Source organism: Halorubellus amylolyticus (assembly GCF_034808145.1).
Classification (GTDB): domain Archaea; phylum Halobacteriota; class Halobacteria; order Halobacteriales; family Natrialbaceae; genus Halorubellus.
On sequence record NZ_JAXHGM010000006.1, the window covers coordinates 113,763 to 169,807 of the forward strand.

The window sequence follows — 56,045 nt, forward strand, 5'->3', positions numbered from 1 at the left end:
GACGGCGTACGTCCAGTTGCTACTGCTGTCAGCGGTCGTTTCCGCGGGTCTCTGCGTCTACGCGGTCGTCCGCTATCGGACGGCGACGCGTAACCGCGAGTCCCTCCGGTACTTCGCCGTTCTGATGGGCGCTGCGGGAGCGTGGTCGGTCACGCACGCGATTGGAATCTCGGTCGTCGGCTTCGAGACGAAGGTGCTCCTGCTTGCCGTGTCGAACGTCGCAACCGTCGTCGTTCCCACGGCCTGGCTGACGTTCGCGCTCTCCTACACCGACAACGGCGACTACATCACGCGGCGGACGCTCGCCGCACTCGCGGTCGAGCCCGTCGTCGTCCTCGTCGGGCTGGCGACGACGCTCACGCACGGGCACACCCTCTATTTCGCCGACCTCGCCCTCACGAACGACCCCGGGTTCTGGCTGCTTTCTCGCGAAGCCGGCCCGTTGTGGGTCCTGCACTCCGCGTACTCGTATGCGCTCGTCGTCACTGGCGCGATCGTCTTCCTACGGTTCGTCAGGCTCGACGACGAGACGTACCGCGGGCAAGCAGCCCTCCTCGTGGGCGGTAGCCTCCTTCCGGTCGTCGCGAACGCTGTGTTCGTCTTGGATATCGTCGACCTGACGGTGAACCTGACGTCGGTCGTCCTCGGGATATCCGGGCTCGCGTTCGCGGTCGCCATCTCCCGGTATCGGTTCTTCGACCTGGCACCGACCGCCCGCGACACCGTCGTCGAGCGGATGCGCGACGGGTACGTGGTCTACGACGGAGCAGGCGTCATCGTCGACAGCAACGACGCGGCCAGCGACCTGCTGGGGGCCGCCGACGACCTCGTCGGCGAACCGCTCGCGTCGGTCGCGCCGGCGCTCGACGACGTCGTCGAAGGATCGGAGGTCGGGACCGACTCTCGCGAGGAACTCGTCCGCGGTCACGGGACCGACCGGCGGTACGTGGACGTGACGGTGTCCGACCTCCCCGAGGTCGAGGGGACGCTCGTCGTCCTCAGGGACATCACGGAGCAGAAGCGCACGGAACGCCGGTTCCAGGCGCTCATCGAGCGCTCGTCGGACATCGTCACGGTCCTCGGCGAGGACGGCGTCGTCGAGTACATCAGCCCCACCGTCGAGCGCAGTCTCGGCATCCCGCCGGACGCCATCGTCGGGAACGTCGTCTTCGACTTCGTGCATCCGGACGACGCCGAGGACCTCCGGGCGGTGTTCGAGGCGAGCGTCGACGAGTCCGGTGCGGTCGAACGCATCGAGTACCGGCTGCCGGACGCCGACGGGGACTGGCACGTCCACGAGGCCGTCGGCCGGAACTTCATCGACGACCCGAGCGTCGGCGGTATCGTCGTGAACGCGCGCGACGTCACCGAGCGGAAGGAACGCGAACGCGAGCTCGAAGCGACGATGACGGACCTGGAACGGACGAACGACCGCCTGGAGCGGTTCGCGAGCGTCGTCAGTCACGACCTCCGGAATCCGCTGAACGTCGCGGACGGCTACGCGGAACTCCTCGAGGAGACCGTCGACGACCCGGCGGTGGACGAGATACGGACGTCCCACGACCGGATGCGTCGCATCATCGACGACGTCCTCGCGCTCGCTCGCGACGACGACGTCACCGAACGCTCGGAGATATCGCTCGAGACGCTCGCCGAGGAAGCGTGGGACGTCGTCGACACGGCGGACGCGGCGCTCTCGGTCGAACCGGGCACCGTCGTCGCGGACCGAACGCGCCTCTCGCGGGTCTTCGAGAACCTGTTCCGGAACGCGGTCGAGCACGCGGCGACCGGCTCCCGGACGGCCTCCGGTGACGCGCCGCTGACGGTGACGGTGACGGTGACCGTCGGACCGCTCCCCGACGAGGACGGCTTCTTCGTCGCCGACGACGGCCCCGGCATCCCCGAGGACGTCGCCGAGTCGTTGTTCGAGGAGGGCGTCTCCGGCGACGGCGGGACGGGCCTCGGGCTCTCAATCGTCGCGGACATCGTGAACGCGCACGACTGGGTGGTCGACGTTGACACCGACGCGGACGGCGCTCGCTTCGAGGTCCGGCCGGGTGACCGGCCGGTGCTCGCGACCCGGCGGTGAGAGCGGCGACTCGACCGGTGCGACGCGACGGAGACCGCCGACGTCATCTCGTCGCGCGACCGCAGCAGGACTCGATGATCGCGTCCCGCGGGCGGTAATCGACCGTTACCGCCCTCACGCGAACGTTTAAGCGTCGTCCTCGCGACGGTACGGTGAGTATCCGGCTCCGTTCAGTGGTCGGATCCGGGACGACCACCGCGGCCGGCTCGCGCGAATCCTCGCTCGCGACGAAACGCCCCACCGACAGCTGTTCGCACTCGCCGCGACCGTTCGACGAACACCGACCAACAGCGACCTATGACACTCGACCAGGACGCGATATTCCATACGCTCAGCAACGAACGCCGTCGTTCCGTCATCCAGGTGCTTCGCGCCCGGGACGCGGCGACGGTGCGCGACCTTACCGGCGCGGTCGCCGGCATCGAGTACGGGGTCGACGCCGACCGGCTCGACCACCGGCAGCGCAAGCGCGTGTACACGTCGCTCGTCCAGACGCACCTGCCGTCGATGGCGAGCTACGGGCTCGTCGAGTACGACAAGGACCGGGGCGTCGTCACCCCCGAAGCGTCCCTCGACACGTTCGACCCGTACCTCGACGCGGAGGCGAGTGCCGCACGCTCGAACGCTCGGACCCTCCGGTCGCTGACCGGGGCGTTCGCCGTCCTGACCGCGCTGCTGGCCGTCGACGCCCCTCTCATCGGGGGGATTCCCGCGTTCGCGGTCGCACTCACCGGGACGCTCGGCATCGGCGCGCTCGCCGCAGGCACCGCCCTGAGCGCTCGTAGCACGCTCGCCGAGTCGCGGACTGGCGGTCCGGAGGCCTCGCGAGAGAAATGAGGACCGGAGCGTGAGCACGGCCGTCGGTCTCCCCAGGCTGCCGTGCTCGCCCCGTCGGTAGACGTCGCTTCCGGCGTCGGCATCGAGCGAACGACCGCGTTCGCTCAGGAGATGAGGAGCTCTTCGCCGCGTTCGACGTCGATGCGGCACGGCGGACTGATCTTGTTGTACGCGCGTCGGAACGCCTCCTTGCCGGCCTCGGCCTGGTCCACGTCGCAGTACAGCGTGAACAGCCGCTCGCCGTCCTGGATGCGCGCCGCGGTCCCGACGACCTTCCCGAACGCCTGACGCATCCCGTCGGAGACACGGTCCGCACCCGCGCCCGTCGCCTGCTTGTTCTCCCGGATCACGTGATGCGGGAACTTCCGCAGGATCATCTTGTAGTTCCCCTCGCCCTGCGTCTTGATCATGTGACGGTTCGCCGACAGGCGCGCCGCCTCCAGGCTACCGTGGCGGATCTGGAGCTCCTCGTCCACGCGCAGACTGATCTGGACGTCGTAGTCGTCGGCGTCGCTCTCCGCGTCGCCCATCTTGTGCTGTGCGATCTTCGACCCAGGGATGCCCGTGATGTACTCGCGCCGCGTGTACGGCGGCTTCGAGATCTCTCGGTACATCGACGCCGGCTTGTCGCTCATGGTTCGAAGGAACGGCAGCGCGAGGAAAACGATTTCGCTTCGCGGGCCCCGCCGCGAGGTCGAGGAGCGTGCCGGTCACTGCCGTCGAGCTGGCGTGCGTGCCGGTCACTCCCGTCGAGCCGGCGCTGGCCGGTCACTCCGCGTCCGTCCGCGGGTCCACGTACCCGAGCCCGACGTCCTGCACGAAGTTCGCGAACACGCCGACGGCGGCGACCGTCATCGTGATACCGATGACGAACGGGAGATTCCGGGCCTTGACGGCCTGGATGCCCATCTGACCGATTCCGGGGGCGTTGAACACGAACTCCAGGACGAACACGTGCACGACGAGGACCGTGACGAGGTCCGCGAGGAACATCGCGATGAGCGGGAGTGCGGCGTTCCGGAGGACGTGGAGCATCACGCGGTACTCGCTCGCGCCCTTCGCTCGCGCGAGCTTCACGAAGTCCGCGGTGACGTACTCGAGGCACTCCGAGCGCGCGTACCGGAGCTGGCCGGCGACGAGCGACAGCGCGAGGATCGCGGCGATGACGCCGAACTCCGCGAGGTGCCTGGGCTGCCAGATGTCGACGGTTTCGCCGACGACGTAGAACTTCGGGTTGATGCGGCCGAGCGTGAAGTCGATGAGGCCGAGTTCGGATTCGAGGACGAACAGCGCGACCTCGGCGACGAAGAAGTTCGGGATGCCGAACCCGAAGTACCCGATCGACTGGATGACGCGGTCGACGTACCCGCCGTTGTTGACCGCGGCGAACACGCCGAGGCCGATACCGCCGGTGACGCCGACGACGACCGCCGGGACCGCGTACGTGAGCGTGTACGGGAGGTGCTTCGCGAGCAGTGCGGTGACCGCGGGACCTTGCTCGAAGCCCGCGGTCGACTGCCCCCAGTTCAGGGTGGTGACGTCCCAGAGGAAGCCGGCGTACCGCGCGAGGAACGACTGGCCGCCGTCGCTCGCCGACAGGAGCGTCTGGAGGTCGCCGCTCGCGACGCGGAGCGTCCCGGTCGGGTCCGGGCCGAGCGCGAGCACGAGGAAGACGAGCGTGACGACGCCGTAGAACGAGAGGACGGCGAACAGCGCCCGACGTGCGACGAACCGCCGGTTCACCATGATCGCCTCCAGGCGAGCGCCCGTCGAGCGGTGTCGTCGGTGCCGCGACCCTGCATCGACCGTGGATGCGTGTTACGACACCAAATAGCGTGTGAAGCATCAAATACTCGTTTGACCCTCTGAATGACTTTTACCGTCTCGCGCCGACGATGGTGACGACGACTCACATGACCGACCGCGAGACTGACGGCACGGCGACCGCTGCGACCGAGACGGACGGTGGCGTCGCGGACGCCGCGGACGTCGCGGCGTTCCAGACCGTCGACTGGGAGGCTATCGAGCCGTCCCGGCGCGGCCTCCGGAAACGGACGATTGTCTTCCTCCTCGGCGCCGCCGTGCTCGCTGCGGGCGTCCTCTACGACTACTTCGTCGTTCAGGCGAAGCAACCGACGTTCGAGGGCATCGGGCCGACGGTCTCGCTGTTCGGCCAGCAGCTCCTCCCCCTGTACTGGAACGTCACCGGCATCGAGTGGTTGTTCGTGACCGCGGTGCTCGTCGCCACGTGCTTCGTCGCCGTTCCGCTCGTCCGACGGCCGCGGCTCACGCGACTGTACTGGCGACGGCTGCGGGGCGACCGGTTCGCGACCGCCTCGCTCGTCTTCCTCGCGCTCGTGTTCGTCGCGGGCGTCGTCGGGCCCGTCCTCTACCCGCCGTCGATCGACACCGCCGCCCAGAGCCAGCCGCCGGCGTTCACGAGCACGCCGATGAACTACTACGTCTCCGACTGCGTCGGGACGGTCGCGGACGGCCGCTGTCACGGCACCCTCCAGTACCCGCTCGGGACGAACGCGCTCGGGAAACCCCTGACCGCGCTCGTCGTCTCGGGGATGCGCGTCGTCGTCGAGCTCGCGTTCGTCATCTCGCTGTTCGTCGTCCCGCTCGCGACCGTCGTCGGCGTGCTCGCGGGCTACTACGGCGGGCGCACGGACACCACGCTGATGGGGTACGTCGACGCGCAGCAGGCCGTGCCCGCGTTCGTCGTCTACCTCGTCCTCGCGTTCTGGGGGCGGACGCTGTTCCTGTTCGTCCTCGTGTTCGGTCTGTTCTCGTGGGGTGGTATCGCCCGTCTCGTCCGGAGCGAGACCGTTCAACGCAAACAGGACCAGTACGTGCTCGCCGCGAAGAACGCCGGCGCGAGCGACCGGCACGTCATCCGCGAGCACATCCTCCCGAACGTCTCTAGCACCGTCATCACGGCCTTGACGCGGATGATACCGCTCCTCATCCTCCTGCATACCGCCGTCGCCTACATGGGCATGAACAACATCATGAACGAATCTTGGGGGGAGACCATCGCGAACGGATTCAACGGCCTCCAGGCCGCGTTCCCGCAGGTCTGGTGGACGCCCGTGTTCCCGACGATCGCGCTCGCGCTCACCGTGATGACGTTCAGCGCGCTCGGCGACGGGCTTCGGGACGCACTCGACCCACGCGACGCGTGACGGCTCCCCGCTGCGATGGCGCGCACCCGGTCGACAGCGTTCAGTCAGTCGTCGGCTGTCGGTCAGTAGTGGGTGGGTAGTCGGCCGGTCGCGTTCGTCTGTCCCTCAGTCGTCAGCCGGTGGTGCGTCAGTCGGTCGTTCGTCGACGGTCGGACTGGTGACGAACCCGCGGTCGAGGAGCGTGCTCGCGAACAGCACGAGCGGTGAGAGGAACGCGAAGAAGTAGTACGGCGCGAACCCGGCGAGGCCGAACGTCCCGGCCCAGGGTGCGACGCCGAGGACGCCCGCCATGTAGACGCTGCCGGCGTGCCACGGGATGAGCGCGCCGGTGGGCGTGCCCGCCGATTCGATGGCGCGCGAGAGGTCCGCGGAGTCGAGGTCGTACTCGTCGTAGAGGTTCCGTAGCGTCATGCCGGGGACGACGATGCTCATGTACTGCTGGGCGGAGAACACGTTCACGGCGATGGCGGACGCGCCGGTGCTCGCGACGAGGGTCCGTCGGTTCGTGACGGCTTCGGCGACCTCGTGCGCGAGGACGGCGAGGACGCCGGTGCGTTCGAGTGCGCCGCCGAGCGAGAGCGCGAGGACGACGACGGATATCGTCCACGCCGACCCGGTGAGCCCGCCGCTCTCGAGGAGGTCGTCGAGGACCTCGAGGCCGGTCTCCGGGCCCGTCCCGTTGAGGAAGACCGTCCAGGCGTCGGTGAACGCGACGCCCTGGACGAGGACGGTGGTGGCGACGCCGGCGAACACGCCAGCGACGAGCGTGGGGAGCGCGGGATAGCCGGCGAGGGCGAGTCCGAACGTCACGACGAGCGGGACGAACACGAGCGGGCTGAGGTCGTAGATGCCGGCGAGGGCCGTCTGGATGTCGGCGATGCGGCCGGCGGGGATGGTGCCGCCGGCGCGCAGGCCGAGTATCGCGTAGAGGGCGACGGCGAGTCCGAACGCGACGACGGTGCCGTTCCGCATCGCGCGGATGTGGTCGTAGAGGTCGGTGTCGGTGACGGCCGCGGCGAGGTTCGTGGTGTCCGAGAGCGGCGACTGCTTGTCGCCGGCGTAGGCGCCGGAGAGGATGGCGCCGGCGGTCATGGGGACGGGGATGCCGAGGCCGGAGCCGATGCCGACGAACGCGACGCCGAGCGTGCCGGCGGTCGTCCACGAGGAGCCGATGGCGAACGCGACGACGCCCGCGAGGAGTGCGGTGACGGGCAGGAACACGGTGGGCGTCAGGAGGTCGAGTCCGTACTGCATGAGGCCGGGGATGGTGCCGGCGGCGATCCAGGTCGCGATGAGGGCGTAGATGACGAACAGGAGGAGGATGGACTGGAGTCCGGTGAGGAGCGACTGTGCGATGCCGTCGTAGACGTCGCTCCACGTGTACCCGAGCCAGTACGTGCCGACGGCTGCCGTGATGACGATGCTCCAGAGCAGTGGCGCGTGCGGTGCGAGTTGGAGGTAGCCGGACCCGATGCCGAGCGAGAGGACGACGCCGAGAACTGGGACGAGCGCTTGCCGGAGGCTCGGCCGCCGCTCGGGGTCGAGGTCGTCGTACGTCGCCGGTTCGAACGAGAGGGAAGCCATACCCATTTTGAATAACCTGAAGTAATTAAATCGTTCGGAATTATACCCACCACGCATGTGGTGTGGTGTCGACAGACACGTTCACGACCACCACATATCGGGAGCGGGCCACCTCGAAGGGCACGACCCGCAAGTCCCAACCCGAGGATTCCGCAAGCTAGCGGAACGGAGACGTCGGAGCAGAGACGGCAGAGCAGAGCGGACGGAACCGGCGCGAACGGACCAAGAACCACGAACCAGTACGAGGACGGCTCGCGACGCTCCGTGGGTTGCTCGTCGAGAGAAGCGCTCCGGCTGGAATCTGAACCGATAGGAGGCGGTCCCGCTCGCTCCGCTCGCGGTCGATGGAAGCAGGAAGATGCTCTGTCCGGGATTTGAACCGAAACCAGGCGTGCTCGCTCACGTTCGTTCGCTGCGCGCGACTGGTAGGACTCGAATCCCAGCCGTCCGCGCTTCGTTCCGCGCAACCGCCTCGCTATCGCTCGGCGGTTGGCGTCGGGAGAAGTGCTCCGTCTGGGATTTGAACCCAGGTCATCGGCTCGAAAGGCCGAAATGATTGGCCGGACTACACCAACGGAGCGCGTACCAGTTCATTCCGGGTGGTAAAATTAAAGGGTTTCGTTATCGCCGTCCAGACCCCGGCGTCGTCCCCGAGAACCGTTATCACGCCTCGGCGCGAAGATCGAGACAGACATGACCGACGAGTCGGAGGGACTGCAGCGGAGTACGGCCGCGGCGGTCGAGTACGTCGGAGAGACGACGGACGCGCTCGTCGACCTGACGAGGGACCTGCTCGCCGCCGACTCGCAGAACCCGCCCGGTGACACCACCGCGGTCGCGTCCGTCGTCCGCGACGCTATGGAGGCCGTCGACGTCACGGTCCGGGAGTCGTCGGTCGACCCGGCGAAACCGAACCTCCTGTTCGAGGTCGCCGGCGAGCGCGACCTGACGTTGCTCTACAACGGGCACCTCGACACCGTCGGGTACGACGCGAGCGAGTGGGCGTACGACCCGCTCGGGGAGCGCGCGACGGTCGACGGCGACGACCGGGTCTACGGCCGCGGCGCGACCGACATGAAGGGCCCGCTCGCCGCGATGCTGCACGCGGCACGCGCCTACCGGGCCGTCGACGAACGCCCGCCGGTGACGCTCGCGTACGCGGTCGTCAGCGACGAGGAGACCGGCGGCGACGCGGGACTCCCGTCGGTCGTCGACGCCCTCGACGCCGACGGCTGCGTCATCGGCGAGACCACGTGCGAGGGCGGCCGTCACTCCGTCACCGTCGCCGACCGCGGGAGCATCTGGCTGACGCTCGACGCCACCGGCGAGGGCGCGCACGGGTCGCGGCCGACGCTCGGCGTGAACGCCGTCGACGAACTCTGGGCGGCCGTCACGCACCTCCGGGACTCGCTCACCGAGCGACCGCTCGACGTTCCCGCGGACGTCGACGCCATCGTCGAGCGGTCCGTCGACTACTACGCACCCATCATGGGCGACCGAGCCGCTAGCGACACGTTCAGGCACCCGACCGCGAACCTCGGCGAGTTCCGCGGAGGCGACACCATCAACGCCGTCCCCGAGAGCGCTCGCGCACGCCTCGACGTCCGCGTCGTCGCCGGCGTCGACACCAAGGCGGTGCTCGCGGACATCCGCGAGTGCCTGCGCGAGCACGACCGCGTCGAACTCACGGACGTCTCCTGGAGTCGCGGCACGTACGTCCCCCTCGACGGCCCAATCGCGACCGCGACCGCCGAGACCGCGGCAGCCGTCGTCGGCGAGCGCGTGCACCGACGGAGCGCGACCGGCGGTGGCGACACGAAGACCCTGCGGAACGCGGGCATCCCGACCGTCGAGTTCGCACTCGGTACCGACACCGTCCACGCGCTCGACGAGTACACGACCGTCGACGCCCTCGCGGCGAACGCCGAGGTGTACGCGCGTCTCCCCGACGCGTTCGCTCGTGCATACGACGAGGGTTGAGCGACGAGCGCGAGCGGTCGGGCGTCGGGAGCGTGGTAAGCGCTCGCCGCTTCCGGAACGCCTACCTCGGAGTCGGGCGACGCCACGGGTATGAAGCACGTTCGCTTCCGGGACCCAGCGGGTGCGGTCCGGCGCGGCGAGTACCACGACGACGACACCGTCTCGTTCGCCGGTGCGACCTACGACGTCGACAGCGTCGACGTCCTCGCGCCGTGCGAGCCGTCGAAGGTCGTGTGCGTCGGCCGGAACTACGTCGAGCACGCCGACGAGATGGACAACGACGTCCCCGACCGACCGCTCCTGTTCCTGAAACCGCCGAACGCGGTGGCGAGTCACCGGACCGACGTCACGCTCCCGGCGGGGAAGGACCGGCTAGACTTCGAGGCCGAGCTCGGCGTCGTCATCGGCGAGCAGGCCAAGCACCTCGACGTCGACGACGCGATGGACGCCGTCGCGGGCTACACGTGCGTGAACGACGTGTCGAACCGCGACGACCAGCGCCGGGAGACGAACTGGGTGCGTGGGAAGGCGTTCGACGGCGCCGCCCCCATCGGGCCCGTCGTCGCGACGCCCGACGAGGTCCCCGAGGACGCACACGTGCGGTCGTTCCTGAACGGCGACCGGAAGCAGGACGGGTCGCTCGACCAGATGGTGTTCTCGGTGCCGGAGTTGCTCGCGGAGATCACGACGTACATGACGCTCGAGCCCGGTGACGTCGTCGCGACGGGGACGCCCGCGGGCGTCGGCCGCCTGAGCGACGGGGACGACGTCCGCGTCGAGGTCGAGGGCGTCGGCGCGCTCTCCCACACCGTCTCGGTTCCGGAACGCTGAGCGTCGACTGCTGACCGCCGACTGCTGACTGCCGACCGCTGCGAGCGGTTCGGGCCGGAGCGAGCGCGGCGAGTGACAAGACTCAAGGTTTAGGTTTGCCTAAGACGCGTGAACATGGAGCTGACGCGTCGGGACGCGATGGGGGCGCTCGCGGCCGCGGGCGTCGTCGTCGGCGCGGGCGTCGTCGCGGATCGCTTCACGGGCAGCGAGGACGACCCGCCGCCGTTCGACGGCCACGCGCTCGCGACGACCGTCGCCGTCGGCCGCGCCGTGTACCCGAGCGACCTGGAGAACGTCGAGTCGTTCGTCCGCACGTACGCGCTCTCGCGGAGCGAGGACGACGACGCGTACCGCGCCGGGATGGCGGCCGCCGTCGCCGCGCTCGACGAGTACACGCGGGAGTGGTACGACAGCGACTACGTCGACCTGAGCGCCGAGACCGCCGAGACGGTGCTGTACGAGATGGGCGTCGACGTCGAGGACCCCGACCCCGAGGGCGTGCCCGCCGAGCGCGTACGATACTACCTCGTGAACGAGCTCCTGTACGCGCTCTACACGACCGACACCGGCGGCCGGCTCGTCGGCCTCGAGAACCCACAGGGGTTCCCGGGCGGGACGGACAGCTACCAGCGCGGGCCCGGCCGAGTGACCGACGGCGCGAGCGACGGCACAGAGGGAGCATGACGCGGCCGGGAACGGACGGCGGCGTCGGCGACGGCCGCGACCGGTCGGCGAGCGAGCGCGTCGACGTCTGCGTGGTCGGCGCCGGCCCCGCGGGCGGTCTCGTCGCGGACCGCCTCGCGAGCGCGGGGCACGACGTCGTCGTCCTGGAGGCCGGGCCGCGGTTCGACCGCGGCGAGCGCATCGACCGCGTCGAGCGCGACATCCGCCCGAGCTACCATCCGCGCGAGGTCTGGGACATGGGTGGCGAGCGCGACGCGTACACGTCCAGCGGCGAGAAAGGGTACCCGCTGAACGCGGCGCGCGTGAAGGGGGTCGGCGGGACGACCCTCCACTGGCAGGGGATGGTGTTCCGCCTGCACGAGCGCGACTTCGACGAGCACGCGCGCGCCGCCGGCGTCGACCCGTGGCCACTCGCGTACGACGACCTCCGGCCGTACTACGCGAGCGCCGAGGACGAACTCGGCGTCGCCGGCACCGCCGGCGACAACCCCTACGCGCCACCGCGGGACGAACCGTACCCCATGCCTGGGTTCCCGCCGAGCTACTCGGACTCGCTGTTCGCCGAGGCCTGCGACGCCCTGGACGTGACGATGCACACCGTCCCGAACGCGCGCAACTCGGAGTCGAGGGACGGCCGCGCGGCGTGCCAGGGCTGGGGGACGTGCAAGCCCGTCTGCCCGAGCGGCGCGAAGTACGACGCGACCGTCCACGTCGACAGCGCCGAAGACGAGGGTGCGCGCGTCGTCGACCGCGCGCCCGTCCAGCGGCTCGAACACGACCGCGCCGGCGACGCCGTGACGACCGCCGTCTACGCGACGCCGGACGGCGAGGAGCACCGCCAAGCGGCCCGCGAGTTCGTCCTCGCCGCCGGCGGCATCGAGATACCGCGACTGCTCCTCCTCTCCGCGAGCGAGCGATACCCCCGCGGCCTCGCGAACTCGTCGAACCTCGTCGGGCGGTACTTCCACGACCACCTCTTCGCCGGCATGGGCGGCCGACTCGACGAACCCACGCGACAGAACCACGTCGGGTTCCTCACGAGCGAGACCCACCAGTTCTACGACGACGTCACCGACGACCGCGGCCCGTTCAAGCTCGAGTTCCTGAACTACGCCGGCTCCAGTCCGGTCGAACTCGCACTCGACGCGGACTCGTTCGGCGACGACCTCCTCGACGAACTCCGCGCGAGCTACGGGAACGCCATCGCGATGGGCGGCCTCGCCGCCCAGCCCCCGCGGAAGGACAACTACGTCACGCTGGACTCCGCGGTCACCGACGACCACGGCAACCCCGTTCCCGACGTCCACTGGCGTCTCGACGACCGGACGCGAGCGACGCTGCGCGCCGCGAACGCCCGCCAGCGCGAGATACTCGACGAACTCGGCGTCGACGTCGGGTGGACCGTCGGCCCCGAGAACACCGGGCCCGCGTTCCACCACATGGGCACCACGAGGATGAGCGCCGACCCCGAATCCGGCGTCGTCGACCCACAGCTACGCACCCACGACCTCCGGAACCTCTCCATCGCCTCCTCGTCGACGTTCACGTACGGCGGCGCACTCAACCCGACGCTCACCATCGCCGCACTCGCGCTCAAGTGCGCCGACCACGTCCAGGAACGCCTCTGAGAGGGCCATCGATTCCGTATAGGGACGCCGCTGAGAGCACTGTCGACTCAGTCCACCCCCGGACGGTCCATCTCGCCGGCGACGCCCGACGGCACCTTCGGTGACTCGATGCCCTCGCGTTCGAACGCGGCGAGCGCGCGCCTCGTGACGTCCGTGCGGAACGGGAACTCGTTCCGGAGGTCGTTCACGTACGCCTTCCCCGTTATCTTCCGGTAGTGGACGTCGTCGTCGAGCAGCACCTCGTGGGGGAGGTCGTCGGTGACGTACACGTACTGGCTCGTGAGCATCGCCTCCTCGACGAGTTCCCTGGCTCTCGCCGCGTCGGATTCGGGGTCGACGTAGAACTCGACGGTGACGAGCATCTCCGCCGCACCCGCGTTCCCGTTCGCGATGGACTCGTTGAAGAACAGGTAGTTCGGGACGGTGACGAGGTTGTCGTTCGGCGTGACGAGGCTCGTCGAGCGGAGTCCGATGTCGACGACCTCGCCGTAGTACTCGCCGATGGATACCTTGTCGCCGATCTGGTAGGGTTGCTCGGCGACGAGCATGAGGCCGCCGACGAGGTCCGCGAGCAGGTCCTTCAGCCCGAAGCCGACCGCGGCGCCGGCGACTCCCGAGAGCGCGAGCAGCTGGTTCTCGGTGAGGTCGAACAGGATGGAGAACGCGAGGTACACCGCGGTCCCGTAGATCGCGAGTTTGACGACGGGGATGAGGACGGTGACGCGGAAGCGCGCGGCGACGAACCGGTCCGCGAGCCCCGAGAGGAGCGTGCTCGTGAGCTTCGCCAGGAGGTACGCGAACACGAGGATGGGGACGGCCTCGACGAGGAGATTCCAGTTGACGGCCTCGAAGAGGTTCGGGTCGGACTCGGCGCTCGCCTGTGCGAGCACCCACGGCGCGCCCGCCGAGAGGGCTCGCGTGGACGCTACCACAGCAACCGCCTCCCTTCGAGGTGCTCGACGGCGGCGTGGAAGCGCTCGGGCGCGACCGACAGCACGTCCGCGCGCTCGTCGACCGAACCCGTTCCGTCGCCGTCGGCCAACGGCTCGCTCTCGGCCTCGGCGTCGTCGCCGGACCGCGGTCGCGCGTCGCGTTCGAGCTCCACGAGCTCCTGGTGGTCGAGCGTCTGCACGGCCTGCGCGACGTCGACGTCGGGCAGTATCTCGCGGAGCGAACGCATCGAGAGGGTCTCGTTGCACAGCACCGTCGTGAGCGTCATCGCCTCGTCGTCGTCGAGGTCCAGTGCTGCCTCGGGCTCCTCGAGGTCGGTGGGCGATAGCTCGCCGTCGCGCACCGAGCGGTCCCAGAGCGCGAGCGCGACGCCGGGATTCCCCTCCGCGAGGCGCGCGAGGCGCTCGTAGACGACGCGCTCGGTCTCGCCGTACTCCTCACCCATGTCCCGCGCGGTCAGGTACTCGACGTTCAGTTCGGGGACCGGCACGGAGAGTTCGCGACCCGCGACGTCGACGGTCGCGCGGTCGAAGTCGACGGTCTTCACGCGCCCGTGGTCGTCGCTCTCCACGAACGCCGGGAGGTCGTCGACGTGCTCGCGGACGAGCGCCGAGACGCTCTCCGGATCCAGTCGCGGGACGTGCACGTGCACGGGGAACGCGCGGTCGAGGTCCTGGACCGCGGCGAGGTAGTCCCACGCCCACCGGTTCCACGCGGTCACGAACAGCGCGTCCGACGCCGCGATGTGGTCGAGGAACGCGTTCAGGGCGTCGAAACCGCCGATTCGGCGCGCGTACAGGTGGTGGCAGCCCTCGACGACGACGACCTCGCGGTTCGGAACGTCGACCGCCGCGAAGTCCGTGACGAGTTCGTCGAACGCGACGTGCCCCGCGGCCGCGCCGAGCTGTTCCTCGGCGTACTCCAGCAGGACGTCCCGGCCGGCGTACGGTTCCGCGACCACGGCGACGTTCGCGACCGACCCGTCGAGGTGGTCCGCGACCGCGTCCTCGATGGTCGCCAGCTGGCTCCCCAGGCCCGCCGCCTCCAGGTCCGCGACCGTCAGGTCCACGGGGTCACCCACGACCGTTCGGTCCGCGTACTCACCCTCATTCGACACCGACCAACGAACCACCGCGACAAGTCCCTTTCGTCCGACATCACGCGCGGCGGAGTCGTGTCTCGTTCGAGCCGATACGCTGAACGAAAGGGACGCACCACGCTGAGGGACGACACCAGTCCACACACCGACCCAAGGCCTATGCCGGAGCGCTCCATTCAGTCTTTCATGGAGACCCTTTCTCGTCCCCGCTGACCGGGGACCGAGCGCGGGCTCGTTCCCGGTGGCACCACGTCCGCATCGCCACTGGACCGCCCGACCCGACCGGACCGTCGCCGCGACCCGCCCGCGGCGTCGCGTCGGTCGACCACGACACATGCAGGATTCACAGTCACGACTCGCAGGCAGTACCGCAATCGTCGTCGCGCGCGACGAGACGGAACGACCAGATACGACCGAAATCGAGCGTCTCGCCGAGGCCGCAGGCTACGCCGTGGTCGACGCGATCACCCAGCAGCGCCGCGAGGACCCCGGAACGTGGGTCGGACGCGGGAAGGCCGACGCGGTCGCGGCCCGCGCCCGGGAACTCGACGCGGACGTCGTCGTGTTCGACGGCGGCCTCGACCCCGGCCAGTACGCGGACCTCGTCGACCTCCTACCCGGCGGCGTCGAGCCCGTGGACCGCTACCGGCTGGTGCTCGACGTGTTCGCCGAGGGTACCGGCGACGAGCGCGCGGCCCTCCAGGTGGAGTCGGCGCGCCTGCAGTACATGCTCCCGCGACTCCGCCGGGTGACGAAGCTCTCGGCGATGTCGAAGGCCAACGAGAAGGGGAGCATCGTCTTCGACGTCGAGGACCGCATCGACCGCGTCGAATCGAAGCTCGACGACCTCGCCGAGCGCGCCGCCGAACGTCGCGAATCCCGCCGCCGCGAGGGGTTCGGCATCGTCGCCATCGCCGGGTACACGAACGCCGGGAAGACCACCCTGTTGCATCGGCTCGCCGACGACATGGCACTCGACGACGACGACCACGGCGACCTCACGGATTCCGCGCCCATCGAGGACCGCCTGTTCGTCACGCTGGAGACCATCACCCGTCGTGGGAGCGCCGACGGCCTGGACGTCGTCTACACGGACACCGTCGGCCTCGTCGACGCGCTCCCCCACGACCTGGTCGCGTCGTTCAGCGCGACGCTCGACGAGGCCGCGAGCGCCGACGTCACGCTCGTCGTCGTCGACGCGACCGACGACCCCGAGCGCGTCCGCGAGAAGGTCGCCGTCGCAGCGGACGCGCTCGACGCGCCCGAGGGAACCGTCCTCGGCGTCCTGAACAAGGTCGACGCGGTCGACGACGTCGCGGACCGCCGGGACGTACTCGCAGACGCTGCCGTCGTCGACGACGTCGTCGCGGTGAGCGCGCTCGACGGCACTGGCGTGGACGCGCTGGAAGCGACCGTCCGCGACGCCCTTCCGACGGAGACGACGACGTTCACGCTCCCGAACGACGGCGACGGCCAGCGCGCGCTCTCCTGGCTGTACGACAACGCGAGCGTGGAATCCGTCGACTACGGCGAGGACGTGACCGTGACCGTCACCGCTCGTCGTGCCGTCCTCGAACGAGCACGTGGTCGGGTGGACGCCACCTGGACCGGCGACTGACGGGTCCCCCGGCCTCCGCGAGCGGACAGACTTATTATCGTCTTCGCGCCAGATGGCGTATCGATGGCGTCGGTCGAACGCGACCTCACCGAGGTGTCACCGCTGGCGTGGCGCCTGTTGCGGACCGCGGCGGGCTACAGCCAGCGGGACGTCGAGCGCGAGGTCGACGAACTCATGCAGGCTCACCTCTCGATGCTCGAGAACGGGAACCGCGGCCTCTCCGAGTCTCGACGCCACCGGCTGTTCGAGCTGTACGTCGCCGAACTCGACGCGGAGCAGGTGGAGGCCCTCGTCGAGCACTTCTGACGCCGCCGACTCGGGTGGTAACCTGACTCATAGTATTGCGTTTACGAAAGAGATTAATACGGTACTCCAGAGACAGAGTGCTTGTATCAATGATACAGGCTCTCAGAGACACGGAACGCGGGCGTCTCGGCATCTTCGCCGTGGCCGTCCTCGGAACAATCCTCATCGCGGTCGCCCCACAGCCACAGGGCCTCACCGTCCGTGGACAGTACGCCATCGCCACCATGTTCTTCGCCGGGACCCTCTGGGTCTCCAGCGTGCTCCCACTCGCCGTCACCGCCCTCTCCATCCCCGTCCTCCTCACCGCGTTCGGCGTCTACGACGACATCGACCCCGCGCTCTCCGGGTTCGCCGACCACCTCATCTTCCTGTTCATCGCGGGGTTCATGCTCGCGAACGCGCTCCAGAAGTACGACATCGACCGCCGTATCGCACTCTACCTCATGTCGAAGATGGGGACGTCGCCGCGGAACCTCATCGGCGCGGTCATGATCGCCACCGCGTTCCTCTCGATGTGGGTGTCGAACACCGCCACGACCGCGATGATGACTCCCATCGCGCTCGGCGTGCTCTCGCAGGTCATCGGCCGCGAGCAGATAGAGAGCGAGGACGCCGACGCCGACTCGTTCCACAACATGCAGGTCGCGACGCTCCTCGGGACCGCGTACGCCGCGAGCGTCGGCGGCGTCGGGACCCTCATCGGCACGCCGCCGAACGCGGTCGTCGCGACGCAAGCCAACGCGCTCCTCGACTACGAGATCGGGTTCGTCGACTGGCTCCTCATCGGCCTGCCGATCGTCGCGCTCACCCTCCCCATCGTCTGGTACGTCCTCACGTTCCACCTCTATCCGCCGCAGATCGAGGACGTCAGCGACGCGCGCGCCGAGGCCGCTCGCTACCTCGAAGAAGAGGGCGCGCTCGACACGCGTGGGCGTCGCGTCGCCTACATCTTCACCGCGACGGCCGGCCTCTGGGTCGTCGGCGGCCTCGACATCGCGTTCGAGGGCGTCCTCCCCGACGTCTGGTTCAACACGCTGTTCGGAACGAGCGACGGCCAGACCGTCCTCGGGGTCGCCGGCCATCAGGGCCTGCTCTACTACGTGATGGTCGGCCTGTACGCCATCCCCGCGCTCGTCCTCGCGGACACCGTCGAGTGGGAGGACCTCGTCGACATCGACTGGGGGACCATCCTCCTGTTCGGCGGCGGCATCTCGCTCGCGGACGCGTTCGCGAAGACCGGGGCGACGAAGTGGCTCGCCCAGACGATATTCGGCCAGCTCACCGACGCTCCCATCGTGCTCGTCGTCGCCGCCATCGTCCTCCTCGTCATCTTCCTCACCGAGATGACGTCGAACACGGCGACCGCGACGATCATCGTCCCCGTCCTCATCGGCATCGGCGGCATCTTCGCGACGACGCTCGGCCTCACCGAGGTCGCCGCCGGCATCTTCCTCTCCGTCAGCGGCGCCATCGCCGCGTCGTTCGCGTTCGCGCTCCCCGTCGCCACGCCACCGAACGCCATCGTCTTCGGCAGCGGCCACGTCAAGCAGTCCCAGATGATGCGCGCCGGCGTCGTCCTCAACGTCCTCATGACCGCCATCCTCACCGTCCTCATCTGGGCGCTCTTCCAGTTCGTCTGGCCCATGTTCCTCTGGTAGGACCCCGGCCGCTCGTCACTCTCGTGTCGCGCCACTCGCTCGGGCCGCCCCCGGTCTTGCACGGTGCGGCCAGATTCCCGTCGTCGTCGGTCGAGACGACCGTCGAGGTGCTCGGCGAGCACCCCGACGTCCGTGGTCTGGCGTGACCAACGACGTCGATAATCGCACCTGCCCGACGACCGACGCAATCAGGACTATTTCGTATAGCGAGATAGAATTTATGCGTCCGAGACCAGGCACGCAGAAATATAGAAAAATCAACCAATACGAGGTGGCTCGTGGACGATGGTCGGTTTGGCAACGCTCAAGGGCCGCCGGGCCCCGGTTTCGACCATGCAACCACGGGACCTCTCCGACCACGTCCCCTACGAGGCCGGACGCGGCATCGAGGAGGTCGCTCGGGAACTCGGCGTGAACCCCGGCGACCTCGTCAAGCTCGCGTCCAACGAGAACCCCTTCGGCCCGCCCGACGCGGCGGTCGCGGCCATCCAGCGCGCCGCGGAGCACGCGTCGTCGTACCCGAAGGCAGCACACACCGACCTCACCGACGCGCTCGCCGACCGCCACGGCGTCGAGCCCGCGCAGGTCTGGCTCGCGAACGGCGGCGACGGCGCGCTCGACTACCTCGCGCGAGCGGCGCTCGAACCGGACGACGACGTGCTCGTCCCCAACCCCGGGTTCGCGTACTACGAGATGAGCGCGCGCTTCCACCACGGGGACGTGAACCGCTACGAGCTGTCGCGCCCGGCGTTCACGCAGGACGCCGACGTCGTCTGCAGCCAGTACGACGACGAGCGCGTGGTCTACCTCACGAGCCCGCACAACCCGACGGGGAGCGTGTTCACGCTCGACGACGTCGTCGAGATCGCCGACCGGACCGGCGAGGACACGCTCGTCGTCGTCGACGAGGCGTACGCCGAGTACGCCGACGTCCAGTCGGCCGTGTCGCTGCTCGGTGGCGACGGCGCCGACGAGCACGCGTTCGCCGCCCGCGACGACGTCGCGGTCCTCCGGACGTTCTCGAAGGCGTTCGGTCTCGCCGGCGTCCGACTCGGCTACGCGGTCGTCCCCGACGCGTGGGCTGACACGTACGCGAGGGTGAACACGCCGTTCGCCGCGAGCGAACTGGCGTGTCGCGCCGGCCTCGCCGCGCTCGACGCGGACGACCACGTCGCGAAGAGCATCGAGACGGCGCGATGGGCGCGCGAGCACCTCCAAGACGAACTGGACGCGCCGGTCTGGGAGAGCCAGGGGAACTTCGTGCTCGTCGACGTCAGCGACGCCCGCGGCGCCGAGAGCGCCGACGCGGTCGCGACCGAACTCCAGGAGCGCGGCGTCATCGTCCGGGACTGCACGAGCTTCGGACTCCCCGGGTGCATCCGCGTCACGTGCGGGACCGAAGCGCAGACCGAGCGCGCGGCCGACGCCATCAACGAGGTGCTCGTCGCGTGACCGCGACCGGCCCGCTCCGCGTGGCCGTGACCGGCACCCCAGGGACGGGGAAGACCACCGCGACGGACCGACTCCTCGACCGCGTCGACGCCGGCGACTTCGACGACCTCGACGCACCCGGCACGGACGGACTCGGCGTCGATTCCGTCGACGTCGTCCACCTGAACGACGTCGTGCAGTCGGAGGCGCTGTACGACGACGTCGACGAGGACCGCGGCAGCGTCGTCGTCGACCTCGACGCCCTCGCCGCGTGGGTCGACGAGTACGTCGCGGCGGCCGACGCCGACGTCGTCGTCTTCGACTCGCACCTCGCACACCACCTCGACGCCGACCGCGTCGTCGTCCTCCGCTGTCACCCGGAGACGCTCGACGACCGCCTCACCGACCGCGGCGAGCCCGCCGCGAAGGCCGCGGAGAACGCGGAGAGCGAGGCGCTCGACGTCGTCCTCGGCGAGAGCGTGGACGCGCACGGGACCGATTCGGTCTACGAGATAGCGACGACCGACCGGGAGCCCGACGACGTCGCCGCAGCCATCGCGGCCGTGCTCGTCGGCGACCGCGAACCGAGCGCGGGCACGGTCGACTACATCGAGTACCTATGACGCTCGACCAGCTCCGCCCACGGATATCGGGGCTGCTTTCCCCGTGGGTGCGCGCCGCGAACGCCCTCGGGATGAGTCCCGACGGCGTCAGCGTCGTCGCGTTCGCGCTCGCGCTCGCCGCCGGCGGCCTGTACGCGTACGCCGGCCCAGCCGTCGGTGACGTCACCGTCCTCTACGCCGTCGGCGCGGTCTGCGTCGCGTTCAACGGCTGGCTCGACATCGTCGACGGCGAGCTCGCCCGCGAGCAGGACGTCGCGAGCGACGGCGGCGACTTGCTGGACCACGTCCTCGACCGGTACGCGGACGTCGCCATCATCGTCGGGCTCGCCGCCGGCATCGGCCGGTACGACCTCGGGCTCGCCGCCGTCACCGGCGTCCTCCTCACGTCCTACCTCGGAACGCAGGCGCAAGCGGTCGGCCTCGACCGCGTGTACGCCGGCGTCCTCGGTCGCGCCGACCGCCTCGCGCTCGCCGGCGCCGTCGGTCTCGCCGTCGCCGTCTACCCGAGCGACCTCCTCGGACTGACGCTCGTCGGGTGGCTCCTCGTCGTCTTCGCCGTCGTCGGTCACGTCACCGCCCTCCAGCGGTTCTGTGGCGCCTGGTCGCGGCTCGACTGACTCGCCGGGGGGCACATGTTTTATACGCGGCCGGGAGAAAGGATAGCGTATGGTTCAGTGCGAGATGTGCGGTGCCGAAACGTCGGACCCGAAGACGGTGAAGGTCGAAGGCGCCGAACTCGACGTGTGTTCGGAGTGCGCCGACTTCGGAACGGAAGTGAAGACTCAGAAGCAATCGAGCACGTCCACGAAGTACTCCACGAGCTCGTCCTCGTCGTCGAGCTCGTCCTCGTCGAGCGGTGGGTCCTCGGGGAGTTCCTCGTCGTCGGGCGGCGGTCGTCGACGCCAGGACATGTTCGACGACATGGGCGAGCTCGCCCAGGACTACGACGAACGGATTCGTCAAGCTCGCGAGAAGAAGAGCCTGAGTCAGGCCGATCTCGCGAACGAACTCAACGAGAAGGCGAGTCTCATCCGGAAGATCGAGCGTGGCGATACGCTCCCGAGCGACAAGGTCCAGTCGAAGCTGGAGCGCGAACTCGGTATCGACCTCGACGCCGGCGGGTCTTCTGCCGACGACGAGGACTGGAGCGGCGGGTCGTCCACGAAGACGACGCTCGGCGACGTCGTGAAACGCAAGGACTGAAACTCGGCGACAGCGAGACGTCTGACGCCGTCTTTTTTCAAGTAACAAACTGTTAACCAAACAATCATGGCAGTGGGGGGTTTACTCACAGGCAATGCCTACCGAGGAAGCGGACGAGGATGCGGCCGGTCCGGACCACCCGGACAACGTCCTCTACGACCTCTACGAGACGTACATCGGCGAACCCGAGGAGGACACCGACGTCTACCTCGGGTTCGGCCTGTTCTTCACCGGTGTCGGACTGGGCGTCCTCGCGCTCGTCCTGACCGTCGTTAGCTTCGGCGTACTGGAGCACGGGACCAGCGCGTACTGGCTGTGGTCGGAGTACGCGTTCGCGGCCGGGATGCTCGCACTCCCCGCGCTCATCACGGGCGTCGTCGTCCTCCTGCCCGTCGAGCAACGGGCGGTGTACGCCTCCATGACCGGTGCCGGCCTCAACGTCGTCGCCGTGGCGTGGTTCTGGACGGCGTACCCGGGGTCGTGGAACGAGGGTGACGCGACGACGACGCTCGCCGTCGTCGGCCTGTACGCGGTCGGGCTCGTGCTCGTCGTCGGGTCCACGGGCGCGGCGCTCATCGCGGACCAGTTGGAGCGCTACCAGCAGCCCGGTCCCGCGGACATCCAGCCGATGGAGGAGGACGAAGACGAGGGCGAGACGGTCTCCGATGCGGAGATCGAGGCGGACATCGAGGACGCGATGTCAGGCGTCGAGCTCTCCTGGGGTGGCGTCGAGCGCTCCGAGAACCGGAACCTGAGTTTCAGCGAGGACCCGGACATGGAGGGGACGACGCTCGCCGGCGGGATGGCGAAGACGACGCGGTCCTCCGGCGTCGATTCGCAGATCAACTCGCTGAAGGCGATGAAGGGCGGGGAGAAGAAGACCGCGCGGTCGGAGTCGACGGTCGAGGACCAGACGGCGAAGCTCAAAGAGTTGCGCGAACGCCGGAAGCGCGAGCAGGCCGAGAAGGACGCGGCCGCGGACAGCGCGGGTTCGCTCGGCGGTGGTCGCGACGGACTGTGGACGCGACTGAAGCGAGCGCTCGGCCTCGGTTGAGCGCCCGCTCACACTTCGGTTAGGACGTTCTTAATACTAACCGTCATCGTGATGAAATAATTTCACATAGTTTTATTATCCGGTGGGGTACATGGGCAAATATGGCTAAAGGCCTAGACGTCGGCACGATGAACATCCTGTCCGCACAACAGGATGGTAGCGACACAGTATTCGTCCAGCAGCGGAACTCCTTCGTGGAGATCGAGTACTCGGACATGGCAGAGCAGATGCTCAGCCGGTCGGAGGTCCTCCACATCCGGAAGGACGACAAGGTCTACGTCGTCGGTGACGACGCCCTGAACTTCGCAAATATCTTCAACAAGAACACGCGTCGCCCGATGAAGCATGGGATCCTCTCCTCCTCGGAGAAGTCCGCGATTCCGATGATGAAGCTCATCATCGAGCAGGTCGTCGGCGAGCCGAGCTATCCCGACGAGAAGCTCTACTTCTCCGTTCCCGCGGACCCGATCGACTCCGAGCTCTCGACGCTCTACCACCAGAAGACCATCGAGAGCTTCCTCGACAACATGGGGTACGACGCCGAACCCATCAACGAGGGGATGGCGGTCATCTACAGCGAACTCGCTGACAACAACTTCACGGGCCTGGGCATCAGCTTCGGCGCCGGCATGACGAACGTCTGTCTCGCGTACTACGCGGTCCCGGTCATGAAGTTCTCCGTCGCTCGCGGTGGCGACTGGGTCGACGAGCAGGCCGCGCAGGCGACCGGCACTCCGGTGGACAAGGTCACGAGCGTCAAGGAGAGCGACTTCGAACTCGACTTCACGACGGACGTCGGTGGCGTCGAGGGCGCACTCTCCATCTACTACGAGAACCTGCTGGATTACGTCATCCAGAACGTCGTCAAGGAGGTCGACGAGGAGGACATCGAGGAAGGGCTCGACGTGCCGGTCGTCGTCACTGGCGGGACCTCGAGTCCGAACGGGTTCGAGGCGCTGTTCCGCGACCACCTCGAGGACGCGAACATCCCGTTCTCGATAAGTGGCGTCCATCACGCGAGCGAGCCGCTGTACTCGGTCGCCCGTGGTGGCCTCGTCGCCGCGCGCTCCGACGAGGACGTCGACGAGCCCGAGGAAGAGGCGGAAGCGGCTGCAGCGGACGAGTAACGTCACGACGTCCGGCTTCGTGTCCGACGACTCGGTCGGTCGCGACGGCTTCGGTTGACGCGACCCCGTTGTCGTCCACTTCGTTTTCGACGTTGTCGAGCGCGCTCGTTCGAGCGGCGGCTATCGGTGTTGGTGAGCTTCGAGTGAAGACGTCGGGTCGCCGACTGGGTTCGGTGGTGGATGCCTGTTCGGTCGTTGGCCGTGCGTGTGCTCGGAGTCAGGCGGCTTCCGCGGCAGCGTCCTCCTCGACGTTGTCCGCGTCGGAGTCCGTGTCGTCGTCGGCTGGTCTCGGGTCGCTGTCGTCCGCTGACGCCTCGTCGACGTCCCGGTCCGTGGTCTCCGCGCCCTCGCCAGCGTCCTCGTCGACGCTCGTCTCGTCGTCTACCTCTACGCTCCGGTCGTCGTCAAGCTCCTTCTCCGGCTCGACAGTCGTGTCATCGTCCCCGTCCGCCTCCACGCTCGTCTCGTCGTCCGCGTCCACCGCCGAGTCCCCGCTCGCGGTTGCGTCGTCGCGCTCGTCGGTCGCCCCATCGTCGTCTCCGCTGGCGCTTTCCCTGGTGTCGTCAACGTCCTCGGATGCGTCATCGACCGACTCGTCGTTCCGGCTTGCGGCCTGGGTCGGTTCGTCGTCCGACTCCGGTTCGCTCGCCGGTTCGTGCCTGTCGTCGGCGGCGGCGTCGGGGTCGGCGTCGGCTGTGGTGGACTCGTCGGGGGGAGCGTCGCCTTCGGCGTCCGTGCCGGCGTCGGCTGCGAGGTCGTCCGCTTCGGACTGGTCGGTGTCGGCGCCCGTGGGCGCGTCGCTGGGGACGCGTTCCACGGTCGGCTTCGGGTCGGATTCGGGAGCGTCGTCCGGGACGGAGACGTTGTCCCGGACGCGTTCGAGGTTCCGGACGGCGTTCTCCGACCCGTCGCGCGCGAACTTCGATTCGAACCGCGAGATGGCGTCGTGCCAGGATTCGAGCGTCGCTGGTTTGCTTCGATGTTCGACGTCGACGCCGACCCACCCGCAGGCGTCGCAGCCGTAGGCCTCCCCGTCCGCGAGGGCGTAGTGGCTCAGGGAGGAGCCACAGCGTGGGCAATCTTTCATACGGGAACTGCTTAAGCCGCAATAATAAGTGTGTTCCATTCTCTCATAGTCCGGTAATCCGTAACTGACCCATCCAAAATATTACTATAGGGCATAGACAAAGGCTTTTGTATTCCCAGTATGTATGCGTTGGTACGATGAGCGCGACCCCCTCGCCGAACGTCGAACGGACCATCGAACGCTGCCGGCCCGAAGACGTCACGCCCGTCCAGATCGATGCGAACACGCTCGAATCCACCGCCCCCGAGTACCTCCGCGACCTCAAACGCGAGCTCGCGACCGAGGGCTACTCGGCGTCCACGCTCGCCGTCAGCGCACGGTTCGAGGACGACTGCTCGCTCGCCACGCAGGAGGAGGCGGACCGCATCCGCGGGCACGTCCGCGCCGCCGCGTTCCTCGGCGCCGCGAGCGTCCGCGTCACCTGCGACTCCGTCCCGAACGCCGAGAAGGTTCGACCGGCGCTCGCCGCGTGCGCCGAACGCGCCCGGCGCGAAGGCCTGGCGTTCGAACTCGACGCACCCATCACGCTCGACGCCGAATAGGGAATCGATGCCAACACGTCGCGCGCTCGCCCGCCGCCTCGGCGTCGTCGAGGACTTCCAAGACCCGTCTCCGACGCTCGAACAGTACGCCACCTCGGCGGAGGTCGCCGCGTCGCTCGTCCACGTCGCCGACCAACGCGGTGACCTCGCCGGCGACGACGGCGCGGGCGCGACCGTCCTCGACCTCGGCACCGGCACCGGCATGCTCGCGCTCGCCGCCGCACTCCGTGGCCCCCGTCGCGTCGTGGGAATCGACGTCGACCCATCCCCCCTCCGGACCGCTCGCGAGAACGCCGCTCGCGTCGGCGCGACCGCCGACGTCGAGTGGGTCGCCGGCGACGCCACCGACCTCCCGCTCGCCTTCGACGACCGCGTCGTCGTCCTCTCGAACCCGCCGTTCGGTGCACAGGACGGGAACGAGCACGCCGACCGCGCGTTCCTCGACCAGGTGCGCGACGTCGCCAGCGTCTCCTACACCGTCCACAACGCCGGCAGCGAGGACTTCGTTCGCGCGTACGCCGACGACGCCGGTGCGACGGTCACCGACGCGTTCGCCGTCGAGCTCGACGTCGACAACCAGTTCGACTTCCACGACCGCGCCACCGCCGCCATCGACGCCGAAGCGTTCCGCATCGAGTGGAACCGGACGACCACCGAGCGAGAGTGAACGAGCGTCGCGGGGGCCGAACGATACCGTACGGTCCCGGACGAGCATCGAGTGGCCCGCAGTCGCCGGCCGGCTCGCCGTCACCGGTCCCGTCCGTACTTCTCCTTCGTGAATACCTTCACGCGCGTGTCGTCGACGACAGCGTAGACGTGCCTGCCCTCGCGCTGGAACGAGATCCCCGCGACGGTCGCGTTCCCGCCCTCGGACGGCATCGTCGCGCGTGCGAGCGTCGAGTTGTTCCGCGAGACGACGACGTCGAACCCGCCCTCGTCGGCGACGACGCTCACGTTCTTCCCATCGAGCACCGGGTCTGCGGTCGCCGCGTCGGCCGTGAACGCGAGCGTCGCGGACTGGTTCGGGCGCTGGAGCCACACCTTGTACGTCGTCGGCCCGCCGTTCGCCGACCAGCCGCGACGGACCGCCCACACCGAATCGCGCCAGGTGACCCCGCCGACGTTCACCTGACGTGACCCCCCGAACGCGAGTTGGCCCTTCGAGACCGCGGGATACCAGACGCCGCGGCGTTCGCTCACGACGATGACGCCGGACGCGGTCACGTTCTCCGTCGGCAGCTCGACGAACGGGACGTCGACGGCGGAGACCAGACTGTACTCGGTGCCCTCCGCGTACGTCACCGTGTAGTCGCGTACCTCGACGGGGTTCTCGCCGGGGATGCTCGACGCTTGCGCGGTGTTCAGTTTCGTCGGGAGCGCCATCCCTGCGACGACCGCGAACGTGACGACCAGGCCCGCGAGCGCGACCGTCCGCCACGCCGACCCGGTCCCTTCGAGCAGTCGAAGCGGGTTCGCGGTGCCGTCGCCGCGGCTCGCGACCGCGCCCGCGACGAGCACGGCGAGCACGAACACGGCGACGAGTCCGGGCGCGCGGAACAGCACGAACCGGTCGCTGCTCTCGATGAAGTAAATCGCCCACAGCGACTTCGACACTCCGAAGAACAGCACGCCCGCGTACAACCGGAGGGCGCTCGGTCCTTCGCCGCGACGACTGAACACGACCGCGGCGGCGACGATACCGAGCAGGAGCCCGAGCGCGTGCCCCTGGATGGCGATTCCCGCCCACCACGGCGCGGACGGCGGCGAGGACGTGATTCGCGCGGTCACGATTGGGTTCTGGAGCGCGCTGTAGAACACGCTCGCGACGCTCTGCCCGCCGAGTGCGAGGACGATGGTCGTCATCGGGTAGCGGACGAGCGCGAACCCGGCGAGCGCGAACACGACGCCGGAGAACCCGATGACGGGCCCGAGTCCGAACGCGGCGAGTGCCACACCGCCGACGAGCGCCGCGGCCGGGACGACGACGAACGCGCGCACGAACGGGTTCGTCGCGAGGGACGTGAACGACTGCGACCCGCGCCGGTCCGGGAAGTGACCGTACGCGTACTCGGCGACGGACCCGAACAGGAGCGTCCCGATGAGGTTCCCGACGAGGTGGCCGGGACCGACGTGCGTGAACGACGCGAACCCGACCCCGGTCGGGTAGAACCACGACCACGACCGGAACGGGATGGTGACGGGGTCGCGCCACTGCGCGAACCCGTCCTGAACGAGGAGGTACGCGAGCAGGACGAGACCGGCCGTCGCGAGCGTCCCCCACGGGACGCCCATGACGAGTCGCGACCGGAGTGCGTGCCCCCACGCACCCGCCGGCTCGTCGATGCGGGCGACGGCGTACAACGAACCGGCGAGCGTGAGGACGACGGCGACGACGAACGCGGGCCCGAGCCAGGCGGCCGAGAGCATACCTGACCCGTGGACGTCGAAGGCCAAAAGTACTCGCCGAGACGGCGTCGACGAACCCCGCAACCGTTCGTGCGTTCAAGCTCGTGCTGCTCGGAGTAACGCGTTCCTAGCCGACGACGCGAGCGCGCCGCGGTACGGTCAGCGGTCGACGTGTTGCGGTCAGAGGTCGACGCGGTCGCCGATCTCGACGACCTCGAGCGCCTCGGGGTACGCGAAGGAGTTCGCGTGGCTGTGCAGTACCGTCGGGTCGCCGGTGAGGCCCTTCCACATGTCCCAGTGACTCGGGAGCAGGCGGTCGAACTGGAGGTCGTTCGCCGCTTCGATCACCTGATTCTCGTCGTTGTACCAGCGCGTGCGCTTCGGTTCCCGGGTCTCCTTGTCCGGGACGTTCCCGACGGTCCCGAACGCGAGCACGCCGAGGTCGATGTCGTACTCGCGGCCGATGCGCGCGAACTCGTCGCTCGGCTTGGTGTCGCCGCCGTGGAAGAACGTGCCGGCGTCGTGCTCGAACACGTAACTCACCGGTTGGGTGGCGTCGGGGTCGTGCGCGGCCTCGACGTGCACGGTGAACTCGCCGACGTCGAACGTCTCGCCGACGGCGACCTCGTCGAACTGGGTGGCGTCGACCTCGTAGGCGCCCGGCCAGTGCTCGTCCTCGCGCGCGACGGCGAGACTGTCCGCCGGTGCGTGGAACGTCGCACCGGTGTTCGCGAGGATGGGGGCTTGCGACGGGCCGTGAACGTGGTCCGTGTGCTCGTGGGTCGCCAGGACGGCGTCGGCGGCGTCGACGTCTTCGGGGTCGAACGGCACGGGAATCATCCGTATCGTCCGCGGCGGGTCGCCGAGGCCGACGTACGGGTCGACGAAGATCGTCGTGCCGTCGCTTCCCTTACAGGCGAAGCCGTTACAGCCGAGGTACCATACCGCGACGCCGTCGGGGTCGGCCGCCTCGATCGCTCGCGGCAGCCAATCGCCCCAGTCGCTCTCGCTCATGGTCGGTCCTGCGAGTGGCCGAGTCAAGAGCGTTGGGACTCGCGGGGAGTCGGGAGCCCCGGAAAGGAAGCGGGGACGGGGAAGGGCTGCGGGAAGGTGGACCGAGCGAGTCGTCGAAAGTGGGTAGGTGGGTAGGTGGGTGGGTGGTGGGTTCCGACGAATCGCCGGTTTCGGACTCCGGCCGCGGTCGGTTTGTACGTCGGTCCGCGACCGTCGACCACGTGCAGCACGCCGCTGCACGACCAAATCGTGTCCGTATTCGGATAAAAGAACGGCCTGCCAGGACAAGGACGCGCGCCCAGTCCGCGGAACCCCCGTTTCCTTTAAGTTCGTGCTGTGGATACGGAGGGATATGAGTAGTCAGGTCGACCCGGACGACACCGTGGCGGTGTCCGCCGATGGCATCGCCGTCGAGAAGTCGTTCGCGGCAGACGAGTTCCCCGTTCCCGCGATCCGGTTCGCTATCACGTCGAATCGCGACGAGCCAGTCACCGTCCGCCTGCACGAGGACATCCCGACGGACTTCCCGATGGACGGCGTCGGCTTCCATCCGGACTACGACAGCGACAACTGGACCGCGTTCCAGGACCACCACGTCGAGTACGAGCGGACGCTCGACCCCGGCGAGGAGGTCGTCACCGTGTACGGCGTCCGTATCGAGTCCCAGAGCGACGTCCCGCAGTTCCTCTCCGAGCCGCAGGTCGCCGAGGTCGAAGCCGACGACGACGATACCGGCGAGGACGACGCCACCGACGACAACACCATCGACGACATCGTCGACGACGACTCGAACCAGGTCGTCAAGGACATGATCTCGGGGAAGAGCGAAGGCGTCCCCGGCCTCGACGACGACGACGCGGGCGACGCGGACGACGACGATGACGGGTCCGCGATCGACCTGAATCTCGGGAGCGCGGAAGCGGAACTCGACGCGGATGACGCGGACGCGGAGACGGACGTCGACGACGGCCCCGAGATAGAACTGGACATCGACCAGCCCGACGAGACGGCAGACGACGACGCTGAGGACGAAGCACTCGACGCGGACGACGAGACACCCGACGCCGACGCGGACGACGAGGCACTCGACGTCGAGGTGGACGAGGATGCTGGTAACGACGAAGCAGTCGAGGAGCCTGGCGACGGCGTCGACGAGGCTGCGGCCGACGAGGCCGACGTCGAAGCCGACGAGGATGTAGAAGAAGGCGAGGATGCGGTCGAGGCCGAGGCCGACGCCGATGAGGCTGTCGACGCTGACGAGGATGTCGACGAGGACGAGACCTCCGAGGTCGACGGGGAAGTGGATAGCGTCGACGAAGGCGAAGTGGTCGCGGCGCTGGCCGCTGCGGTTCGCGAGGGCGACGCCGACGACGAGGACCTCGAAGTGGTTCGGGAGACGCTCGCTCCCACCGCAAACGCAGAGGCAGAGACAGACGCAGAGGCGGAGGCGACGGCGGGTGTCGACGCGGACGACGTCGTCGCCTCCGGGAACGTCGCCGCAGCACTCACCGAGGAACTCGACGATGGAACGGTCGGGGCCGACACCCGCAACCGCTTGCGGGACGCGCTCGACGTCGAGCGCTCGGGCCCCGAGGTCGCGAAGGTCGAACACCTCCAGTCGCGCGTCGAGGAACTCGCCGCGTACACGAGCGCACTCGAGGAGTTCCTCGACGAGGAAGGCACCGCGAACCAGCTCCTGGAGGAGTACAACGACGAGGTGTCGGCGCTCCGAGACGACCTCCAGTCGGTGCAGTCCGCCGTCGGAGAACACGACGAGGCGATCGAAGCCATCGAGGGCGACGTCGACGAACTCGGCGACGAGAGCGCCGAAGCCCACGACCGCATCAACACCCTCGAGACCGACGTCACCGCGCTCGAAGACGACCTCGAGAGCACCGCGAACGAACTGGAGACGACGACCCAGGACCTCGAGGATACCACGGACGACATCGCCGCGGACGTCGACTCGGTCGCGGACGACGTCGACGCGCTCGAGACGACCGTCGACGACCACGTCGAGGAGTTCACCAGTCGCGTCGACGACGTCGAGATGGACGTCACGGACCTCGACGAGGACGTGACCGAACTCCGCGACGACGTCGACGCCATCGAGGAGGACGTCACGGAGATCAACGAGTGGCGCGACCAGCTCGGCGAGATGTTCTCCTGAGCATCGGAGGATACCACTCCGTACCGGTCCATAGCGGTCCGTTGCACCGACCACGGTCGAAACGCAATCTGTTTACAGTCGAGACGATAGGTGTCGAGTGATGACAGCGACCGTCTCCGTCGCGGTTCCGCGCAAAGGCCGGCCACTGGAGGCCGTCCTCGAGCGGCTCGCGGCCCGCACCGGCGACACGGACCTCGCCGACGACGTGATCTCGACGCTCCGCTACGAGAAAGCGATCACGAAGGGCACCAAGCGAGAGCATCGCGACGTGTACCAGCGCTTGCGGGCGTACAGCGACATCGAGGACCCGGGCTCGCCGGAGTACACGCTCCTTCGGGACGACCGGGCGGGGTTCCCGCGTCGCGTCGTGTTCGACAGCGTCACGTTCACCAGCGGGGACGTGGACATCCACCTCGTCGGTCGCGAGGAGCCGTTCCGCTCGCTCCGCACGCACTCGTTCGCGCTCGGGTTCGATAGCGCGGACCTCGTCCTGGAGGAGGTCGTCGGTCTCACTCCCGACCCCCTCGAGGACCTGGCGGGCGTGAACGAGCGAATCGACCCGCACGATACGGACGTCCGCGTGGTCACGGGCCTCGGCGATACGGTCTATCATACGTTGATGGCGACGCCGGAGGCGATCGAGGCGTCGTCCCGGTCGACGGTCGACCGCGAGTTCGTCGCGGCGCACGACGGCGAGCTCTGTATCTCGCCGCGGTACGAGCGCCTCGTCGAGGCCGTCCTGGGGACGGCTGCGGTCGAGGGCGTCTCGTTCACGTACGCCGACGACGGTCGGGAGGAGGAGGCCGCCATCGCGGAGTCTGGCGTGGGCGTCTATCTCACGATGAGTGGGTCGACGGCGCGCGACCACGGATTAGAGCTCGGTGAGCGGTTGTTCCCGAGCGAGACGGTCCTGATGTCGAACACGGCGGAGGTGGACGAGGCGGCCGAGCGCGCGATAGCGCTGTTCGAATCCGCGGAGTTGGACTCCGAGCTCGTCGTCCAGTAGCGACGGTCGACCGTCCGTTCGCGTCCCCGACGACACCAGTGTTCGGTATAGCGGCATACGATTTATGAGTCCGGCCTCCGACGTGTATCACGCGAGTCGTCGTGACGGAGAGCACTACCAGAGGCGCGTGAGCGGCCGCTGACGCGTGTCCTCCAGATAGGGCGCAGGGACCGAAGAGAGGTTCAACCATTGCGTGTCGCACCGTCCAGACACGTCAGAAAACACGGCACCTGCGGCGGCGTCCGCACTCGAAGCCCCACGGATTATCGCGGGGAGGAGACATAGGCCACTTGGCGCATTCTCCAGGAGCGACCGAACAGCGCCAGCACCACCAGCGACCACCGGCCCCGACTCGACCAGCGTCGCAGCCAGCGGCCGTCCAATCGAACCCGTTTCACCCCACGAGACCCGATCGCGTGACCCGACCGGCGACACGCTGTCGCTCCCGAGAGCGCGACGACGTCCACTTTCCCAGAACGCGTCGACGAGCGACCGACCGTGTATACTCCCTAAGAAATACCAGATTCCTTCTCTGTTCGTCACCGATGAGTTCGCCGGAACGTTCGGCCCGACACTCGTAATCCGTTGGCTCGAAGAGAACACGATGTCTCTCAGGTATCTTTAATGGTGGTACTATAAACTTCGTTTAAGGGTGCTATGGCTCCGTATATCCTGTGAATCGGGGCGCATTTGGGGCGCTATAGAACAAGATAAAGACCCTTATCCCCGGGTGTGGGATTAGATTCTTGTGGGTGGGCTGAGAGCGTCCTGACGTGACCGAACCCGTCGACGTTCATGCATGGTGGGCGGAATTGTCTGAAGGCTATCATAGACCGATGTGGGCTGCGGAGGGTGTCCGCGCACTGGCCAAGCGTAGTCGAGCGTGCCGTCGTGGGAGGACTCCGGGTGCGTGCTTGGGCAGATGGCAGTTCGCTGTTCGAGACACCCGTTCTGGAGCGGGGTCGAGAATCCCGGTCTTCGGGCCGCGAACCCCAGGGGTTGCGTGTTCGAAACCGGGTTCGATTCTGGGGGGTGTTCGGCGGTGAGCGAGTCCGACGTCGAGCGCACCGTGGTGAAGACGTACGTCCCGGCGTACCAGAAGGAGGCGTGGGTCGAACACGCCGACCGGCTCGACATGAGCCAGAGCGAGTTCGTGCGGACGATGGTGCAGGCCGGGCGACGGGACTTCGCGGTCGACGGCGTCCCCGGCGTGGACGACGAGAACTCGTCGGCGGATGACGACAGCACTCGAGCGACGGACGCGTCCGACGGTGAGGAGCGCGACGACGCGACCGGGTTCGAGGACCGCGTGTACGCGTTGCTCCGCGAGGAGACGCGGTCGTGGGACGACCTCCTCGAGGCGGTCACCGACGACGTCGAAGGCCGGCTGGAGGACGCGCTCCAGTCGCTGCAGGCGGCGAACAAGGTGGCGTACAGCGGTCGGAACGGTGGGTACGAGGCGGTCGAGGAATGAGCGAGCCGGACGTCGACCGGAACGATGGAGGTGGGTCCGAGGACCTCGACCTCGTCGACCGGTACCTCGAGGACCAGCGCTTCCACGGGAAGGCGGAGCGGACGCGAGCGTCCTACGAGCGCGTGCTCCGGGACTTCGAGGCGTTCCTCGCCGACCCCGAGCGAGGGCCGGGTGGACGGTCGGGTACGCCGGACGCGGCGGATCGCCGCGAGTGCATGGCGTGGGTGCACGCACTCCGGGACTCCCACGCGCCGAGCACGGTCGCGTCGTACGCGTCGTACGTCCATCGGTTCTACGCGTACATGACGCAGGTCGGCGAGCTCGCGGACAACCCGATGGCGCTGGTCGTCGAGGAGATGGACGAGGCGATAGACCCGGACCCGACGCGACGGGACGTCTCCCTCGGCGAGATGCGGGCGTTCGTCGCGAGCGTCACGCATCCCCTGGAGCGCGCGGTGATCGTGACGTTACTGAAGACGGGGATGCGCGTCGGCGAGTGCTGTAACCTCGACCTCCGAGACCTGCATCTCCCGGGGTCGTCGGCGAGGGCGGCGTTCGACGCGGACCCCCGCGTTCACCTGGATGGTCGTGGTGCATCGCTGTACGTCTCCTCGGAGCCGTCCCGAGGTGCGGTCGTGAACGGCGAGGAGCGATACGAATCGAACAAGCGCAAGCGCGACACGGTCGTGCCGGTGGACGAGGAGCTCCGTGCGGTACTGGAGGCGTGGCTCGCGGTTCGACCGGACGCGCGGTCCGCCGCCGAACCGCTGTTCGTGGACACGAGCGAGGCGTGGGGCGAGCGCCTGCGGGCCAGCGGCGTCCGGTCGTTCGTCACGCGTCACGCTCGCGACGCCGGCTGGTACCGGACGGGCGGTGGTGCGAGCGAGAACGTCACGCCGCACTACTTCCGGCACTTCTTCACGACGCACCTCCGGGACCGGACGGGCGACCGCGGGGTCGTCAAGTACCTCCGCGGGGACGTCGCGAGCGACGTCATCGACACCTACACGCATGACTGGGGATCGCGCATCGGGGACGTCTACGAGGACCACATTTACTCCGTCTTCGGGTGAACCCGCTGTCCGAGACCCATCGCATAAATCCTATCCTGCTATACGAAATAGTCAGGTTCTGATGGCTTCCGGGATGACGGGAGTCACGTGGCTGAACCCGCTCAGCGGGCGGTTCCGAGCCGCTTTAGCGGGTGGTTCGCCTCCTGGAACGAGCTGACGCGGGTACCAACAGTGCTGTTCGCGTGGCGAATCACGCCGGAGACGCATTCGGGACGGGGGAGGGGTGGAACGAGCGGGCGGCGCGTGCGGCCGTGACGTGAGGCGTCGGGTGCGTGAGCGACGTCACCGTGAGGTGGTCGGGCCGTGCGCTCGACGTCGCTCGTTCCGTCGTCGCCGTTGCGTCCGACCCGTTCGCGGGGACCCAGTCGGGTCGGTCGACCGTGACGCGACCGACGCCACGGAACTGGACGCGCGTCACCGCCCGCCGCTGTCGGCCGTCCTCGACGAACGTCCGTTCGAGAGTGTACTCGACGATCCGGCCCTCCTCGGTGACGAAGAGCGTGAGCGAGACGTCGAGTGTGCGGTCTCCGAACGGGTTCGGTGTCGCGGTCTCGTTCGCGACGACCCTGAACACAGGTTCGTCGACGGAACTCGGGACGGTATCGAGCGCGGTTACCTCGGTGACGTTCGTCGCGGCCAGCCCGGCCTGGAGGATGCCCGGGGCGGCGCGAACCGAGACCTCGGTCGGTGGGACGGGCGCGCCCTCCGGCGAGCGGACGAGCCGGACCGTCGGGTCGTCACTATCGTCGAGTCGCTGCCACTGCCAGACGGCGGACCCGTTCGAGTACAGCTGACGGTGCACGCTCCGGTTCCCGAGCGTGGAGCGCCTGTCCTGCACGTACGTCGACCGGTTGGGTCCGAACGTCGTCGTCCACCGGTCGCTCGTGTACACCGTCCCGTTCGCGTCCCGTTCGACGTGCTCGTACGCGGCCGTGTACGAGAAGCCGGCGAGCTGTCGGTAGTGCGCTTCCACGAGGTCGAATGCTCCGGGAGCGGTGTCGGCCATGGGGTCGAACGCGATGACCGGCGGTCGGTCGGCCGGCGTCTCGGTGGTCGTCCGCGTCGGCTCGTCGACGTCGAACGGTTCGCGCGTCGTCGCGACGCCGCCGAACGACGAACATCCGGCGAGGACGACGACAGCGAGGACGGCGAGGACCACTGACGTCCGGGGCACACGACGTACTCCGTGGGCCACGTAAATCACGTTTCGGTGTACGGAATTCGCTCTCGCACTCACGGTTGCGTCGCGGGCACGGCCGCGGACGTCGTCGACGACGTGCTTTCAGTCGTCGGTCGACTGCGGGTCGGAGACGTCCCGTATCGGCTGCGGGTCGGACCCGTCCCGTCGGTCGGTCGTCGAACGTTCGGCGCGGAACGCGAGTGTTCGCGGGGCGTCCTCGCTCGCAGTGGCGTTCCCCCGAACGCCGTCTGCGAGGCCGGACGCCAGGTCGGCGAGAGCGACGCGGTCCCCGGGGTTGACGGTGTCGGGGAGCGTCGCGTTCTGGGTCGCGTAGGTGGGCATCGTGTCTGGGAGCGCGTGGAGGGCCGCTGCGGGGACGGTGCCGGCGGCGACCGCGCACGCCGCGGGGTTGGCGAGGTCCGCGACGTCGCGGGCGGTGGCGTCGTCGATGCCGCGGAACGCGGGAACGGTGACGGCGGTGGCGTCGACGCCGCTGGCGGCGGTCGCGACCGCGTCACCCGCTGGGACCGGGCCGGCGGTGACGGTCGCACCGGCGGCGGCGAGGGTCGTCACGACCCGCCCGGCTTGCGCGCCGGTGCCGACGACGTGCACGTGGGCGTCGAGCGTCCACGTGGGCGCGGACAGCGGCGTGACGGCGGGCGTGCCCGTGACCGGGTCGTCGACCACGGCGGCGTCGGCGTCGAACGCGTCCGCGACCGTCGTCCGCTCCAGCACGCGGTCGGGTGGCCCGGCCGCGACAACGCCGCCGTCGGCGAGCAGGACGAGGCGGTCGCAGTACCGTGCGGCGAGACTCAGGTCGTGGATGGCGGCGACCGCCGTCCGGCCGTCGTCGACGAGGTCGGCGACGAGGTCGAGGGTGCGGACCTGGTGGTTGACGTCGAGGCTCGCGGTCGGTTCGTCGAGCAGGAGCGCGGGCGCCTCCTGGGCGAGCGCGCGAGCGAGGACGACGCGCTGGCGCTCGCCGCCACTGACCGCGGTGATGGCCTTGTCGGCGAACGCGGCGACCTCGGTGCGTTCCATCGCGCGCTCGACGACGTCGTGGTCCTCGCTCGTCGCCCGGTCGAAGCGCCCGCGGTGTGGCGTGCGTCCCATCGCGACGACGTCGCGCACCGAGAAGTCGAACGCGAGCTGGGTGTCCTGCGGGACGACCGCGATGCGGCGACTGGACTCGCGAGCGCCGAGGGCTTCGACGGCGTCGCCGTCGACGGTGACGACGCCCTCGTTCGGCGAGAGGACGCCCGAGAGGCATCGCAGGAGCGTCGTCTTCCCCGCGCCGTTCGGGCCGACGAGGCCGACGAACTCGCCGTCGTCGACCGCCATCGAGACGTTGTCGAGGATGCGGGTTCCACCGAGGGAGACGGCGAGGTCCTCGATGCGGATCACGCCGAGAGCACCCCCGGTCTGCCGTGCGGTCGATCCGGTCGGTGTGGTCGGTGCGGGCGGGACGATCGATTCGGTCGGTGCTGGCGGGACGGCCGGTGCGGCGGTCGCGCCGTCATAGTTCGTGCACCTCGCGGCGGCGGAGGAGGAACAGGAAGAACGGTGCGCCGACGGCGGCAGTGACGACGCCGACGGGCAGGGTTGCGGCGGTCGAGCGCGCGAGCGTGTCCGTCGCGACGAGGAAGATGCCGCCGGCGAGCGCGCTCGTTGGGAGGAGCACGCGGTGGTCGGGGCCGACGACGAGCCGGAGGACGTGCGGGACGACGAGCCCGACGAACCCGATGACGCCGGCGACGGCGACCGCGGCGGCGGTGACGATGCTCCCGACCGCGAGCAGCACGCGCTTCGTGCGTTCGACCTCGATGCCGAGCGTCCGCGCGTCCTCCTCGCCGAGCAGGAGGACGTTCAGGTCGCGCGTGAACGGGAGGAGGGCGGCGAAGAGGACGAGGACGACGGGAGCGGCGACGGCGACGTCGCCCCACGCGGCGTTGTTCAGGTCGCCCATCAGCCAGTAGATGGCTCGGCGGATGCTCTCGCCGGACTGCACGAGCAGGAACGAGACGACAGCGCCGAGGAACGTCTGGACGGCGACGCCGGCGAGGAGCAGGGTCGCGACGGGCGTCCGGCCACCTTCGGTCGCGATGGCGTACACGAGGAACGCCGCGAGGATGGCGCCGGCGAACGCGGCGGTCTGGATGCCGACGCCGCGCGGGAGACCGAGCGGGCCGGTGACGGCGACGACGACGCCGGGCGCGGTGATGGCGGCGACCGCGCCGAGGGCGGCACCGGAGGAGACGCCGACGATGCTCGGGTCCGCCATCGGGTTCCGGAAGAACCCCTGCATGACGGTGCCGGCGGCCGCGAGCGCGAACCCGACGACCGCCGCGAGGACGATGCGTGGACCGCGGACGCCGACGACGATGAGCTGTTGGGTGGACTCGACGTCGAACGCGAACGGGTACGCGAGTTCGAGGCCGAAGCCGCCCTGGACGGTGACGCCGACCGGGACGGGCATCGCGTTGAGCAGTGCCTTCGCGACCGTCGCGTAGGGGATCGAGACCGGGCCGACGGTCGCCGCTCCTGCGATGGTCGCGACGAGTGCGACCCCGAGCGCTGTGGAGTACCCAATGGCTGCCGTCCCGGCTCGCATCGATACAAAGTCCACTTGCTTTAGGTAAATACTTGTTGCACAAGCCGGGACCTGGTTACGATGACGAAGTCAACCGCCGTTCTCGTAACGGTCCTTGCGTTCGCGCTCGTCGTCACGCCCGCGGCCGCCGCCGTCGGTCAGGGCGCGACGTCGACCATCGACGCAGGGGCTTCCGCCGCACCGGGCGCGACGCACGCGTCCGTCGGTGCGAACGACACGAGTAGGACAACCCAACACTGCACGTTCCCACGCACGCTCCGGGACGCCTCCGGCACGCAGGTCGAGGTGAGCGAGGAACCCGAGCGCGTCGTCACGCTCGGGCCCGCGAGCGCCCAGACGATGTGGGAACTCGGCGCACAGGACAAGGTCGTCGGCGTCACGCAGTTCGCCGCGTACCTCGACGGCGCCACCGAGAAGGCGAACGTCTCCGGCGCCGGCCGGGCGCGCATCAGCGTCGAGCGCGTCGTCGCCCAGCAGCCGGACGTCGTCCTCGCCGAGAACGTCTCCAGCCCCGAGACCGTCTCGAAGCTCCGCGACGCCGGCATCACCGTCTACTACTTCAACAACTCCGAGAGCATCGACGACGTCTACCGGAAGGTCGCCGTCACCGGTCAGCTCGTCGGCGAGTGCGACGCCGCCGTCGACTCGGTCCGCTCGATGAAAGAGGAGATGGCGATCGTCGAGAACGCGACCGACGGCGAGGAACCCCGGAACTTCCTGTACGCGCTGTTCGGATACACCGCGGGCGAGAACACGTTCATCAACTCCGGCTTGACCGCCGCGGGCGGGAACAACCTCGCGGTCGGCGTCGTCGAGTTCCCGCCGAACGGGTACGCGCCGATCAACCCGGAGACGGTCGCGAACCTCAGCGTCGACTGGATCGTCTACCCCGAGACGCCCGCGGCCATCCCGCAGAACGCCGCGTGGAACCAGACGACGGCCGTCCAGGAGGAGAACCTCGTCGCCGTTGACCGGGACCAGATCAGTCAGCCCGCGCCGCGCGTCGTCCTCGCGGTCCGCAGTCTCGCGAAGACGTGGTACCCCGAAGCGTACGAGAGCGCGAACGAGAGCCTCCGCGGAACCGTCGAGGTGGACGCGGACATCTACGCGAGCGCGGACGCCGAGGCCACGACGACGACCACGTCGTCGACCGACGACGCCGAGACCGCCGCAACGACGACCGAGTCGAGCGAGCCGACGACCACGACGGCGGACTCCGGTGACACGCCCGGGTTCGGGCTCGTCGCGATGCTCGCCGCCGCGGCACTCGTCGTCGGCGCCCTCGCCCGCCGCGACTGACGCCGTATCGACGCAGCCGCCGCTTCGGCCTTCTTTCTCGACCCGCGATTCCGGAAAGGTTGTAAGTCCCACGACCGGACCGGTGGGTATGGTCGAGAACGTCCTCTATCCCGCGTACTTCGACGCGACGCTCTCCCGCGCCGACGGGCGACGCGTCCCCGCCGACCTCGCCGTCGACGACCCCGAGGTCGACGAGATAGCAAAAGCCGTCCAGCAGGTCGGGTACGACGTCGTCGTCGAACGCGACAAACAGTACAGCCGCGAAGGCCACCGCGACCGCGGGCGCGTCCTCGTCAAGAACCCCGACGGCGACGCGAAGAACGACATCGTCCAGGCAGCCGCGGCCTACGTGAACGCGCTCCGCGAATGACGACCGTCGTCGCGAGGCGGTCGAGATGAAGCGCGTCGGCGAGGTCGTCCGCGTCGCGCAGGGGCTCGCGGTCGCTCGCGTGAGCGACGACGACCCGCCGCGCATCGGCGCGGGCGTGGTCGACGAGAACCTCGACGACGTCGGGCGCGTCGTCGACGTCTTCGGGCCCGTCACGCGGCCGTACGTCGCCGTGTCCGCGGACGGCGTCGACCCCGCGCTCCTCCTCGGCGAGAAGCTGTACGCGCGCTGACCTGGCATTCTTCCGGCACCGTCACGGAGCGAAACGTACTCCCGGCGCGGACGGGTACTCGCGGGCATGGAAGACCGCACGCGCATCTACGGCGTGGTCGCGTTCGCGATGGCGCTGTTCCTCGGGGTCCAGCTCGGCGGGCTTATCCTCGTCGAGCCGCTGGAGGCCGCGGACAAGGCGTTCACGCAGAACCCCGACGACCCGACGAACTCCATCCTGTACGTCGGCGCCATCCTCGTGATGACGGCGCTGATGCTCGCCGCGTTCAAGTACGACCTCGACTGGATCGTCCGCGGGTTCGTCGTGGTCGCGAGCGCCGGCCTCGCCTGGCAGGTGTTCGACGTCCTCGTCCCCAGTCCGTTCGGGCTCGCGCTCGCCGCACTCGTCGGCGTCGCACTCGTCGCGTACCCGGAGTGGTACGTCATCGACGCCGCGGGCGTCCTCATGGGCGGCGCCGCCGCCGGCCTGTTCGGCATCAGCTTCGGGCTCCTCCCGACGCTCGTCCTCCTCGTCGTCCTCGCCGTCTACGACGCGATCAGCGTGTACGGGACCGAGCACATGCTCGACCTCGCCGACGGCGTGATGGACATGAAGGTCCCCGTCATCCTCGTCCTCCCCACGTCGCTCACGTACTCGTTCCTCGACATGCAGTCACCGGACAACGTCGACACCGGCGACGAGGACGAGGTCGCCGCCGACGGCGGGAACGCGGACGCGTCCGCAGAGCAGGACCCCGCGAACGCGGAACCCGCAGGCGACGCCGAGGACGACACCGCTCTCGACCGGGGCGCGTTCTTCGTCGGCCTCGGCGACGCCGTCATGCCCACGATACTGGTCGCGAGCGCCGCACACTTCCACACCGCCGTCCCGAACGGCCCGCTCCCCGACCTCGGCCTCCCGCTCGTCACGATGAACCTGCCCGCCCTCGGCGCCATCGTCGGCACCCAGCTCGGGCTCGTCGTCCTCCTCTGGATGGTCTTCAAGGGGCGGGCACACGCCGGCCTCCCACTCCTCAACGGCGGCGCCATCGCCGGCTACCTCCTCTGCGCGCTCGCCGCAGGCCTGCCACTGACCGCCGCGCTCGGCCTCTGAACGCGCGGCAGCAGTATCAACTCGATAGAACCAACACGGAACCGGCGACCTGGCGCCCGCCGGATGCTTACCTACCAGTGACACCGAACCGGCGGCCTGGCGGCCGCCGGACGATTACCTACCGGTGAGTGCTTCACTCGCCGGCAGCCACTCGACCTCGGTGCCGAGGTCCTCGTCCGCGGCCATCGCGCGCTCGTAGAGGAGGTACGCGCCGGCGACCGTCTCGATGCCGGTCCCGCCGGAGTCGAAGACCGTTATCTCGTCGCGGCTGGTGCGGCCCTCGGCGGTCCCCGCGACGACCTCGCCGAGTTCCGCGTGCACGTCGCTCTCGTCGACCACGCCCGCGTCCATCGCCGCGATGAACGACCCCGCGTCCTGTGGGACGCGCTCGCGCAGGTCGGGGACGTACGTCCCGCGCTCGATGGTGGTCGCGTCCAGCTCGCGCTTCTCCGGGTCGTACTGACCCATCGCGGTGACGTGAGCGCCCTCGTCCAGGTCCGCACCGTCGAACACCGGCTCGCTCGCGGTCGTCGCCGTTATCACGACGTCCGCGTCCTCCACGGCCGCCGCGGCCGAGGGAACCGCCGCGACCGCCGGGTCGAGGCGGTCGTTCATCTCCGCGGCGAAGTCCTCGCGGCTCTCCTTCGTCGGTGAGTACACGTCCACCGTCTCGAAGTCGCGAACGGTCACGGTCGCGCGGAGCTGCCCCCTCGCCTGCGCACCCGACCCGATGACGGCGAGACTGCTCGCGTCCCGGCGCGCGAGCGCGTCCACGCCCACCGCACCGGCCGCCCCCGTCTTGAACGGGTTCATGCTCGCGCCGTCGACCAGAGCCAGGGGCTCGCCCGACTCGGCGTCGAACAGCGGCGTCGCGAACCACGCGTCCCGGTCCGCGAACCCCGCGGAGTACATGTAGCCACCCATCGCGCCGGTGTCGGGGAGGACGGCCGCGTACGAGAACAGCATCCCAGGCGGGTCCGCGTTCCGGAGCGTCGTCCGCGGTTTCGCGGACGCGCCCTCGCCTCGCTGCCGGTACCCGTCGCGGACCGCGTCCACGAACGCCTCGGGGTCGGCGAGTCCGCTCACGTCGTCGCTCGAGAGGAACAGCGCTGTCATGAGCGTACGTCGGGGCGCGAATCGCAAAAAGGGGCCGGGTAGGCGAGTTGGCTGGGTCGCGGTCGCTCGGGGCCGATAGCGGCGGGTCGGTTATTCGGCGTCGGGGACTGATGTCGTCGGCGTCGACTCCGCGCTGCTGTTGCCCGTGCGGAGGCTCGGTGCGTCGACGGGACCGTTCACGAACATCGCGTGGCCGATGAGGGCGACGGCGACGAGCGCGCCGAGCGTGACGGCGGTGCTGAGCGCGAGGTCGGTTGCGAAGGTGAGCGAGCCGGAGATGCCGAGGAGCGAGAGCGGGATCGCCCCGAGCACGATGTCGTAGTACCCAGTCATAATATACACTAACAGATGCGACACGGGTACTTGTATCTTCGGGTCGAATCCATTCAGTATTCCACGTGTCGATGACTCGTATTTGCCACAGCACACCTGAGTTACATACTCGTAACTTATGAGAATACAACAAGTAGGAAAACGCCCGACATGAAGGGGTTTACCTGAGGTGAACCACTCGGTGGTCGACCTCAGCGTCGGCCCGGACACCCGGGGAATCTACCCCGACCGGTGGGCTCTTGTCGGAGAACGCCCTCGCCGGTCACGTGGACCGGAACGACCGCGCCGTCGTCGGCCTCGCGACAGTCGGACACGCGAGCGTGCACACGTTCGAACTCGCCATCCCCCTGTTCATCCCGCTCTGGCTCGCCGAGTTCGAGACCCTCGACCTCCTCGTCGCGACCGTGCCCTTCGACGCGGCCGCAGCCGGCATCCTCGTCACCATCGGGTACGGCCTGTTCGGCGTCGGCGCCCTCCCCGGCGGCGTGCTCGCGGACCGCATCGGCTCGAAGCGACTCATCGTCGCGTGCCTGTTCGGAATGAGCGGCGCGTTCGTCGTCCTCGCACTCGCACCGACCGCGCTCGCGGTCGGCGCCGCACTCGCACTCTGGGGTGCCGCCGCGAGCGTCTACCACCCCGCGGGCCTCTCGATGCTCTCGCGCGGTGCGAGCGAACGCGGGAAGGCGTTCGCGTACCACGGCATGGCGGGGAACCTCGGCATCGCCCTCGGCCCGTTCGTCGTCGCGGTCGCACTCGTCGTCGCCGAATGGCAGACCGTCGCCATCGCACTCGCCGCACCGGTCCTCGTCGTCGCCGGGCTCGCCACGCGCATCGACGTCGACGAACGCGCCGCCGTCGACGCCGGCGATTCCGACGACGAACCGACCGCCGCGAGCGACGGCGGCGAGGACCGCACCAGCTCCGTCGAGTCGTTCGCGGACTTCACGCTCGGGTCGAAGGAGCTGTTCCTCGGCGGGTTCGCGCTCATCTTCCCGGTCGTCGTCGCCTCCGGCCTCTACTACCGCGGCATCCTCACGTTCCTCCCCGAGGTCCTGTCGACGTACGACGCGTTCGCGGCCGTCGCGCTCGGCGACCTCTCGCTGGAGACGTACCGGTACGCGTACGCGGGCCTCCTCGCGGTCGGCATCCTCGGCCAGTACGCCGGCGGGCGCGTCAGCGACCACGTCGAGCCCGAGCGGGCGCTCGCGCCGGCGTTCCTCGTGCTCGCCGTCCTCGCCGCGTTCGTGCTGCCCGCGGCGAACGCCGGGCTCGTCCCGTTCCTCGTACTCGGCGTCGTCCTCGGGACGATGCTGTTCTTCGTCCAGCCGCTCTACCAGGCCGCCGTCGCCGACCACACGCCGCCCGGGACCAGAGGGCTCTCGTACGGGTACACGTACCTCGGCGTGTTCGGCGTCGGCGCGCTCGGCGGCGCGCTCGCCGGTGCCATCCTCGAGTTCGCGGACGCGGCGGCGCTGTTCGCGACCCTCGGCGTCATCGCGCTCCTGGGCGCCGGCGCGGCGCTCGCGCTCGCGAGACGCGGTGACTGACCGCGACCGGCCGCGCTCGACGCCCGGTCAGCGCCGCGAGCGCAGACGCGAGACGACCGTCGGCCGGACGACGCCGAGCGCGAGCGTCCCGAGTCCCATCATGACGAGCGCGAACGAGAGCGGCGAATCGCCGGCGAGGTAGCTCGTTCCGCGGAGCGTGAGGCCGACGCCGGCCCCGCCGAGCCACGCGCCGACGGTCAGTCTGAGGGTGTCGACGCCGCCCGCGAACGCGCGGTCACCGTACGCGCCGACGAGCGCGGCGACGAGGAACCAGCCCAGGAGGAACGGGGCGGCGGTCGCGAGCACCTGTCCGGGGTTCCCGACGACGTCGACGCCGTGGCGGAGCTCGCCGGCGACGACGAGCGCGAGCAGCGTCGCGACGTCGGCGGCGGCGAGGCTCCCGACCGCTGGCAGCGGAACCGACTCTGCGTCCAGGACGCGAGCGAGGGCGTTCATCGTTCGAAGGTACGACCCCGGGGCAAAGATTCCCTCGGTTCCACCACCAAAGACATTTGTCTCCCGAGACGCGTCGCCTCGGGTATGTGTCCCCAGCAGCGACGCGACCTCCTCGCGCTCGCGGGCGCGGCGGCGACGACGCTCGCCGCCGGCTGTCTCGCCACCGACGAGGGCGAGTCACCGACGACGTCGAGCGATGACGACGGAACGACCACGACCGATGGGCCCGCGGACACGACGGCGGGCACCGGTGGAGCGACCGCGACCGTCGACGGCGAGTTCGCGGCGGCGACGTGGCTTCCCGCGCCGGACGCGCTCGAAGCCGAGGCGTTCTTCGTGTTCGCCGGCGACCTCGACGCGCCGCGGGACGCCGGCGTCGGCGCCCGCGCACTGCAGCGTACGTACACCACGATGGTCCCGGTCCCCGACGACGTCCTCGACGGCGACGACGTCACCGAGTTCGCGTCCCTGCAGGGGTACGCGACCGCGTGCCGGTACGACGCGCCGACGACCGAGGTCCGCGACGCCCTGGCGAGCCTCGCCGCCGCGGCCGGCCCGACAGCGACCGCGGGTGAAGGCACCAGTGCGGCCTCGATGACCGAGGACGAAGCGACCGACGACGGCGCGAGGTCCCAACCGACCGGCGACGCGCCCGACGGCTACGAGGGGTACGTGACCGACGACGGCGTGTGCTGGCTCGGCGCCGACCACCTCCTGTTCGGCCGACACCGCAGGCTCGTCGCCGCGATGTCCGACGCTCGCGAGGGCGACGTCGACCGCTACGCGTCGAACGCGGACCTCGCGGCGGTCCTCGACGCGACCGGCGACGTCGACCTCGTCGGTGCCACCGCGACCAGCCACCAGGTCGTCTCGTCCGCGTCGGCGTACGCGTACGGCTGGCGGTTCGACGACCGCGTCGACCTCGTCGCGTCGTTCGCGTTCGAGGACGCCGCCGCGACCGACGCGGACGCGGTCGCGTCCCTGGGCGAGCGGGCGGGGTTCGCGGAGTACGAGCACGGCGACGTGACGACCGACGGCCGCGTCGCCACGTTCACCGGCGACCTCCCCGTCGCCGACTTCGACCTCCTGAAGCGTGACGACGGCGGCCGCACCGCCACGGCGAACCGCGGCGGCATGCCGCAGGTGTCGTTCGCGTTCGACGCGGAACTGGGAGACGACGGCGAGTGGGACGGCGACGACGACGAGCGCGTCGTCGTCACCCACCACGGCGGGGACCACGTCGACCTCGCGAACGTCGCACTGCGCTACGAGGGCTCGGACGTCGCCGACACCGACGCGTTCGCGTCCACGCGACCGCCGGGCGACACCTGGACCGCGGGCGGCGAGTGGACGCTCCGAGCCGCTACGGCCGACGCGACCTTCGAGTCCGACGCCACCGTCCAGGTGGTCTGGACGAGCGACGGCGGCGACCGGTCCGCAGTGCTCGCGATGTTCGAACTTCCCTGAGAGCGAACGCGGCCGTCGAGAACGAGTTCGCATCGGGACGGCGTCGAGACGCAGCCGTCTAGAGGATGATGCTCTTCTTGCGGACGAACGCGTGGATGCTGGCGTCGATGCCCTCGCGGCCGATACCGGAGTCCTTGTTCCCGCCGAAGGGGATGTCGCCGAGGCCGTGACTGGGGGCGCCGTTGATGCGGACGCCGCCGGCGTCGATGGCGTTCGCCATCCGCATCGCGCGGTCGTGGTCCGCCGTGAAGACGGCGGCGTCGAGCGCGAGGTCGTTCCCGTTCGCGAGGGCGAGCGCGTCCGATTCGCTCTCGAACGTCGTGACGGCCGCGACCGGCCCGAACTGCTCCTCGTGCACGATGCGCGCGTCGTGGGGGACGTCAGCGAGCAACGTCGGCTCGAAGAAGTGGCCGTCGCGGTCGCCGCCGCGGACGAGCGTCGCCCCCTTCTCGACGGCGTCGTCGACGAGCTCCTCCACCCACTCCGCCTGGTCCTCGCTGATGAGCGGGCCGAGCGCGGTGTCTTCGTCGAACAGGTCGCCGATCTGCCAGTCGTCCATCTGCGCCTCGATCTTCGCGACGACGTCGTCGTGGACGTCCTCGTGCGCGAGCACGCGGGAGACCGCCGAGCAGCGCTGGCCGGCGTACTTCAGCGAGCCCTTCGTCGCCGCGGCCGCGGCGGCGTCGAGGTCCGCGTCCGGGAACACGACCTCGGGGGCGTTCCCGCCGAGCTCCATGTGGAGGTTCACCATCCCGGACTCGGAGGCGACGTGCTTGCCGGCGCCCGAGGAGCCGGTCATCGCGATGGCGTTGATGCGGTCGTCGCCGGCGAGGACGTCGCCGATGTCGCTCGCGGACCCGGCGACGTAGTTGAACGCGCCCTCGTGCGGGAGGTCGACCTCGCTGATGACCTCCGCGAGGATGGCCGCCGAGATGGGGGTCTTGCTCGCGGGTTTCAGGACGATGGCGTTCCCCGCGGCGAGCGCGGGCGCGACCTGGAGCGCGGTCGTCGCGAGCGGGTAGTTGTACGGCGTGATGCACAGCACCGCGCCGATGGGCTCGTGCTTGACGATGGCCTCCCAGCCCTCGTGTCCGGCGGTGGTCCCCTCGCGGTACTCGCCTTTCATGTGGCGTATCTCCTCGGCGGCGCGGCGGAAGCGTTCGGCGGCGGAGTCGACCTCGCCGCGAGCGCTCGAGATTGGTTTCCCGGCCTCGCGGACGATGACCTCCGCGAGCTCCTCCTTGCGGGCTTCGAGCCCGTCGGCGATCTCGGTCATCCAGCCGGCGCGTTCGACGACGGTGGTCTCGCGGAGCACGGGCTTGGCCGCCTGAGCTGCTGCGAGCGCGTCGCGTGCCTGTGCGGGCGTGGCCGAGGTGACCTCGGCGAACGTGCCGCCGTCGGCGAGGTCGGTGACGGTGAGGCGCTCGTCGCCGTCGAGCCATTCGCCGTCGACGTACACGCGTTCACGTCGCTGTGCTGCGGTGGTTTCCATGCTAAGACACTACACCCCCAGATTCAAAAGATTTACTCAAGGTCGAAATAACTGCGTTGGGAGCGGGAGTAAACGGAGATAGCGACCGCGAGACCGCATCTCACCCCGATTACGCCCGCCCGAACGAGTCGATCTTCCAGCCTCGATAGCCCACAGACCCGAGGGACGCCGGCGAACGCCGCCTTCGGGACGCGACCGTCGATAAACGACCTCGGCAGCGGCCAGCAGGCCCACTCCGGCGACCGTTCGGCCATCGACGTCGGCCAAGCGACTAACTGTCTCGCCGCCGAACCGTCGAGCGACGATGGAGGTGCCCGACGACGCCCCCGACCGGTGTCCGGTCTGCGACCGCACGTACGACTCAGTCTCCGAGCACGACGCCGGCGTCATGGTGAACCTCCTTGACAACGAGCGCTACCGCCGCGTCTGCTTCGAGCCACGACCCGGCGAGCGACTCCGGTTCTTCCATCACACGCACGCCCAGACCGTCGCACCCGAGGATAATGGGTCGGGGTGAGCGACGGCGGCGTCGCGCCGTCACTCGTGCCCGGACACCCGCACCGGCTCGTACGGCTCCTCGAGGTACGCCACGTCGCTCGCGGAGAGACTCACCGACTCGAGCGCCTCGACGGCGTCCTCGAGGTGCTCGACGCTCGTCGTCCCGACGATGGGCGCGTCCACGTGGTCCTTCTCGAACAGCCACGCGAGCGCGATCTGGGCCATCTTCACGCCCTTCTCCGCGGCGAGCTCCTGCACGCGCTCGTTCACCTCGATACCGCCGCCCTCGTCGTACGGATGCCGGCGTGCGTGCTCCTCGTTCTCGCCGCGGGTCGTCGTCTCGAACTCCTCGTGGGGGCGGGTGAGCCAGCCACGCGCGAGCGGACTCCACGGCATCACGCCGACGCCCCGCTTCTCGCAGTAGGGGAGCATCTCGCGCTCCTCCTCGCGGTACGCGAGGTTGTAGTGGTTCTGCATCGTCGCGAACGACTCCAGGCCCAGCGACTCGCTCGCGTGGAGCGCCTCGGCGAACTGGTGGGTCCACATCGAGGACGCACCGACGCTCCGGACCTTCCCGCGCCGCACCGCGTCGTCGAGCGCGCGCAGCGTCTCCTCGACCGGCGTGTCGTAATCCCAGCGGTGAATCTGGTAGAGGTCTATCGCGTCCATCCCCAGCCTCTCGAGCGAGTTCTCGAGCTCCTGCTCGATGGCCTTCCGGGACAGGCCACCCGAGTTCGGGTCGTCCTCGTCCATCTGGAAGTAGCACTTCGTCGCCACCACCGCCTCGTCCCGACGACCCTCCAGGGCCTCCCCGAGGACGCGCTCGCTCTCGCCCGCCGAGTACATGTTCGCGGTGTCGAAGAAGTTGATGCCGAGGTCGAGCGCCCGGTCGACGAGCTCCTTCCCGTCCTCGGGGTCGAGGACCCACGGTCGCCAGTCGCTCGACCCGAAGCTCATACAGCCGAGGCAGATACGGGAGACCTCGACGCCAGTGCTGCCGAGTGTCGTGTACTCCATGCGAGAGGCGACGGCAGCCGACCACAAAACGCTACGCCCGCCGGCGAACCACACGCGACCGATCGTGAACCACGTCCGTCCGGTTGCGAACCGCTCGCACCCGCCGGCGTGGACGCGGAACGCCCCGCGCCCTCGCCCTCAGTCGTGTCGATGGATTGAAGCCACGGACGGCGCGATACGGGAGTATGCGTACCAATACCGCCCTCCTAGTCGTCGCGCTCGCCGTCGTCGGCGTCGGCGCCGCTGGCGTGACGACCGCCAGCGTCGCCCCCCACGACGCCCCGCCCGAGGGCGCGACCACACCCCAGTCGCCCACCGACGCCACCGCCCTCCAGCCCTCAACCGACGCCACCGCCCTCCAGTCGCCCACCGACGCCACCGCCCGCCAATCCGCTACCGACTCGACGCCGGAGAACCTCAGCGTCAGCGTGAACACGCCGCGGACCGTCGCGAAGAACGTCACGCAGAACTACTCCGTCGCCGTCGACGGCGCCGACGGCAACGTCACCGTCACGTGGACGTTCGACGGGGAGACGAAGAACGGCACGACCGTCCAGCACACGTGGGACGACGGCGGGAACGCGACCATCTCCGTCACCGTCGTCGACGGGTCCGGAGCGTCCGTCACGAAGGAACGAACCGTCGAGATCGCGGAGTACGGGAGCGCCGACGACGACCCCGCCGAGTCGACGCCGTTCCGGGCCATCGGGTCGATCGTGATCATACTCGCCGCGATGGTCATCTTCCCCGCCGTCCTGTACCTGTTCGTCCTCCCGACGGTCATGTCGTACATGACCGACGAGTTCTCGTAGGGCGACGACCGCAGCCGCCCCGGTCGGAGCGTCTCCGGTCGAGCCCCGGTCAGCTGCCATCCTGGTCGACTCCTCGGGTCAGATCGTCTCCGGGTCGAGTCGGCCGACGAGCGTCCGCACGACGCCGTACGCCGCCAGTCCCAGAATCGCGTACAGGACCGCGAACGCGATCGTCGTCCGACTCGTCGTTCCGATGGCGAGGCGCGCGACCGTGTTCGCGGGATGCTCCGGGAGCAGCCCGCCGAGGGTCGCGGCGGCGATGATGCCCGTCGAGTACAGGAACTGCGCCTGCCGCCGGTCCGACGACCAGAGTGCGATACCGACGCCGAACGCGACGACCGCGAGCGACAGTCCCGCGACGAGGCAGACGAGCAGCGAGACGTTCCGGACCTCCGTCCCGTTCATTCCGAGGAGGACGAGCCACGCCAGAGCCTGCACGGGCGCGAGACTCGCGGTCGCGAACAGCTTCGCGTCCACGATGTCGCCGATGGAGACCGGGGCGACCCGGAGGAGTTCGAGCGTCCCGCGCTGGGACTCCTCGGTGAGCGAGTCCACCGCGATGGACCCGCTGATGAACACCGGGAGGAACATCAGGAGTGGGACGAGGACGGTGTACGTGAACCCGTAGTAGGGACTGCCGCCCGACCGAACCGGGACGTCTAGCGGCGGTGCGGCGAGGTCGTCGCGGTACTCGAGCCGCAGCCGCTGTTCGAGTTCCTCCATCCCTTCGCGTATCTGGACGACTGCAATCGTCGTCCGGATGTTCTCCTCCGGGACCGTCGCTCGCACCCTGAGTGTCCCGTTCACCGTCTCGTTCGCTAGCAGGAGCGCGTCCACCTCCCGGTCCCGGAACGCCTGTCGAGCGGTCCCCCCGTCGGGGTATCGGCGGACGACGACGCCCTCGTCGTCGCCGAGGACGGCGCCGACCTCGTCGCTGCCGTCGCCCGCCACCCCCACGCCGAGCTGGTAGGTCTGCCCGGCGCCCGGGTCGTACAGCGAGACGAGGCCGACGACGAGGAACGACGAGAACGACGCGACGAACAGCTGGATGAGGAGCGCGAGGACGATGGTCTTCTCCGAGCGCAACGCGGCGAGTTCGCGCTTGGCGATGGCGAAGCGCGCGCCCGCGGACCCCGAGTCGTCGCTCATCTCAGGCCACCCCCGATTGGAAGCCGATGACGACGGCGTTGTACCCGAGGTGCACGAGAACTGCGGTCAGGAACGCGAGCGCGTACGTCGTCCGACCCTTCTGCGCGCCGATCGCGGAGATGGTGGCGGTGAGCACGTGCAGGCCGAGCGGGAGGAAGAGGAGGACGAGGGCGGACAGGGGCGACGCGTCGCTCGGGACGGTCGCGAACGCGACGCGACCGTACTCGACGTTCCCCATCCCGACGAGTTGCACGACGAGCGTCGCCTTCTCCGCGAGGAAGAACCCGAGCCCGGCGGCGACCCCGACGCCGACCGCGGCGAGCGTCGAGTCACCGAACCGGTCGTGCGTGAACCCCGCGTAGCCGGCGAGGCTCTTCGCGAGCTCCTCGACGACCGCGATGGACGTCAACAGGACCGGGAGCGCGATGACGCTCGGCATGGGGAAGACGACGGCGACGACGAGGAGTTCCGCGACGAAGACGAACGGGAGGACGGCCATCGTGACGGCGGCGACCGACCGGTTCGAGTGGACGAACGTCGCGACCGCGTCCAGGGCCTTCGCGCCGAGGCGTTTCTGCGTGAACATGTCCTCCTCGCGGTAGACGCTCGCGCCGACCGCGAACAGGACGAGCGAGGCGAGGTAGAACGGGCCCGTCGAGTACAGGTACTCGACCGCGGTGAACCCGACGTCCCGGAGGTGCCGGACGACGAGCGTGAGCGGACTGATGAGCGCGATTGGCGTGATGTCCGAGAAGATGGCTGGGACGAACACGTACGCGGTGAGGAACACGGAGACGGCGATGGTGACGAACGTGAGCTCCTTGAACGACCGCGCGAACATCCCGCCGACGAACGTCGCGGCGAGGAACAGGAGCGCGATGGGCGTGACCGCCGCGAGGATGGGTGGGACGGCCGCGAACGAGTAGGGGTCGCCGCCGACGACGACGGCGATGCCCGCGCACACCGCGAGCAGCGCGGTGAGGTACGGGAGGGTCTTCCCGGCGATGATGTCGCCTCGCGTCACGGGCGAGACGAGCATGAGCTCCCCGCGCCGGTTCACGCGTTCGTTGATGATGGTGCTCCCGTACGCCTGCACGACGAAGTTCATCGGGACGATGAACAGGAACGCGAGCACGAGCGACTGGAACGGGAACGGCGGGGAGAGCGCACCGGGCGTCCCGGTCGTATCGCTCCCGCCGGCGCCGCTGCCGACGCTCGGCGCCCGAACCTTCCCGTCGCCGCCGAGCGAACCGTCGCCGGCCCCACCACCGCTCCCACCGCTCGAACCGCTCCCGCCACCACCGCCGGTACCGGTGCCACCACCGCTCCCGCCGCTCGACCCGCTCCCGCCACCGGCGCCGTCGACGCCCGCGAACTGGTTCGAGGCGCGCTCGACGTACTGGAGCGTCACCAGCACCGGGAACGCCGCGTACTCCTCGGCGTCCCCGCGGTCGACCTGCGCAGCGAGCTGCCGGTCGTTGTACCGGCGTATCGCGGTCCGTAACTCGTCGTAGGCCGCCGCCCCCTTCCGCGTGTCCGCCGCCTGGAACTGCCCGTTCCGTACCACGACCGAGACCTCGTCACCGAGTTCGCCGCTGGGCGACCCGGCGACGAGGCGCTCGTGGTCCTCGACGACGTCGTGGTAGGGACTGGACTCGTCGACGCCGACGCGATAGATGCCCTCGTCGAGGCTCACGTCCGAGACGAGCGCCGGGCCAGCCGCGACCCCGACCGCGAGCAGGACGACCGCGAACGCGAGCGTCGCCCGGTCGAGCGTGCCGGCGCTCTTCGTGACCTCCCAGCGCGCGATGCGGAGGGTCTTCCGTAGCTTCACGTCTCGACCTCTTCGGTCGGTCGTTCCGCCTCGGACTCGCGCGCGGACTCGACGCGCTCGCCGGCGATGTCGAGGAAGATGTCCTCCAGGCTCGGGTCCTCCGTCTGGATGTCGACGACCCGGCCCCCGTCCGCTTGCGCTTCGCGACGCACGCGCTCGACGGCGTCCATGTCGCCGACGACGACCTGATAGTGGTCTTCGGCGTCGTCGTGCGCGGCGTCCCGAACCGGGACGTCCGTGTAGACGTGGTACGCGGTCTGGCCGTGCTCGTCTCGAATCTCATCGAGCGTCCCACGCGCGATGATGTCGCCGTGGTTCATCACGATGAGGCGGTCGCAGATGGACTCGACGTGATAGAGGTTGTGCGCGCTGAACACGATGGTCTTCCCCTCGTCGGCGAGGTCGCGCGTGAACTCGATGATGTAGTTCGTCGTCAGGGGGTCCAGGCCGGACGCGGGTTCGTCGTAGATGAGGACGTCCGGGTCGTTCACGAGCGACCGCGCGATGGCGACCTTCCGCTTCATGCCCTTGCTCATGTCGCCGATGCGTCGCTCGCGGTGCTCGAGGTCGAGCCGGTCGAGCGCCTCGTCGATGCGCTCGCGGGCGACGTCGGTGGGGACGTCGTAGAGGTCCGCGAAGAACTCGAGGTAGCCGTTCGCGGTCATCTCCTCGTAGAGCGGCGACTCCTCGGGGAGGAAGCCGAGGTTCCGTCGCATGTCGAGCGACCCCGCCGACGCGCCGGCGATCTCGACGTCTCCGCCGGTCGGTTCGACGAGGCCGGCGAGCATCTTGAGCGTCGTCGTCTTCCCGGCGCCGTTCGGCCCCACCACCCCGAACACCTCGCCGCGGTCGACCTCGAACGTGCTGCCGTCGACGGCGACGAACCCGTCGTACGCCTTCCGCAGGTCGTCCACCCGAATCATTCGTTAGGTCGTGTCTTGGGTCGAATACGGGTTAAGCTTCTGGGCATCTCACCGTTCGATTCGACGGGCGGGGCGGGCGAGTCCCGTGATTATCCGCCGACATCTCGCGTATCTGCTCGGCGACAGGTCCGTGCGGGGACCCGGAACGTCTTGTCGGTCGCGCCCGAGGACTCGGACATGGAGAGTCGGGTGCGCGTCGAGCGCGGCGAGTCGGGACGGCGGTACGCGGTGAGTCGCGAGTACGCGGTCCCGCCCGAGCGCGCGTGGTCGGTCCTCGCCGGGACCGAGCACTGGCCGACGTGGGGGCCGACCGTGTCCGCGGTCCGCCCCGCGGACGCGACCGTCCACGAGGGACTCACCGGCGACGTGCAGGTCCTCGGCGGGCCGTGGGTGCCCTTCGAGGTGACGAGTGTCGACGTCGACGACCGCGGCGTCAGGCGGTGGACGTGGTCGGTCGCCCGCATCCCCGCGACCGGGCATCGCGTCGAGCGCGCCACGGACGGCTGTCGCGTCGTCTTCGAGGTCCCGCTGCTCGCCGGCGGGTACGTCCCGGTCTGTCAGCGCGCGCTCGCTGCGCTCGCGACCGCGTTCGACGCGACAGCGTAGAGCGCCGTTCTACAGGCCGATACCGACCGCGTACGCCCACTCCTGGCCGGCGAGGGCGAGCACGACCAGGGACGCGCCGAGCAGGCCGACGTTCTTGAGGAACCCCGTCAGCTCGTCCTGGGTCTGTTCGTCCGGGACCGCCCAGAAGTCGTGCATCATCGGCGTGACGACGACGAAGAACGACGCGAGCGCGCCCGCTGCGAGGACGGGGTACGCGCCGACGGCGAGCAGGACGCCCCCGAACGCGAGTTGGCCGCCCGAGAACAGGACGGCGGCGCGCCCGAACGGGACGCCCTTCGCCTCGGCGTAGCCCGCCATCGAGTCCGTCTGCAGGAAGTGATTGAGGCCCATGAACGCGAGGACGCTGCCGAGGAGGACGCGCCCGACGAGGAGCGCGACGCCCTCGATACCGGTGACGGCCATCAGGCCGACACCCCGGCGACCGTGCTCGTGTGCCCGACGTGCTGTGCGAGTGCCGACCGAACCGCCGATTGTGGTTTCATCACGAAACCTGGTTCGTCAGCGAACCATTTAAGCGGACGCGGACCCGAACGTAATCAGGTAACATCGATGTCTTCAGAAACGACGAGCGCGGTCACGGCGGACGCTGACGACGACGCGGGCGCCTGCCCGGTCGTCGAGACCATCCAACAGATTGGGTCGGAGTGGCGACTCATCGTCCTCAACGACCTCCACGACGGCGAGAAGCGGTTCAACGAACTGAAGCGCTCGACGGACGCGAGCTCGCGGACGCTCAGTCGCGTCCTCGACGACCTCGCCGACCTCGACCTCGTCGAACGACGCGTCGAGAGCGACGCCCCCATCGCGACGTACTACAGCCTGACCGAGAAGGGCGGGGCGCTCTGTCCGGTCTTCGACGAGATAGAGACGTGGGCGACCGAGCACGTCGAGAGCTGTCAAGAGTAGGGGAGTTCGCTGGATACGACGTCCCGCGCCGTCGGAACGAGTGGCATAGGTTGGGAAGGTTCAAAACGCCCGCGCGAGTTCTCGTCGGTATGGACACGTACGACCTGATCACGCGGAACGCCGAGGAGGTCGTGACCGAGGAGGAACTGCGAGCGCTCGCCGACGACCCCGAGGGCAAGCGCGTCTACGTCGGCTACGAGCCGAGCGGCGTCCTCCACCTCGGCCACCTCCTGACGGCGAACATGCTCATCGACCTCCAGGACGCCGGGTTCGAGGTCGTCATCCTCCTCGCGGACGTTCACGCGTACCTGAACGACAAGGGGACGTTCGACGAGATCGAGGCGACGGCGGAGGTCATGCAGGAGCAGTTCCTCGCGTACGGTCTGGACGTCGAGCGGACCGA

53 protein-coding genes, 1 tRNA gene and 1 pseudogene (2 of these 55 cut by a window edge) are annotated in these 56,045 nt (G+C 69.1%); 33 read left to right on the forward strand and 22 right to left on the reverse strand.

All coding sequences use genetic code 11. From position 1 onward, the window contains the following. On the forward strand, window positions 1-2,089 hold the 3' portion of the coding sequence (locus SM754_RS14505) for a histidine kinase N-terminal 7TM domain-containing protein (RefSeq protein WP_323676959.1). The gene continues 14 nt to the left of window position 1, outside the view; 2,089 of the gene's 2,103 nt are visible here — the last part of the coding sequence; its start codon lies beyond the left edge, outside the window; its stop codon occupies window positions 2,087-2,089. Window positions 2,090-2,386: 297 nt separating this feature from the next. Continuing rightward, window positions 2,387-2,926: a DUF7344 domain-containing protein gene (locus SM754_RS14510; RefSeq protein ID WP_323676960.1), complete on the forward strand. Its 540-nt coding sequence runs from the start codon at window positions 2,387-2,389 to the stop codon at window positions 2,924-2,926. A gap of 104 nt (window positions 2,927-3,030) precedes the next feature. On the opposite strand, the gene SM754_RS14515 is transcribed toward SM754_RS14510, so the two are convergent. Together SM754_RS14515 and SM754_RS14520 are read right to left on the reverse strand one after the other, a co-directional pair. Then, window positions 3,031-3,561, reverse strand: coding sequence for a 50S ribosomal protein L16 (locus tag SM754_RS14515; protein WP_323675291.1), 531 nt, complete (start codon window positions 3,559-3,561; stop codon window positions 3,031-3,033). Window positions 3,562-3,694: 133 nt separating this feature from the next. Then, window positions 3,695-4,669, reverse strand: a complete 975-nt coding sequence (locus SM754_RS14520) for an ABC transporter permease (protein ID WP_323676961.1) — start codon at window positions 4,667-4,669, stop codon at window positions 3,695-3,697. Between the two features lie 170 nt (window positions 4,670-4,839). Between SM754_RS14520 and SM754_RS14525 the strand changes: the two genes are divergently transcribed. Next, entirely contained in the window at window positions 4,840-6,114 is a 1,275-nt protein-coding gene (locus tag SM754_RS14525) for an ABC transporter permease (RefSeq protein ID WP_323676962.1), read from the forward strand. A gap of 105 nt (window positions 6,115-6,219) precedes the next feature. Here the strand turns inward: SM754_RS14525 and arcD are convergent, their stop codons facing one another. Continuing rightward, window positions 6,220-7,698: an arginine/ornithine antiporter ArcD gene (gene arcD / locus SM754_RS14530; protein WP_323676963.1), complete on the reverse strand. Its 1,479-nt coding sequence runs from the start codon at window positions 7,696-7,698 to the stop codon at window positions 6,220-6,222. A gap of 505 nt (window positions 7,699-8,203) precedes the next feature. Beyond that, a tRNA-Glu gene (locus tag SM754_RS14535) sits at window positions 8,204-8,278 on the reverse strand. Window positions 8,279-8,391: 113 nt separating this feature from the next. Between SM754_RS14535 and SM754_RS14540 the strand changes: the two genes are divergently transcribed. The 4 genes from SM754_RS14540 (at window position 8,392) to SM754_RS14555 (ending at window position 12,821) form a co-directional block, all read left to right on the forward strand. Then, window positions 8,392-9,678: a M20 family metallopeptidase gene (locus SM754_RS14540; RefSeq protein WP_323676964.1), complete on the forward strand. Its 1,287-nt coding sequence runs from the start codon at window positions 8,392-8,394 to the stop codon at window positions 9,676-9,678. Window positions 9,679-9,768: 90 nt separating this feature from the next. Beyond that, window positions 9,769-10,509, forward strand: a complete 741-nt coding sequence (locus SM754_RS14545) for a fumarylacetoacetate hydrolase family protein (protein WP_323676965.1) — start codon at window positions 9,769-9,771, stop codon at window positions 10,507-10,509. A 114-nt stretch (window positions 10,510-10,623) separates the two neighbouring features. Beyond that, window positions 10,624-11,193 carry a twin-arginine translocation signal domain-containing protein gene (locus tag SM754_RS14550; RefSeq protein WP_323676966.1) on the forward strand — a complete coding sequence of 190 codons (570 nt, stop codon included), beginning with the start codon at window positions 10,624-10,626 and terminating at the stop codon, window positions 11,191-11,193. Then, the gene (locus tag SM754_RS14555; protein ID WP_323676967.1) at window positions 11,190-12,821 is read left to right on the forward strand and encodes a GMC family oxidoreductase; all 1,632 of its coding nucleotides are present in this window, start codon (window positions 11,190-11,192) and stop codon (window positions 12,819-12,821) included. The genes SM754_RS14550 and SM754_RS14555 overlap by 4 nt, the downstream gene beginning before the upstream one ends. A 47-nt stretch (window positions 12,822-12,868) precedes the next feature. Here the strand turns inward: SM754_RS14555 and SM754_RS14560 are convergent, their stop codons facing one another. Together SM754_RS14560 and SM754_RS14565 are read right to left on the reverse strand one after the other, a co-directional pair. Continuing rightward, window positions 12,869-13,753, reverse strand: coding sequence for a mechanosensitive ion channel family protein (locus SM754_RS14560; protein WP_323676968.1), 885 nt, complete (start codon window positions 13,751-13,753; stop codon window positions 12,869-12,871). After that, entirely contained in the window at window positions 13,747-14,889 is a 1,143-nt protein-coding gene (locus SM754_RS14565; protein WP_323676969.1) for a hypothetical protein, read from the reverse strand. Before SM754_RS14565 ends, SM754_RS14560 begins: the two co-directional genes overlap by 7 nt. 316 nt (window positions 14,890-15,205) lie before the next feature. On the opposite strand from SM754_RS14565, the gene hflX reads away from it, so the two are divergent. From hflX to SM754_RS14595, 6 genes are all read left to right on the forward strand, one after another. Further along, window positions 15,206-16,489 carry a GTPase HflX gene (gene hflX, locus SM754_RS14570; RefSeq protein WP_323676970.1) on the forward strand — a complete coding sequence of 428 codons (1,284 nt, stop codon included), beginning with the start codon at window positions 15,206-15,208 and terminating at the stop codon, window positions 16,487-16,489. A gap of 63 nt (window positions 16,490-16,552) precedes the next feature. After that, window positions 16,553-16,795, forward strand: a complete 243-nt coding sequence (locus tag SM754_RS14575; protein ID WP_323676971.1) for a DUF8599 family protein — start codon at window positions 16,553-16,555, stop codon at window positions 16,793-16,795. A gap of 89 nt (window positions 16,796-16,884) precedes the next feature. Beyond that, the gene (locus SM754_RS14580; protein WP_323676972.1) at window positions 16,885-18,453 is read left to right on the forward strand and encodes an SLC13 family permease; all 1,569 of its coding nucleotides are present in this window, start codon (window positions 16,885-16,887) and stop codon (window positions 18,451-18,453) included. Between the two features lie 333 nt (window positions 18,454-18,786). After that, on the forward strand, window positions 18,787-19,905 hold the full coding sequence (gene hisC / locus SM754_RS14585) for a histidinol-phosphate transaminase (protein WP_323676973.1): 1,119 nt from the start codon (window positions 18,787-18,789) through the stop codon (window positions 19,903-19,905). Next, window positions 19,902-20,507, forward strand: a complete 606-nt coding sequence (locus SM754_RS14590; RefSeq protein ID WP_323676974.1) for an adenylate kinase family protein — start codon at window positions 19,902-19,904, stop codon at window positions 20,505-20,507. Before hisC ends, SM754_RS14590 begins: the two co-directional genes overlap by 4 nt. Beyond that, the gene (locus SM754_RS14595; RefSeq protein ID WP_323676975.1) at window positions 20,504-21,124 is read left to right on the forward strand and encodes a CDP-alcohol phosphatidyltransferase family protein; all 621 of its coding nucleotides are present in this window, start codon (window positions 20,504-20,506) and stop codon (window positions 21,122-21,124) included. Before SM754_RS14590 ends, SM754_RS14595 begins: the two co-directional genes overlap by 4 nt. A gap of 54 nt (window positions 21,125-21,178) precedes the next feature. Here the strand turns inward: SM754_RS14595 and SM754_RS20545 are convergent. Further along, a pseudogene (locus SM754_RS20545) lies at window positions 21,179-21,238 on the reverse strand (DUF8138 family protein); the annotation flags it as partial. Here SM754_RS20545 and SM754_RS14600 point away from each other — a divergent pair. The 3 genes from SM754_RS14600 to SM754_RS14610 all read left to right on the forward strand — a co-directional run bounded on the left by SM754_RS14600 (window position 21,222) and on the right by SM754_RS14610 (window position 23,891). Next, window positions 21,222-21,710, forward strand: a complete 489-nt coding sequence (locus SM754_RS14600) for a multiprotein bridging factor aMBF1 (protein ID WP_501993797.1) — start codon at window positions 21,222-21,224, stop codon at window positions 21,708-21,710. The pseudogene SM754_RS20545 and the gene SM754_RS14600 overlap by 17 nt on opposite strands. A 94-nt stretch (window positions 21,711-21,804) precedes the next feature. Then, window positions 21,805-22,764 carry a cell division protein CdpA domain-containing protein gene (locus tag SM754_RS14605; RefSeq protein WP_323676977.1) on the forward strand — a complete coding sequence of 320 codons (960 nt, stop codon included), beginning with the start codon at window positions 21,805-21,807 and terminating at the stop codon, window positions 22,762-22,764. Window positions 22,765-22,865: 101 nt separating this feature from the next. Further along, on the forward strand, window positions 22,866-23,891 hold the full coding sequence (locus SM754_RS14610; RefSeq protein WP_323676978.1) for a disk-shape morphogenesis protein volactin: 1,026 nt from the start codon (window positions 22,866-22,868) through the stop codon (window positions 23,889-23,891). A gap of 217 nt (window positions 23,892-24,108) precedes the next feature. Here SM754_RS14610 and SM754_RS14615 read toward each other — a convergent pair whose 3' ends face one another. Continuing rightward, window positions 24,109-24,978: a hypothetical protein gene (locus SM754_RS14615; protein ID WP_323676979.1), complete on the reverse strand. Its 870-nt coding sequence runs from the start codon at window positions 24,976-24,978 to the stop codon at window positions 24,109-24,111. 137 nt (window positions 24,979-25,115) lie between these two features. On the opposite strand from SM754_RS14615, the gene SM754_RS14620 reads away from it, so the two are divergent. Continuing rightward, the gene (locus SM754_RS14620; protein ID WP_323676980.1) at window positions 25,116-25,520 is read left to right on the forward strand and encodes a DUF7961 family protein; all 405 of its coding nucleotides are present in this window, start codon (window positions 25,116-25,118) and stop codon (window positions 25,518-25,520) included. Window positions 25,521-25,527: 7 nt separating this feature from the next. Next, entirely contained in the window at window positions 25,528-26,187 is a 660-nt protein-coding gene (locus SM754_RS14625; RefSeq protein ID WP_323676981.1) for an METTL5 family protein, read from the forward strand. Between the two features lie 80 nt (window positions 26,188-26,267). Here the strand turns inward: SM754_RS14625 and SM754_RS14630 are convergent, their stop codons facing one another. Together SM754_RS14630 and SM754_RS14635 are read right to left on the reverse strand one after the other, a co-directional pair. Then, window positions 26,268-27,947, reverse strand: a complete 1,680-nt coding sequence (locus SM754_RS14630) for a rhomboid family intramembrane serine protease (protein WP_323676982.1) — start codon at window positions 27,945-27,947, stop codon at window positions 26,268-26,270. 159 nt (window positions 27,948-28,106) lie between these two features. Beyond that, window positions 28,107-28,940: an MBL fold metallo-hydrolase gene (locus tag SM754_RS14635; protein WP_323676983.1), complete on the reverse strand. Its 834-nt coding sequence runs from the start codon at window positions 28,938-28,940 to the stop codon at window positions 28,107-28,109. 352 nt (window positions 28,941-29,292) lie between these two features. On the opposite strand from SM754_RS14635, the gene SM754_RS14640 reads away from it, so the two are divergent. The 4 genes from SM754_RS14640 (at window position 29,293) to SM754_RS14655 (ending at window position 34,663) form a co-directional block, all read left to right on the forward strand. Next, window positions 29,293-31,110 carry a hypothetical protein gene (locus SM754_RS14640; RefSeq protein WP_323676984.1) on the forward strand — a complete coding sequence of 606 codons (1,818 nt, stop codon included), beginning with the start codon at window positions 29,293-29,295 and terminating at the stop codon, window positions 31,108-31,110. Window positions 31,111-31,210: 100 nt separating this feature from the next. Then, window positions 31,211-32,116 carry a phosphoribosyltransferase HisG-related protein gene (locus SM754_RS14645; protein ID WP_323676985.1) on the forward strand — a complete coding sequence of 302 codons (906 nt, stop codon included), beginning with the start codon at window positions 31,211-31,213 and terminating at the stop codon, window positions 32,114-32,116. Window positions 32,117-33,158: 1,042 nt separating this feature from the next. Continuing rightward, the gene (locus SM754_RS14650; RefSeq protein ID WP_323676986.1) at window positions 33,159-33,590 is read left to right on the forward strand and encodes a DUF5805 domain-containing protein; all 432 of its coding nucleotides are present in this window, start codon (window positions 33,159-33,161) and stop codon (window positions 33,588-33,590) included. After that, entirely contained in the window at window positions 33,587-34,663 is a 1,077-nt protein-coding gene (locus SM754_RS14655; RefSeq protein WP_323676987.1) for a tyrosine-type recombinase/integrase, read from the forward strand. Before SM754_RS14650 ends, SM754_RS14655 begins: the two co-directional genes overlap by 4 nt. Window positions 34,664-34,853: 190 nt before the next feature. Here SM754_RS14655 and SM754_RS14660 read toward each other — a convergent pair whose 3' ends face one another. The 3 genes from SM754_RS14660 to btuC all read right to left on the reverse strand — a co-directional run bounded on the left by SM754_RS14660 (window position 34,854) and on the right by btuC (window position 38,454). Beyond that, complete coding sequence (locus SM754_RS14660; RefSeq protein ID WP_323676988.1) at window positions 34,854-35,837, reverse strand: DUF7537 family lipoprotein; 984 nt, start codon at window positions 35,835-35,837, stop codon at window positions 34,854-34,856. 108 nt (window positions 35,838-35,945) lie between these two features. Continuing rightward, complete coding sequence (locus SM754_RS14665; protein WP_323676989.1) at window positions 35,946-37,247, reverse strand: heme ABC transporter ATP-binding protein; 1,302 nt, start codon at window positions 37,245-37,247, stop codon at window positions 35,946-35,948. Between the two features lie 112 nt (window positions 37,248-37,359). Further along, window positions 37,360-38,454 carry a vitamin B12 ABC transporter permease BtuC gene (gene btuC, locus SM754_RS14670; protein ID WP_323676990.1) on the reverse strand — a complete coding sequence of 365 codons (1,095 nt, stop codon included), beginning with the start codon at window positions 38,452-38,454 and terminating at the stop codon, window positions 37,360-37,362. A gap of 60 nt (window positions 38,455-38,514) precedes the next feature. Between btuC and SM754_RS14675 the strand changes: the two genes are divergently transcribed. The 4 genes from SM754_RS14675 to SM754_RS14690 all read left to right on the forward strand — a co-directional run bounded on the left by SM754_RS14675 (window position 38,515) and on the right by SM754_RS14690 (window position 41,465). Further along, window positions 38,515-39,753, forward strand: a complete 1,239-nt coding sequence (locus SM754_RS14675) for a PGF-CTERM-anchored ABC transporter substrate-binding protein (protein WP_323676991.1) — start codon at window positions 38,515-38,517, stop codon at window positions 39,751-39,753. Between the two features lie 88 nt (window positions 39,754-39,841). Beyond that, window positions 39,842-40,123 (forward strand): signal recognition particle subunit SRP19, encoded by a 282-nt coding sequence (gene srp19 / locus SM754_RS14680; protein ID WP_323676992.1) that lies wholly within the window; start codon window positions 39,842-39,844, stop codon window positions 40,121-40,123. Window positions 40,124-40,148: 25 nt separating this feature from the next. After that, a complete protein-coding gene (locus SM754_RS14685; RefSeq protein WP_323676993.1) occupies window positions 40,149-40,373 on the forward strand; it encodes an H/ACA ribonucleoprotein complex subunit GAR1 in 225 nt (74 codons plus the stop codon). Between the two features lie 66 nt (window positions 40,374-40,439). Then, window positions 40,440-41,465 carry a presenilin family intramembrane aspartyl protease PSH gene (locus SM754_RS14690; protein ID WP_323676994.1) on the forward strand — a complete coding sequence of 342 codons (1,026 nt, stop codon included), beginning with the start codon at window positions 40,440-40,442 and terminating at the stop codon, window positions 41,463-41,465. 114 nt (window positions 41,466-41,579) lie between these two features. On the opposite strand, the gene SM754_RS14695 is transcribed toward SM754_RS14690, so the two are convergent. Together SM754_RS14695 and SM754_RS14700 are read right to left on the reverse strand one after the other, a co-directional pair. Then, complete coding sequence (locus SM754_RS14695) at window positions 41,580-42,581, reverse strand: ornithine cyclodeaminase family protein (protein ID WP_323676995.1); 1,002 nt, start codon at window positions 42,579-42,581, stop codon at window positions 41,580-41,582. Window positions 42,582-42,671: 90 nt separating this feature from the next. Continuing rightward, window positions 42,672-42,914 (reverse strand): DUF8015 family protein, encoded by a 243-nt coding sequence (locus SM754_RS14700; protein ID WP_323676996.1) that lies wholly within the window; start codon window positions 42,912-42,914, stop codon window positions 42,672-42,674. Between the two features lie 266 nt (window positions 42,915-43,180). Here SM754_RS14700 and SM754_RS14705 point away from each other — a divergent pair, with 266 nt between their 5' ends. Then, window positions 43,181-44,461 (forward strand): MFS transporter, encoded by a 1,281-nt coding sequence (locus SM754_RS14705; protein ID WP_323676997.1) that lies wholly within the window; start codon window positions 43,181-43,183, stop codon window positions 44,459-44,461. Between the two features lie 27 nt (window positions 44,462-44,488). Here SM754_RS14705 and SM754_RS14710 read toward each other — a convergent pair whose 3' ends face one another. After that, on the reverse strand, window positions 44,489-44,917 hold the full coding sequence (locus tag SM754_RS14710; protein ID WP_323676998.1) for a DUF3054 domain-containing protein: 429 nt from the start codon (window positions 44,915-44,917) through the stop codon (window positions 44,489-44,491). Window positions 44,918-45,001: 84 nt separating this feature from the next. Between SM754_RS14710 and SM754_RS14715 the strand changes: the two genes are divergently transcribed. Further along, window positions 45,002-46,384: a hypothetical protein gene (locus tag SM754_RS14715; protein WP_323676999.1), complete on the forward strand. Its 1,383-nt coding sequence runs from the start codon at window positions 45,002-45,004 to the stop codon at window positions 46,382-46,384. A gap of 58 nt (window positions 46,385-46,442) precedes the next feature. On the opposite strand, the gene SM754_RS14720 is transcribed toward SM754_RS14715, so the two are convergent. Next, complete coding sequence (locus tag SM754_RS14720) at window positions 46,443-47,876, reverse strand: aldehyde dehydrogenase family protein (protein WP_323677000.1); 1,434 nt, start codon at window positions 47,874-47,876, stop codon at window positions 46,443-46,445. Between the two features lie 304 nt (window positions 47,877-48,180). On the opposite strand from SM754_RS14720, the gene SM754_RS14725 reads away from it, so the two are divergent. Beyond that, window positions 48,181-48,393, forward strand: a complete 213-nt coding sequence (locus tag SM754_RS14725; RefSeq protein ID WP_323677001.1) for a DUF8145 family protein — start codon at window positions 48,181-48,183, stop codon at window positions 48,391-48,393. Window positions 48,394-48,413: 20 nt separating this feature from the next. Here SM754_RS14725 and SM754_RS14730 read toward each other — a convergent pair whose 3' ends face one another. After that, window positions 48,414-49,391, reverse strand: a complete 978-nt coding sequence (locus tag SM754_RS14730; RefSeq protein ID WP_323677002.1) for an aldo/keto reductase — start codon at window positions 49,389-49,391, stop codon at window positions 48,414-48,416. Between the two features lie 185 nt (window positions 49,392-49,576). Here SM754_RS14730 and SM754_RS14735 point away from each other — a divergent pair, with 185 nt between their 5' ends. Beyond that, on the forward strand, window positions 49,577-50,203 hold the full coding sequence (locus SM754_RS14735) for a PKD domain-containing protein (protein ID WP_323677003.1): 627 nt from the start codon (window positions 49,577-49,579) through the stop codon (window positions 50,201-50,203). A gap of 78 nt (window positions 50,204-50,281) precedes the next feature. Here SM754_RS14735 and SM754_RS14740 read toward each other — a convergent pair whose 3' ends face one another. Genes SM754_RS14740 through SM754_RS14750 form a run of 3 tightly spaced genes read right to left on the reverse strand, consistent with a single transcriptional unit; the run spans window position 50,282 to window position 54,109 of the window. Then, window positions 50,282-51,352 carry an ABC transporter permease gene (locus SM754_RS14740; protein WP_323677004.1) on the reverse strand — a complete coding sequence of 357 codons (1,071 nt, stop codon included), beginning with the start codon at window positions 51,350-51,352 and terminating at the stop codon, window positions 50,282-50,284. 1 nt (window position 51,353) lies between these two features. After that, window positions 51,354-53,186, reverse strand: a complete 1,833-nt coding sequence (locus SM754_RS14745) for an ABC transporter permease (RefSeq protein ID WP_323677005.1) — start codon at window positions 53,184-53,186, stop codon at window positions 51,354-51,356. Next, the gene (locus SM754_RS14750; protein WP_323677006.1) at window positions 53,183-54,109 is read right to left on the reverse strand and encodes an ABC transporter ATP-binding protein; all 927 of its coding nucleotides are present in this window, start codon (window positions 54,107-54,109) and stop codon (window positions 53,183-53,185) included. Before SM754_RS14750 ends, SM754_RS14745 begins: the two co-directional genes overlap by 4 nt. A gap of 177 nt (window positions 54,110-54,286) precedes the next feature. Between SM754_RS14750 and SM754_RS14755 the strand changes: the two genes are divergently transcribed. Further along, complete coding sequence (locus SM754_RS14755; RefSeq protein WP_323677007.1) at window positions 54,287-54,715, forward strand: SRPBCC family protein; 429 nt, start codon at window positions 54,287-54,289, stop codon at window positions 54,713-54,715. A 9-nt stretch (window positions 54,716-54,724) separates the two neighbouring features. On the opposite strand, the gene SM754_RS14760 is transcribed toward SM754_RS14755, so the two are convergent. Next, window positions 54,725-55,138 (reverse strand): DoxX family protein, encoded by a 414-nt coding sequence (locus tag SM754_RS14760; protein ID WP_323677008.1) that lies wholly within the window; start codon window positions 55,136-55,138, stop codon window positions 54,725-54,727. 147 nt (window positions 55,139-55,285) lie between these two features. Here SM754_RS14760 and SM754_RS14765 point away from each other — a divergent pair, with 147 nt between their 5' ends. Both SM754_RS14765 and SM754_RS14770 read left to right on the forward strand, forming a co-directional pair. Further along, window positions 55,286-55,642, forward strand: coding sequence for a winged helix-turn-helix transcriptional regulator (locus SM754_RS14765; protein ID WP_323677009.1), 357 nt, complete (start codon window positions 55,286-55,288; stop codon window positions 55,640-55,642). A gap of 89 nt (window positions 55,643-55,731) precedes the next feature. After that, a protein-coding gene (locus tag SM754_RS14770; protein ID WP_323677010.1) for a tyrosine--tRNA ligase crosses the window boundary here: on the forward strand, window positions 55,732-56,045 show its 5' portion. It continues 682 nt past the right edge of the window; the window shows 314 of its 996 coding nt (coding positions 1-314); the start codon lies at window positions 55,732-55,734; its stop codon lies off the right edge, out of view.

What these genes read in the sequence shown, in the direction of transcription:
- SM754_RS14510 (WP_323676960.1), top strand. Translation starts at nt 2,387, where the DNA reads ATGACACTCGACCAGGACGCGATATTCCATACGCTCAGCAACGAACGC.
- SM754_RS14515 (WP_323675291.1), bottom strand. Translation starts at nt 3,561, where the DNA reads ATGAGCGACAAGCCGGCGTCGATGTACCGAGAGATCTCGAAGCCGCCG.
- SM754_RS14525 (WP_323676962.1), top strand. Translation starts at nt 4,840, where the DNA reads ATGACCGACCGCGAGACTGACGGCACGGCGACCGCTGCGACCGAGACG.
- arcD (WP_323676963.1), bottom strand. Translation starts at nt 7,698, where the DNA reads ATGGCTTCCCTCTCGTTCGAACCGGCGACGTACGACGACCTCGACCCC.
- SM754_RS14540 (WP_323676964.1), top strand. Translation starts at nt 8,392, where the DNA reads ATGACCGACGAGTCGGAGGGACTGCAGCGGAGTACGGCCGCGGCGGTC.
- SM754_RS14545 (WP_323676965.1), top strand. Translation starts at nt 9,769, where the DNA reads ATGAAGCACGTTCGCTTCCGGGACCCAGCGGGTGCGGTCCGGCGCGGC.
- SM754_RS14550 (WP_323676966.1), top strand. Translation starts at nt 10,624, where the DNA reads ATGGAGCTGACGCGTCGGGACGCGATGGGGGCGCTCGCGGCCGCGGGC.
- SM754_RS14555 (WP_323676967.1), top strand. Translation starts at nt 11,190, where the DNA reads ATGACGCGGCCGGGAACGGACGGCGGCGTCGGCGACGGCCGCGACCGG.
- hflX (WP_323676970.1), top strand. Translation starts at nt 15,206, where the DNA reads ATGCAGGATTCACAGTCACGACTCGCAGGCAGTACCGCAATCGTCGTC.
- SM754_RS14575 (WP_323676971.1), top strand. Translation starts at nt 16,553, where the DNA reads ATGGCGTCGGTCGAACGCGACCTCACCGAGGTGTCACCGCTGGCGTGG.
- SM754_RS14580 (WP_323676972.1), top strand. Translation starts at nt 16,885, where the DNA reads ATGATACAGGCTCTCAGAGACACGGAACGCGGGCGTCTCGGCATCTTC.
- hisC (WP_323676973.1), top strand. Translation starts at nt 18,787, where the DNA reads ATGCAACCACGGGACCTCTCCGACCACGTCCCCTACGAGGCCGGACGC.
- SM754_RS14595 (WP_323676975.1), top strand. Translation starts at nt 20,504, where the DNA reads ATGACGCTCGACCAGCTCCGCCCACGGATATCGGGGCTGCTTTCCCCG.
- SM754_RS14605 (WP_323676977.1), top strand. Translation starts at nt 21,805, where the DNA reads ATGCCTACCGAGGAAGCGGACGAGGATGCGGCCGGTCCGGACCACCCG.
- SM754_RS14610 (WP_323676978.1), top strand. Translation starts at nt 22,866, where the DNA reads ATGGCTAAAGGCCTAGACGTCGGCACGATGAACATCCTGTCCGCACAA.
- SM754_RS14615 (WP_323676979.1), bottom strand. Translation starts at nt 24,978, where the DNA reads ATGAAAGATTGCCCACGCTGTGGCTCCTCCCTGAGCCACTACGCCCTC.
- SM754_RS14620 (WP_323676980.1), top strand. Translation starts at nt 25,116, where the DNA reads ATGAGCGCGACCCCCTCGCCGAACGTCGAACGGACCATCGAACGCTGC.
- SM754_RS14625 (WP_323676981.1), top strand. Translation starts at nt 25,528, where the DNA reads ATGCCAACACGTCGCGCGCTCGCCCGCCGCCTCGGCGTCGTCGAGGAC.
- SM754_RS14630 (WP_323676982.1), bottom strand. Translation starts at nt 27,947, where the DNA reads ATGCTCTCGGCCGCCTGGCTCGGGCCCGCGTTCGTCGTCGCCGTCGTC.
- SM754_RS14635 (WP_323676983.1), bottom strand. Translation starts at nt 28,940, where the DNA reads ATGAGCGAGAGCGACTGGGGCGATTGGCTGCCGCGAGCGATCGAGGCG.
- SM754_RS14640 (WP_323676984.1), top strand. Translation starts at nt 29,293, where the DNA reads ATGAGTAGTCAGGTCGACCCGGACGACACCGTGGCGGTGTCCGCCGAT.
- SM754_RS14645 (WP_323676985.1), top strand. Translation starts at nt 31,211, where the DNA reads ATGACAGCGACCGTCTCCGTCGCGGTTCCGCGCAAAGGCCGGCCACTG.
- SM754_RS14655 (WP_323676987.1), top strand. Translation starts at nt 33,587, where the DNA reads ATGAGCGAGCCGGACGTCGACCGGAACGATGGAGGTGGGTCCGAGGAC.
- btuC (WP_323676990.1), bottom strand. Translation starts at nt 38,454, where the DNA reads ATGCGAGCCGGGACGGCAGCCATTGGGTACTCCACAGCGCTCGGGGTC.
- SM754_RS14675 (WP_323676991.1), top strand. Translation starts at nt 38,515, where the DNA reads ATGACGAAGTCAACCGCCGTTCTCGTAACGGTCCTTGCGTTCGCGCTC.
- srp19 (WP_323676992.1), top strand. Translation starts at nt 39,842, where the DNA reads ATGGTCGAGAACGTCCTCTATCCCGCGTACTTCGACGCGACGCTCTCC.
- SM754_RS14685 (WP_323676993.1), top strand. Translation starts at nt 40,149, where the DNA reads ATGAAGCGCGTCGGCGAGGTCGTCCGCGTCGCGCAGGGGCTCGCGGTC.
- SM754_RS14690 (WP_323676994.1), top strand. Translation starts at nt 40,440, where the DNA reads ATGGAAGACCGCACGCGCATCTACGGCGTGGTCGCGTTCGCGATGGCG.
- SM754_RS14695 (WP_323676995.1), bottom strand. Translation starts at nt 42,581, where the DNA reads ATGACAGCGCTGTTCCTCTCGAGCGACGACGTGAGCGGACTCGCCGAC.
- SM754_RS14700 (WP_323676996.1), bottom strand. Translation starts at nt 42,914, where the DNA reads ATGACTGGGTACTACGACATCGTGCTCGGGGCGATCCCGCTCTCGCTC.
- SM754_RS14710 (WP_323676998.1), bottom strand. Translation starts at nt 44,917, where the DNA reads ATGAACGCCCTCGCTCGCGTCCTGGACGCAGAGTCGGTTCCGCTGCCA.
- SM754_RS14715 (WP_323676999.1), top strand. Translation starts at nt 45,002, where the DNA reads ATGTGTCCCCAGCAGCGACGCGACCTCCTCGCGCTCGCGGGCGCGGCG.
- SM754_RS14720 (WP_323677000.1), bottom strand. Translation starts at nt 47,876, where the DNA reads ATGGAAACCACCGCAGCACAGCGACGTGAACGCGTGTACGTCGACGGC.
- SM754_RS14725 (WP_323677001.1), top strand. Translation starts at nt 48,181, where the DNA reads ATGGAGGTGCCCGACGACGCCCCCGACCGGTGTCCGGTCTGCGACCGC.
- SM754_RS14730 (WP_323677002.1), bottom strand. Translation starts at nt 49,391, where the DNA reads ATGGAGTACACGACACTCGGCAGCACTGGCGTCGAGGTCTCCCGTATC.
- SM754_RS14735 (WP_323677003.1), top strand. Translation starts at nt 49,577, where the DNA reads ATGCGTACCAATACCGCCCTCCTAGTCGTCGCGCTCGCCGTCGTCGGC.
- SM754_RS14740 (WP_323677004.1), bottom strand. Translation starts at nt 51,352, where the DNA reads ATGAGCGACGACTCGGGGTCCGCGGGCGCGCGCTTCGCCATCGCCAAG.
- SM754_RS14750 (WP_323677006.1), bottom strand. Translation starts at nt 54,109, where the DNA reads ATGATTCGGGTGGACGACCTGCGGAAGGCGTACGACGGGTTCGTCGCC.
- SM754_RS14755 (WP_323677007.1), top strand. Translation starts at nt 54,287, where the DNA reads ATGGAGAGTCGGGTGCGCGTCGAGCGCGGCGAGTCGGGACGGCGGTAC.
- SM754_RS14760 (WP_323677008.1), bottom strand. Translation starts at nt 55,138, where the DNA reads ATGGCCGTCACCGGTATCGAGGGCGTCGCGCTCCTCGTCGGGCGCGTC.
- SM754_RS14765 (WP_323677009.1), top strand. Translation starts at nt 55,286, where the DNA reads ATGTCTTCAGAAACGACGAGCGCGGTCACGGCGGACGCTGACGACGAC.